The 40,984-nt window shown below is 65.0% G+C and carries 38 protein-coding genes; 25 read left to right on the top strand and 13 right to left on the bottom strand.

Annotated elements, in window-relative coordinates:
• Positions 1-79: 79 nt before the first annotated feature.
• Positions 80-361: a helix-turn-helix domain-containing protein gene (locus MB818_RS22100; RefSeq protein WP_238906201.1), complete on the bottom strand. Its 282-nt coding sequence runs from the start codon at positions 359-361 to the stop codon at positions 80-82.
• A gap of 41 nt (positions 362-402) precedes the next feature.
• On the bottom strand, positions 403-828 hold the full coding sequence (locus tag MB818_RS20145; protein ID WP_238906202.1) for a hypothetical protein: 426 nt from the start codon (positions 826-828) through the stop codon (positions 403-405).
• A 189-nt stretch (positions 829-1,017) separates the two neighbouring features.
• On the opposite strand from MB818_RS20145, the gene MB818_RS20150 reads away from it, so the two are divergent.
• Genes MB818_RS20150 through MB818_RS20170 form a run of 5 tightly spaced genes read left to right on the top strand, consistent with a single transcriptional unit; the run spans position 1,018 to position 6,583 of the window.
• Positions 1,018-2,091 (top strand): ABC transporter ATP-binding protein, encoded by a 1,074-nt coding sequence (locus tag MB818_RS20150; protein WP_439653304.1) that lies wholly within the window; start codon positions 1,018-1,020, stop codon positions 2,089-2,091.
• Positions 2,092-2,094: 3 nt separating this feature from the next.
• The gene (locus MB818_RS20155; RefSeq protein ID WP_234163940.1) at positions 2,095-3,006 is read left to right on the top strand and encodes an ABC transporter permease; all 912 of its coding nucleotides are present in this window, start codon (positions 2,095-2,097) and stop codon (positions 3,004-3,006) included.
• Positions 2,999-3,802 (top strand): ABC transporter permease, encoded by an 804-nt coding sequence (locus MB818_RS20160; protein WP_234145473.1) that lies wholly within the window; start codon positions 2,999-3,001, stop codon positions 3,800-3,802. The genes MB818_RS20155 and MB818_RS20160 overlap by 8 nt, the downstream gene beginning before the upstream one ends.
• Positions 3,803-3,823: 21 nt before the next feature.
• Positions 3,824-4,843, top strand: coding sequence for an ABC transporter substrate-binding protein (locus MB818_RS20165; protein WP_234140802.1), 1,020 nt, complete (start codon positions 3,824-3,826; stop codon positions 4,841-4,843).
• A 57-nt stretch (positions 4,844-4,900) separates the two neighbouring features.
• Positions 4,901-6,583 (top strand): amidohydrolase, encoded by a 1,683-nt coding sequence (locus MB818_RS20170; protein ID WP_238906203.1) that lies wholly within the window; start codon positions 4,901-4,903, stop codon positions 6,581-6,583.
• On the opposite strand, the gene MB818_RS20175 is transcribed toward MB818_RS20170, so the two are convergent.
• On the bottom strand, positions 6,546-7,472 hold the full coding sequence (locus tag MB818_RS20175) for a LysR substrate-binding domain-containing protein (protein WP_234166751.1): 927 nt from the start codon (positions 7,470-7,472) through the stop codon (positions 6,546-6,548). The genes MB818_RS20170 and MB818_RS20175 overlap by 38 nt on opposite strands.
• A gap of 114 nt (positions 7,473-7,586) precedes the next feature.
• Between MB818_RS20175 and MB818_RS20180 the strand changes: the two genes are divergently transcribed.
• The 6 genes from MB818_RS20180 to MB818_RS20205 are packed head-to-tail and all read left to right on the top strand — an operon-like array spanning position 7,587 to position 14,111.
• Positions 7,587-8,639, top strand: a complete 1,053-nt coding sequence (locus tag MB818_RS20180; RefSeq protein ID WP_238906205.1) for an Ldh family oxidoreductase — start codon at positions 7,587-7,589, stop codon at positions 8,637-8,639.
• The gene (locus MB818_RS20185) at positions 8,636-10,144 is read left to right on the top strand and encodes a trimethylamine methyltransferase family protein (protein ID WP_238906207.1); all 1,509 of its coding nucleotides are present in this window, start codon (positions 8,636-8,638) and stop codon (positions 10,142-10,144) included. Before MB818_RS20180 ends, MB818_RS20185 begins: the two co-directional genes overlap by 4 nt.
• Positions 10,141-11,076, top strand: coding sequence for a ketopantoate reductase family protein (locus tag MB818_RS20190; RefSeq protein ID WP_234163953.1), 936 nt, complete (start codon positions 10,141-10,143; stop codon positions 11,074-11,076). Before MB818_RS20185 ends, MB818_RS20190 begins: the two co-directional genes overlap by 4 nt.
• Positions 11,073-11,918 carry a fumarylacetoacetate hydrolase family protein gene (locus MB818_RS20195; RefSeq protein ID WP_234163956.1) on the top strand — a complete coding sequence of 282 codons (846 nt, stop codon included), beginning with the start codon at positions 11,073-11,075 and terminating at the stop codon, positions 11,916-11,918. Before MB818_RS20190 ends, MB818_RS20195 begins: the two co-directional genes overlap by 4 nt.
• The gene (locus tag MB818_RS20200) at positions 11,915-13,252 is read left to right on the top strand and encodes an MmgE/PrpD family protein (protein WP_238906209.1); all 1,338 of its coding nucleotides are present in this window, start codon (positions 11,915-11,917) and stop codon (positions 13,250-13,252) included. Before MB818_RS20195 ends, MB818_RS20200 begins: the two co-directional genes overlap by 4 nt.
• A gap of 25 nt (positions 13,253-13,277) precedes the next feature.
• Positions 13,278-14,111 carry an HTD2 family dehydratase gene (locus MB818_RS20205; RefSeq protein ID WP_238906211.1) on the top strand — a complete coding sequence of 278 codons (834 nt, stop codon included), beginning with the start codon at positions 13,278-13,280 and terminating at the stop codon, positions 14,109-14,111.
• Positions 14,112-14,162: 51 nt separating this feature from the next.
• On the opposite strand, the gene MB818_RS20210 is transcribed toward MB818_RS20205, so the two are convergent.
• The 5 genes from MB818_RS20210 to MB818_RS20230 all read right to left on the bottom strand — a co-directional run bounded on the left by MB818_RS20210 (position 14,163) and on the right by MB818_RS20230 (position 21,029).
• Positions 14,163-15,335, bottom strand: a complete 1,173-nt coding sequence (locus MB818_RS20210; protein ID WP_238906213.1) for an adenylate/guanylate cyclase domain-containing protein — start codon at positions 15,333-15,335, stop codon at positions 14,163-14,165.
• Positions 15,336-15,397: 62 nt separating this feature from the next.
• The gene (locus MB818_RS20215; RefSeq protein ID WP_238906215.1) at positions 15,398-16,681 is read right to left on the bottom strand and encodes an aspartate aminotransferase family protein; all 1,284 of its coding nucleotides are present in this window, start codon (positions 16,679-16,681) and stop codon (positions 15,398-15,400) included.
• Positions 16,678-17,283 (bottom strand): dimethylsulfonioproprionate lyase DddQ, encoded by a 606-nt coding sequence (dddQ, locus tag MB818_RS20220; RefSeq protein ID WP_234183804.1) that lies wholly within the window; start codon positions 17,281-17,283, stop codon positions 16,678-16,680. Before dddQ ends, MB818_RS20215 begins: the two co-directional genes overlap by 4 nt.
• 4 nt (positions 17,284-17,287) lie before the next feature.
• A complete protein-coding gene (locus tag MB818_RS20225; RefSeq protein WP_238906217.1) occupies positions 17,288-18,394 on the bottom strand; it encodes a mandelate racemase/muconate lactonizing enzyme family protein in 1,107 nt (368 codons plus the stop codon).
• Between the two features lie 178 nt (positions 18,395-18,572).
• The gene (locus MB818_RS20230; protein ID WP_238906220.1) at positions 18,573-21,029 is read right to left on the bottom strand and encodes an FAD-dependent oxidoreductase; all 2,457 of its coding nucleotides are present in this window, start codon (positions 21,027-21,029) and stop codon (positions 18,573-18,575) included.
• Between the two features lie 69 nt (positions 21,030-21,098).
• On the opposite strand from MB818_RS20230, the gene MB818_RS20235 reads away from it, so the two are divergent.
• The 7 genes from MB818_RS20235 to MB818_RS20265 all read left to right on the top strand — a co-directional run bounded on the left by MB818_RS20235 (position 21,099) and on the right by MB818_RS20265 (position 28,704).
• Positions 21,099-21,986, top strand: coding sequence for a MurR/RpiR family transcriptional regulator (locus MB818_RS20235; protein ID WP_238906222.1), 888 nt, complete (start codon positions 21,099-21,101; stop codon positions 21,984-21,986).
• On the top strand, positions 21,983-23,083 hold the full coding sequence (locus tag MB818_RS20240) for an aromatic ring-hydroxylating oxygenase subunit alpha (protein ID WP_238906224.1): 1,101 nt from the start codon (positions 21,983-21,985) through the stop codon (positions 23,081-23,083). The genes MB818_RS20235 and MB818_RS20240 overlap by 4 nt, the downstream gene beginning before the upstream one ends.
• A 64-nt stretch (positions 23,084-23,147) precedes the next feature.
• Positions 23,148-23,531 carry a carboxymuconolactone decarboxylase family protein gene (locus tag MB818_RS20245; protein WP_234140822.1) on the top strand — a complete coding sequence of 128 codons (384 nt, stop codon included), beginning with the start codon at positions 23,148-23,150 and terminating at the stop codon, positions 23,529-23,531.
• A 120-nt stretch (positions 23,532-23,651) separates the two neighbouring features.
• A complete protein-coding gene (locus tag MB818_RS20250) occupies positions 23,652-24,902 on the top strand; it encodes a sarcosine oxidase subunit beta family protein (protein WP_234140823.1) in 1,251 nt (416 codons plus the stop codon).
• 13 nt (positions 24,903-24,915) lie between these two features.
• Positions 24,916-25,203 (top strand): sarcosine oxidase subunit delta, encoded by a 288-nt coding sequence (locus MB818_RS20255; RefSeq protein ID WP_238906226.1) that lies wholly within the window; start codon positions 24,916-24,918, stop codon positions 25,201-25,203.
• Positions 25,200-28,151, top strand: a complete 2,952-nt coding sequence (locus tag MB818_RS20260) for a sarcosine oxidase subunit alpha family protein (RefSeq protein WP_238906228.1) — start codon at positions 25,200-25,202, stop codon at positions 28,149-28,151. Before MB818_RS20255 ends, MB818_RS20260 begins: the two co-directional genes overlap by 4 nt.
• On the top strand, positions 28,144-28,704 hold the full coding sequence (locus MB818_RS20265; RefSeq protein WP_238906231.1) for a sarcosine oxidase subunit gamma: 561 nt from the start codon (positions 28,144-28,146) through the stop codon (positions 28,702-28,704). Before MB818_RS20260 ends, MB818_RS20265 begins: the two co-directional genes overlap by 8 nt.
• Here the strand turns inward: MB818_RS20265 and MB818_RS20270 are convergent, their stop codons facing one another.
• Entirely contained in the window at positions 28,705-29,694 is a 990-nt protein-coding gene (locus tag MB818_RS20270; RefSeq protein ID WP_234140829.1) for a GlxA family transcriptional regulator, read from the bottom strand.
• Positions 29,695-29,855: 161 nt separating this feature from the next.
• Between MB818_RS20270 and MB818_RS20275 the strand changes: the two genes are divergently transcribed.
• Positions 29,856-30,485, top strand: a complete 630-nt coding sequence (locus tag MB818_RS20275) for a helix-turn-helix domain-containing protein (protein ID WP_193385774.1) — start codon at positions 29,856-29,858, stop codon at positions 30,483-30,485.
• A 48-nt stretch (positions 30,486-30,533) separates the two neighbouring features.
• Here the strand turns inward: MB818_RS20275 and dmmC are convergent, their stop codons facing one another.
• From dmmC to MB818_RS20295, 4 genes are read right to left on the bottom strand one after another with little or no spacing between them, the layout of a single operon-like run.
• Positions 30,534-31,601 (bottom strand): dimethylamine monooxygenase subunit DmmC, encoded by a 1,068-nt coding sequence (gene dmmC / locus MB818_RS20280; RefSeq protein ID WP_234163978.1) that lies wholly within the window; start codon positions 31,599-31,601, stop codon positions 30,534-30,536.
• A gap of 11 nt (positions 31,602-31,612) precedes the next feature.
• The gene (locus MB818_RS20285; protein WP_234140831.1) at positions 31,613-32,599 is read right to left on the bottom strand and encodes a PDR/VanB family oxidoreductase; all 987 of its coding nucleotides are present in this window, start codon (positions 32,597-32,599) and stop codon (positions 31,613-31,615) included.
• A complete protein-coding gene (gene dmmA, locus MB818_RS20290) occupies positions 32,596-33,237 on the bottom strand; it encodes a dimethylamine monooxygenase subunit DmmA (RefSeq protein WP_234140832.1) in 642 nt (213 codons plus the stop codon). The genes MB818_RS20285 and dmmA overlap by 4 nt, the downstream gene beginning before the upstream one ends.
• Before the next feature lie 44 nt (positions 33,238-33,281).
• Positions 33,282-34,427: an aminomethyl transferase family protein gene (locus tag MB818_RS20295; RefSeq protein ID WP_234166770.1), complete on the bottom strand. Its 1,146-nt coding sequence runs from the start codon at positions 34,425-34,427 to the stop codon at positions 33,282-33,284.
• Between the two features lie 244 nt (positions 34,428-34,671).
• On the opposite strand from MB818_RS20295, the gene MB818_RS20300 reads away from it, so the two are divergent.
• The 6 genes from MB818_RS20300 (at position 34,672) to glnT (ending at position 40,791) form a co-directional block, all read left to right on the top strand.
• Positions 34,672-36,045, top strand: coding sequence for an ammonium transporter (locus tag MB818_RS20300; protein WP_238906232.1), 1,374 nt, complete (start codon positions 34,672-34,674; stop codon positions 36,043-36,045).
• Positions 36,046-36,057: 12 nt separating this feature from the next.
• The gene (locus MB818_RS20305; protein WP_234140838.1) at positions 36,058-36,276 is read left to right on the top strand and encodes a hypothetical protein; all 219 of its coding nucleotides are present in this window, start codon (positions 36,058-36,060) and stop codon (positions 36,274-36,276) included.
• Between the two features lie 146 nt (positions 36,277-36,422).
• A complete protein-coding gene (locus tag MB818_RS20310; protein WP_238906233.1) occupies positions 36,423-37,352 on the top strand; it encodes a class II glutamine amidotransferase in 930 nt (309 codons plus the stop codon).
• Positions 37,352-38,029: a GXGXG domain-containing protein gene (locus MB818_RS20315; protein WP_234183818.1), complete on the top strand. Its 678-nt coding sequence runs from the start codon at positions 37,352-37,354 to the stop codon at positions 38,027-38,029. Before MB818_RS20310 ends, MB818_RS20315 begins: the two co-directional genes overlap by 1 nt.
• A 7-nt stretch (positions 38,030-38,036) precedes the next feature.
• On the top strand, positions 38,037-39,389 hold the full coding sequence (locus MB818_RS20320) for an FMN-binding glutamate synthase family protein (RefSeq protein ID WP_234140843.1): 1,353 nt from the start codon (positions 38,037-38,039) through the stop codon (positions 39,387-39,389).
• Positions 39,390-39,462: 73 nt separating this feature from the next.
• Positions 39,463-40,791: a type III glutamate--ammonia ligase gene (gene glnT / locus MB818_RS20325; protein ID WP_234144967.1), complete on the top strand. Its 1,329-nt coding sequence runs from the start codon at positions 39,463-39,465 to the stop codon at positions 40,789-40,791.
• The last annotated feature ends 193 nt before the right edge of the window (positions 40,792-40,984 follow it).

Below are 40,984 nucleotides of genomic sequence, written 5' to 3' on the forward strand. Positions count from 1 at the left end.
CTGATGCACGCGGGCGAAAGCATCCGCTCGGTCGTGGTATTCTGAAACCAACCCGGCGCCCGGAAACGGGCGCCGGGGATCACAAAAGATGCTTGAGCAACCCGAACAGGTCACGCTGCGATGAGATTGCCAGCTTGCGATACAGGTTGCGGCGATGCACCTTGCAGGTCTCGCGCGAATTGTTCAGCATCAGCGCAGCAGAGCCATTGGAATGCCCTTGCAAAACCAAAGCCGCGATTTGCGCCTCTCTGCGGGTTAGTTGGGCTGCAAGCGTCTCGGCCGCATAGACCCGGATCAGATCGGCCAGCGAAGGTGCATTGACGGGTGGAACCAGGGTAACCGTGGGGCTGATCGCTGCCACATGTTGGGCCAACAGTTCCAGTAGAACCGGCGCATGATGCTTTAGGCACTGGATTTCGCGACGCCGATACGGCCCGCTCCGCTCGAACCGGCTGACGGACAGATGCGCCCGCGCGCCTGATGGCAGGGGCGCCAGCAAGCCAACCTCGTCGCAAAGGCCAGTCTTTCGGTAGTACTCCAGATAGTATTCGCTGGAAAAGAAGCGGTCCGGTGCAATCTCTGGCAGCCGATAGAGGCACCCCCAGGTGGCAGGTCCAGAAACTGATAGAACGGATCAAAAGGAAATGTATTGCTCAGGTACTCCGTCAAAGCCGCGCTGGGCAAACGCTTGGAAACGAACCAGGCATCCAGCATCACAGGCGCCTTGCCCGGGTCGAAGCGGATCATGATGAAAGTCGCAAACGATATCCGCGCGCGCAACAATCGCCGAAAGGCGGGAAAAAAGCCGGGCGTACCGACACCACTCATTGCGCTGCGCAATCTATGGATGTCTCTATCTGACAGACCGATCAAATAAATTACACACGCAGTGACTGATCTTTCGCAGAAAACTAACCCAAGAGGGGTATATCCCCCGGCCGCCAATGGCGCAATCATCAATTGAGCGCAGCAAGAAAACACGACGCGAACCGCGCTGACGATTGGCGGGAGCCGTAATTGACCAATGCGATCAGCGCACGGGCCTTGCGCAAGGTGTATCCGGGCAATCCGCCGGTCGAGGCCCTGGGCGGTGTCGAGATCGACATAGCCGACAACGAGTTTTTCACGCTGCTTGGCCCGTCGGGCTGCGGCAAGACGACGATCCTGCGGCTGATCGCGGGGTTCGAGCATCCGACATCGGGCACGCTTGAGATGTTCGGGCAGAGCCTGCTGGACCTGCCGCCCTACAAGCGCCAGATCAACACCGTGTTCCAGAGCTATGCGCTGTTTCCGCACATGACGGTGGCCGAGAATATCGGTTTCGGGTTGGAGATGCTGGGCAGGCCCAAGGCCGAGATCAGCCAGACCGTGGGCGAGATGATGGAACTGGTGCAGATGTCGCATCTCGCCGACCGGCAAACCGGCCAGATCTCGGGCGGTCAACAACAGCGAGTGGCGCTGGCCCGGGCGCTGGCGCCCAAGCCCCGCGTGCTGCTTCTGGACGAGCCGCTGAGCGCGCTGGATTTCAAGCTGCGCAAGAACATGCAGCTTGAACTCAAGCGCCTTCAGACCGAGACCGGCATCACCTTCATCTTTGTCACCCATGACCAGGAAGAGGCGCTGACCATGTCGGACCGGATCGCGGTGATGTCCGATGGCGCCATCCGCCAGATCGGTTCCCCGCGCGAGATCTACGACCATCCCGCCGACCGGTTTGTCGCCGATTTCATCGGTGATACCAATTTCCTGTCAGCCGATGTGGTCGAGAACAGGGACGGTGCGGCAACGCTGAGACTGGGCTCGGGGCGCACCATTGCCGCCCGTGCCGCCCAAGGGGTCAACGGCCGTGTCACCATCGCGGTGCGCCCCGAACATGCCCGGCTCGGCACACCCGCCGAGGGGCTGCTTGCCGGGGTGCTGAGCGATGCGGTCTATTTCGGCACCGACACCCATTTTCACGTGACCCTCGAAGACGGGACAACCTTTGTGCTGCGCCAGCAGAACAGCCCCGACAGCACGGCGGGATATTCCACCGGCGATCCGGTGGGGGTGTGCTTTCCCGCCGAGGTTGCCCAGGTGCTGAGGGACTGAGCGATGGCGGAGATACCGGATATCACGGCACACCGCGCGGCCCGAAACCGCTGGCTGTTGTTGATGCCGGCGCTGGTCATCCTGCTTCTGGCCGCCAGCGGCCCCTTGCTGATCACGCTGGTCTACTCGTTTCTCAGCCCGGGGGACTATGGCGGCGTCGAATGGCAGCTCTCGTTCGATGCCTGGTTCAACGTCTTCATGCAGCGCGACATTTTCGATGACACGCTGGGATGGTCGGACGCGCATCTGAGCATCTTCTGGCGGTCGGTGAAACTGTCGGCGCTGACCACGCTGGCCTGTCTCGCCTTCGGCTTTCCCACCGCCTATTTCATTGCCACGCGCCCGAAAAAGCAGCGTGACCTGTGGATGCTGCTGATCATCATCCCGTTCTGGACCAACCTGCTGATCCGCACCTTTGCCATCCTCGAGCTGATCCGCAACGAAGGCACCGTGAACACCGTTCTGATCGCGCTGGGCATCATCGACGCGCCGATCCAGATGCTGTTCACCGAATTCTCGATCCTGCTTGGCATGGTCTATGTCTATCTGCCGCTGATGGTCCTGCCCATCTATGCCTCGATGGAACGGTTCGATTTCCGGCTGGTCGAGGCGGGCTATGACCTCTATGCGACCCGGCTCCAGGTGCTGCGCCGGGTGATCCTGCCGCTGGTCAAGCCGGGGGTGATTGCGGGGTCGATCCTTGTTTTCGTACCCTCGCTGGGCGCCTATGTGACGCCGCGCGTGATGGGCGGCGGCAACCAGTTGATGATCGGCAACCTGATCGAGCTGCAATTTGGGCAGGGCCGCAACTGGCCGCTGGGCGCGGCGCTGTCGATCACGCTGCTGGCGATCGTGATGGTGGCGCTGCTGGCCTATGTGCGCGCCGCCGGCAATGACGAGGCCCACCATGGCTGAGCGCGTCTTTGACATCCGCAAGCAGACCGGCTTCACCACCATCGCCTTTGCCTGTTTCGCGATGCTCTACATGCCGATCATCCTGTTGGTGGTCTATTCCTTCAACGCCGGCACCTCGATCGCCATCTGGGAAGGATTCTCATGGCGCTGGTACGCCTCGGCCTGGGAGAACGAGCAGGTACAGGAGGCGACGCTGCGCTCGCTGGTCGTCGCGCTCTGGGCCTCGGGCATTTCGACCACGGTTGCGGTGCTGGCCGCGCTGGCCACCACCCGCACGCGGCGGTTCCGGGGGCAGACGGCGGTGTTTGCCCTGATCAACCAGCCGCTGATGGTGCCCGAGATCGTGACCGCCGTGGCGCTGTTGATCTTTTTCGCGATGATCAAGGTCGCCACCGGCTATACCGGGCTGGCCTATCTGATCCTCGCGCATTCGGCCTTTTGCATCCCCTTTGCCTATCTGCCGATCCGGGCGCGGCTTCAGGGCATGGATCTGAGCCTGGAACAGGCCGCCGCCGATCTCTATGCGACCCCGTTCCAGGTGTTCCGCCGGGTGACCCTGCCGCAGCTGTGGCCGGGTATCCTGGCGGGCGCGATGCTGGCCTTTGTCATCTCGCTGGATGACGTGGTGATCACCGAATTCGTGAAATCCGCCGGTCAGGACACGCTGCCCACCTATATGCTGGGTCAGCTGCGCCGCGTGGTGACGCCCGAGATCAATGCGATTTCCACCGCCCTTCTGGGCATCTCGATCACCATGGTGATCGCTTACACGCTGCTGAGCAAATTCAGAAAGTAAAACACCAAAGGGAGAGTACTGATGAAAAAGGCACTGACGGCACTGACCCTCGTTCTGGCCGGCCCCGCGCTGGCGGAGGGCGAGTTGAACATCTTCAACTGGGGCAACTACACCTCGCCCGAAATGATCGAGAAATTCGAGGCCGAGACCGGCATCAAGGTCACGATCACCGACTACGACAGCAACGACACCGCGCTGGCCAAGATCAAGGCCGGCGGGCACGGGTTCGACATCGTGGTGCCCTCGGGCACCTATATCCCGATCTTCGTGGGCGAGGGGCTGCTGATGGAAAGCAAGCCCAACCAGATGGAGAATTTCAAGCATATGGACCCGCAATGGGTCGATGTGGAATTCGATCCGGGCCGCAACTATACGGTTCCGTGGCAATGGGGCACGGTTGGCATTACCGTCAACACCTCGGTCTATGGTGGCGACATCAACACCGCCGCGCTGATCTTTGATCCGCCCGAAGAGCTGAAGGGCAAGATCAACGTGGTGCCCGAGATGAACGACGTCATGGGCCTGGCCATTCGCTATGCGGGCGGCGAGCAGTGCACCGCCGACAAGGAAATCCTGAAAAAGGCGCGCGACATCCTGCAGGCGGCCAAGCCGCACTGGCTGTCGATGGATTACGGCAATATCGAGAAATACGCCAAGGGCGACCTGGCCGCTGGCGTGAACTGGAACGGCGCCTCGTTCCGGGCCCGCAACCAGAACCCCGATATCGCCTTTGGCTATCCGCAAGAGGGTTTCCCGGTCTGGATGGACAATGCCGCGATCCTGAGCGATGCCAAGAACGTGGAAGAGGCCAAGATCTTCCTCAACTTCATCATGGATCCGGAAAACGCCGCCATGCTGTCGGCCTTTGCCCGCTATGCCAACGGCATCAAGGGGTCCGAGGCCTATATGCCCGAGGACATGAAAACGGCCCCCGAAGTGGTCGTGCCCGACGCGCTGAAAGGTGCGGCCTTCGTGTCCAAGACCTGCCCGCCCGAGGCGACCAAGCTCTATACGGCGATCTGGACCGAGCTTCAGAAATAACCAACCTGCGGCCCCGTCCCCGGACGGGGCCGCTCTTTCTTTGACCGGAGCCCGCCCATGCCCGCCGACATCATCATTCACAACGGCTCGCTGATCACCTTTGACGAGGCCCAGCCGCAAGCACAGGCTCTGGCGATCCAGGGTGGCGTGATCGCCGCCGTCGGCAGCGATGCCGAGATCCTTGCGCTGGCCGGACCCGAGACCCGGCTGATCGACGCGCGGGGCGGTACCGTGCTGCCCGGCTTTATCGACAGCCACGTGCATCTCTTTGGCGGCTCGGTCGAGCTGGATTGTCTCAGCCTTTACGGGGTCAGGGGGCTGGACGCGATGCGCGCGGCCATTCAGCCCTATGCACAGGCCAATCCCGATGACGCACTCGTCTTTTGCGTGATGGCCGATTACGGCATCCTCGGCACCGGCCACACCCTGACACGCCATGATCTGGACAGTATTCTGGCCGATCGCCCGCTGGCCATGTTCGCCCCCGATCACCACACCGTCTGGGCCAATACCGCCGCGCTCGAGGCGACCGGCCTGCTCCAGGGTGGCGAGGTCGACGCGGGCTCGCTCATCGTGATGGGTGAGGACGGTCTGGCCAATGGAGAACTGCTGGAACCCGGTGCCTATGGCCCGATCCTGGGCCTGACCCGCCATGGCGGGCGCGAGATGCTGGGCCTGACCACCGGCAAGGACCCCGAGCCGCCCGCCACCCCCGAACAGCGCGCCCGCGACAAGGACGTGATCGCCCGCGGCCTGGCCCATTGCGCCGCGCAGGGCATCACCGGGCTGCACCTGATGGACGGCAACCGCTATCAGCTCGAACTGCTGACCGAGCTCGAGGCCGAGGGGCGGTTGCTTTGCCGCTGCGAGGTGCCGTTCCACATGAAAGGCACCGACCCGCTGGAGCGGATGACGACCGAGGCGCCCGCCATGCGCGCCGCCTATCGCGGCGACAAGGTGCGCTGCAACCACCTGAAAATGTTTATCGACGGCGTCGTCGAAAGCGGCACCGCGCTGATGCTGCGGCCCTATCCGGGCGAGCTGGGCGCCAATGGCAATACGGGCGACGAGGTGTTTACCCAGGAGCATTTCACCGCCTGCTGTGTCGAGGCCGACCGGCTGGGCTTTCAGATCGCGGTGCATGCCATCGGCGATGCCGGGGTACGGCGCACGATTGATGCGCTCGAAGCGGCCCGGCGTGCCAATGGCAGGCGCGACAGCCGCCACCGGATCGAACATATCGAGGTGATCCATCCCGACGACATCCCCCGGCTGGCGGAACTGGATATCGTCGCCTCGCTGCAACCGGGCCACGCGCCGCGCGGCCATATCTTCCCGCCCGGCGCGGTGGGGCAATACCTGCATCCCGACCAGATCGCGGGGGCCTATGCCTGGCAGACCATTCGCGAGACGGGAGCACGGGTGGTGTTCTCGACCGACTGGCCGGTGATCCCGGTCGATGTGATGCCCAGCATCCGTGCCGCCATCGCCCCGCTCGACCTCGGCCCGGACTGGCCGGACCAGAGCCAGTCGCTGATGGATACGCTGGCCAGCTATACCCGCGACAATGCCTGGGTCGAGTTCAACGAGGACAGCAAGGGCAGGCTGCAAGCGGGCATGGTGGCCGATATCGCGGTGCTCAGCCACGACCTGACCGCGCTGGCCCCCGACGAGATCACCCAGGCCGCCGCGATGGTGACGATCATGGATGGTGCGGTGACCTATCAGCGTCCAGGCTAGGCACCCGGTCCGCCTCGCACAGCCAGATCATGAAGGTTTCGGCGCCCGGTTTGCCGACCCCGCGCGGAGTGATGTTGCAGTAATAGCCGCGCGTGGTGCAGCATTCGTGAGAACAGGCCAGTACCAGCGCCCCGCTTTCCAGCTGGTCATCCATGAAAGGCCGCCAGCTAAGCCCGATCCCCATGCCGTTCTGCAGCGCCCGGTTATGCACCATGAAGCTGTGAAACCGGTCGTGCCGAGGCGGGCTGGGCGGGGTCACGCCGCTGCCCTCGAAAAACCGTTTCCAATCGTCGAAATGAGACTCCGCGCTCAGATGTAAGAGCCGCTCTGCCGCCAGCTCGTCCCGGCTGAGCGGACCGCGCCCGCCAAGCACGGCGGGCGTACAAACCGCCACCAGCCGCTCCGGGATCACCCGTCGCGACACCATACCTTCCAGCCCCGCCGTGCCAAAGGTCACCAGCAGGTCGCAGGTTGCGGGGTCGTAATCGGGGTTCTGGTCGCGGGTCACGATCTGGAGCGCGATATCGGGGTGCCGCGACTGGAACGCGCCCGTCCGGGGCAGCAGGTAATAGCTGGTAAAGCCCATCGCCGCATTGACCACCAGCGCCGCCTGCCCCGACCGGTCGCGCAGTTCGGCCAACCCCTGATGCAGCGCCTCGAACCCCGCCGCCACTGCGCGGGCCAGCTGTGCGCCCTCGTCTGTCAGGGTCAGGCGCGGCTTGGTCCGCAGGAACAAGATCACGCCCAGATCGGCCTCAAGCTGTGCCACCTGCCGGCCCACCGCCGGACCCAGCACGTTGAGTTCGCGCGCGGCACGGGTAAAGCTCAGATGCCGCGCCGCCGCGTCAAAGGCCTGTATCTGGTGCAGGGGCAAGCTGGGTCGCGCCATCATCGTTCATCTAAGGAAACATCAACTTTCCCCTTTAGCCTATGTTTTCGCAGATTACATCCCGTTATCCTTCACCCAAGGACGGATGGTCCACGTCGGGCGAGGACACAGAGAATGCAAGACCCGAACAGCAAGCTGACCCTTGCCAGCGGCAGAACCCGCCTGCCCGCGACAGAGGTGCAATCCCTGCTCGAGGCGATTTTCCAGGCCCTGGGGTTCGACCCAGACATCGCCGGTGAAGTGGCCGCGCATCTGGTCGATGCCAGCCTGTCGGGGGTCGAGAGCCACGGGGTGATGCGGGTGCTGGAATATGCCGCCCAGGTCGAAAGCGGCTATCTGACGCCCTCGGGCCGCCCACGGGTGGTGCGCGACGACGCAGGCGGCCCGACTCGGGTCGAGGCGGGGGGCGGCATCGGTATCCCAGCCCTGCGGCTGGCCTATGATACCTGCTGTGACGAGGCGCGCGCGCGGGGTCTGTCGGCGCTGTCGATCCGTCACGTGGGCCATACCGGGCGGCACGGTGCCTTTGCCGAAGCGGCGGCCGAGGCCGGGTGCCTGACCATTTGCCTGGGCGGCGGCAATCGCCAGACCTGGCGGCAGGTGGCGCCCCATGGCGGCGCCCGCGCCATGCTGCCCACCAACCCCTGGTGCATCGGCATTCCCGGTGGCGACCGGGGGCCGGTGGTGCTGGATTTCGCAACCTCCAAGATCGCGGGCGGCTGGATCTATGCGGCGCGCTCGGCCGGGGCGCTGCTGCCCGAGGACTGCGTGATCGACGCCCAGGGCCACCCCACTCGCAACCCCGAGGATTATTTTGCCGGCGGCGCCATCCTGCCGGCGGGCGGGCACAAGGGTTTTGGCCTTGCCCTGCTGGGCGAGCTGGTGGGCGAGGCGCTGCTGGGACCCTCGACCACCGAATGCAACTGGCTGCTGATCGCGCTGTCGGCAGAGAGGTTCCGCGATGCCCGCACCATGGCCGCCGCCGCCGAAGAGGTGCTGGACGAGCTGCGCCGCTGCCCGCCCGCGCCGGGCAGTTCCGGGGTCGAGATCCCGGGCGAGCGCGAACGCGCCCACCGCGCGGCCTCGGGCGGGGTCGTGTCGGTCCCGCGCGACACCTGGAGACAGATCGAGACATTGGCCGACCGGCTGGGAGTATCCGCGACATGAGCAGACGCAAGCGCAAGACCACCCCCGAGGCCAATTCCGGTGAAAGACCCGAGACCGCCGCCCATGGTGGCAGTTGGCACCCGGTCCCGGCCGAGGCGGTCACGCAGCTTGCCGAGGCGGCGATCACCATCCTCACCATGATCGGCATGGCCGAGGCGCCACCGGTTGTCTGTGATGCCATCCTTGCGGCGGGGGGCAGGCTCGACCGGGGGCGTCTCCTCTATCCGCGCGCCCTGATCGAGGCAACGCTGGCCGAAATGCCGCGCCGGGTGCTGCTGGCCGGTCAGGATCCGGCCCATGACCTGAGCGTCGGTGGCACCCGCGCCTATGCCGGCACCGGCGGCGCCGCGCCCAATGTGATGGACGCAGAGAGCGGCGACTACCGTCCCTCCAGACTTGCCGATCTCTATGATGCCGCCCGGCTGGCCGATGCGCTGGAGCATGTGCATTTCTTCGCCCGCTCGCTGGTGGCAGGGGACGTGGCCGATCCGCTGAGCTTTGACCTGGCCACCGCCGCCGCCGCGCTGGCGGGTACTGCCAAACACGTGATGGTGCAGGCAACCGAGCCGGGCCATGTGGCGCCGCTTGCCGCGCTCTGCTACCGGATCGCGGGGGGCGAGGCCGCGTTCCGCGCTCGGCCCTTCCTGTCGCTCAACATCAACCACGCGGTGCCCCCGCTCAGGTTTCACGCCGAAAGCGCCGAAGTGATGGCCGAGGCGGTGCGCTCAGGCATCCCGGTGCATTGCAACGTGTTCGGCCAGTTGGGGGCATCGAGCCCGGTAACGCTGGCGGGATCGGTGGCCCAGACCCTGGCCGAGACGCTGGCGGGGCTGGCCTTTGTCCATGCGCTCGACCCGAACGCGCCGCGCATCGCGGGCCCGCGCCCGATGATCACCGACCTGCGCAGCGGCGGGCTGGCGGGCGGTGCGGGCGAACAGGCGATGGCCACCGGGCTGGCGGTGCAGGTGCTGCGGTTCTGGGACCTGCCCTGTTCGGTAATCGCGGGCGCCACCGACAGCAAGCTGCCCGATTTCCAGTCCGGTTACGAAAAGGCGCTGACCATCAACACCGCGCTTCAGGCCGGGGCCAACCTGATCACCCAGGCGGCGGGCAGCCAGGCCGGGCTGATGGCGGTGCATTTCGGCGCCATGGTGGCCGACAATGACATGATGGGCGCGATCCTGCGCGCCAATATCCCGCCTGAAATCACGTCCCGGACGCTGGCGTTGGAGGCGATTGCCGAGGTGGTGCGCGGCGAGGGTCATTTCCTGGGCCGGCCCGAGACCTATGCCCGGATGCGCAGCGACTTCCTCTACCCCGAGATCGCAGACCGCGCGCAACTTGGCGACTGGGCCTTGGGCACGCGCGCCGATATGGGCGCGCGTGCCTCGGCCCGGGCCATCACTCTGCTGGGTCGCCATTGGCCCAAGCACCTGTCTCCCGACCTGCGCGCCGATCTGGTCCATCAGTTCGGACTACCCGTTGAAAAGGAGCCTTCCTCATGAAAATCGCAATCGTCGGCTGCGGCGCCATGGGGTCGATCTATGCCGCCCGCCTGGCCGAGGCCGGACATCAGGTGCGGGCCGTGGACATGTGGACCGAGCACGTGGCGGCGATCAATGCCGGGGGCCTGCGCGTGGACGGGCCATCCGGAACGCTCCTGTCCCGTCAAGTCGAGGCGATGGAGGACCTGTCCCGGGCCGGTCCCTGCGACCTCTATATCCTGGCGACCAAGGCGGCGGGCGTCGAACCGGCGGCGCGGGCCATTGCCGCGACCATGCCGGAACATGCCTTGGTACTGACAATCCAGAACGGGCTGGGCGCGGGCGAACGTATCGCCCGCCACCTGCCCGCCGACCGGGTGCTGCTGGGCGTGGCCGAGGGGTTCGGCGCCGCCATGGTCGGGCCGGGACACGCGCGCCACACCGCGATGAAGCTGATCCGGCTGGGCGCGATGACCGGCGGCGACGATCCGCGCCTGGAACAAGTGGCCGGGATCTGGCGCTCGGGCGGGTTCGAAGTCGAGACCTTTGCCGATATCGACCGGCTGATCTGGGAAAAGCTGTTGTGCAACGTCACCCTGTCGGCGCCCTGCACCGCCTTTGGCTGTAACGTTGCCGATCTGCGCGCTGATCCCGAACGCTGGGCGGTGGCACTGGGGTGCATGGCCGAGGCCTATGCGATCGGCCGCGCGCGCGGGGTGGCGTTCTCCTTTGACGACCCGGTTGCCTATGTCACCGCCTTTGCCGAGAGGGTGGGCACGGCCAAACCCTCGATGTTGCAGGATCACGAGGCGGGGCGGCGCTCCGAGCTTGAAGCGATCAATGGCGCCATCCCGCCGCTGGGCGCGGCGCTGGGTATTCCAACCCCCTATAACGATACACTCTGCGCGGTGATCCGCGCACGCGAGGCGGCATTTGAGGGAGAGCGGACATGAGACTTGCCTCGTTCCTTGTTGACGGCGCGCCCGGCTATGGGGTGATCACCGATGCGGGCGCACATCCCGCCCTGCCCGCGCTGCGCGCCGCCTGCCCCACCCTGCGCGACTATCTGCGCACCCGCCCGGTGGCCGATCTGCCGGGCCAATGCGGCGCGGCGCTGCCGCTGAACGGTCTGGTCTGGCTGCCGCCGATCCCTGAACCCGGCAAGATCCTCTGCGCCGGCATGAACTATCGCAAACCCTATCCGGTCGATGGGGTGCCGCCACCAGATCCGGGCCATGTGGTGCTGTTCTCGCGCCATCCGCAAACGCTGGTGGGCCATGGCGCCCCGCTGGAAATGCCGCAAGGTTCCGCCGCCGAAAGCTTTGATTTCGAAGGCGAAATCGTTGCGGTGATCGGTCGGCCCGGCCGCCATATCGCGCCAGAGGCCGCTCTGGGCCATGTGCTGGGGTATTCGGCGATGAACGAAGGCTCGGTCCGGGGCTGGATGAAACATTCGGTCCATGCAGGCAAGAATTTCCACGCTTCGGGCAGCTGGGGGCCGTGGATCACCACCGCCGACGAGGCGGGAGATATCGCCGGGATGTCATTGCAAACGCGGGTGAACGGAACCCTGATGCAGTCCGATAGCGGTGCCGGTATGATCTTTGGTCTGGCCGAGCTGATCGCCTATATCTCGCATATCCAGCCGCTGGAGGCAGGCGACATCATCGCCACCGGCTCGCCAGACGGCACCGGCGGCAGCCGCACACCCCCCGCTTTCCTGCGCCCGGGCGACCGGGTGGCGGTCACGGTCGGCGGTGTCGGTACGCTGGAAAACAGCGTGGGCGCGTCGTGAACACCGCGCGTCATCTGGCCCGCTTTGCGATCACCTCCCGCCCCGACCCGGCGGTCGAGGCGGTCGCGGCCCCGGCCATTCTCGATTGCATCGCCTGTATCCTGGCCGGGGTCGACAGCCCGGCGGCAAGCCGCAGTCGCGCGGCGCTGGCATCGCTGGGCAGCGGGCCGGTGCCGGTTCTGGGCACCGCGCTGACCCTGCCCGCCCCGACGGCGGCACTGGTCAATGCCGTGGCGGGCCATGCCTGGGACATGGACGATTGGGAGGAGCCCGGCAACACCCATCCCACCGTTGTCCTGTTCCCCGCGCTGCTGGCGGCGGCACATCTGCGACCTGTCACGGGCGCCGAGTTGCTGGCGGCCTATGCGGTCGGGATCGAGGTGATCATGCGGCTGGGTCAGGCGCTGACACTCGACCATTACAAACGCGGTTTTCACGCCACCGCCACGCTGGGCGCCATCGGCGCGGCGGCGGCAGTGGCGCGGCTGCTGGGGCTGAGCGAGGATCAGGCGGAACATGCGCTGGCCCTCTCTGTCTCGCAGGCGATGGGCTATACCGCGCAATTCGGCAGCACCGCCAAGCCGCTTCAGGCCGGGTTCGCCGCGCGCACCGGGGTCGAGGCGGCGCTGCTGGCCCGGGCGGGCGCCACCGCGCAACCGCATGTACTGGATGACAAGCGCGGCTTTGCCGGGGTGTTGGCGCCGCATGATGCGGCGCGGCTGGCCGCGATCCCCGACCGGCTGGGCGCACCCTGGGGATTGTTGCAATACGGGCTGGCCTTCAAACCCTGGCCGTCCTGCGGCTATACCCACCGGCTGATGACAGCGGCGGCCGAGATCCGCGACCGCCTGAACGGCGAGACCGCCGGTATCGTCGCGATCCGGGCCAGCCTGCCCGATTTCCACCATGCGATCCTGCCCTTTCACCAACCCCGCAACCAGGCCGAAGCACTGTTTTCCGCCCCCGCCTCGATCGCGCGGATGCTGGTTTCGGGCGGGTTGACGCTGGCCGATGGCGCGGCGGGTTTCTGGACCGAGCCCGAGATCCGCCGCCTGATCGCGCTGACCGTGCTGGTGCCCGAACCGGCGCGCGACCCGTCGCTGAACTTTGATCCCGAGCAGCCCGACCGCCTGCAGGTCACACTTTCCGACGGCCTTGAACTGAGCGCCAGTTGCGCCTATCCGCTGGGCGCACCGCAGAACCCGATGCCGCCCGACCGGCTTGCGGCGAAATGGCACGAGATCACCGGGCGCCCTGTGTCGCAGTATCGGGCCATGCTGCGCTGGCCGCAGGCCGCCGATATCGCCACCTTTCTGCGGCAGGAGGCGGATTGAGACGTTGACGGAAAGGACCCCGGCGATGACCGAAAGCAATCTGCAAGACTGGCTGGGCCGGCAGGAGAGCACCGAGGACACGCTGCGCGCCCAACCCGCGCGCTTTCTTCAGGCCACGCTCGACCGCGAGCCGGACCTGACCGAAGGCGACGCGCTGCCGCCGCTCTGGCATTGGCTCTATTTCCTCGAGGCGCGTCGCGCCAGCGAACTGGGCCGTGACGCGCATCCGAAAAAGGGCGGCTTCCTGCCGCCCGTTTCGCTGCCGCGCCGGATGTGGGCGGGCGGCCGGTTCCACTTTGACCGCCCGCTTATCCTGGGGCGGGCCGCCAACAAACGCTCGACCATCGCCTCGATCACCGAGAAGGAGGGGCGGAGCGGCAAGCTCTGCTTTGTCACCGTCCGGCACGCGCTGTTCCAGGATGGCGCGCCCGCCCTGACCGAAGAACATGACATCGTCTATCGCGAGGATCCGGCGCCGGATGCTCCGGCGCCCGCACCCGCCCCCGCGCCCGATGGTGCCGAGTTCTCGCGCCGGATCGCGCCGACCGAGGTGATGCTGTTCCGCTATTCGGCGCTCACCTTCAACGGCCACCGGATCCATTACGACGTCGATTACGCCCGCACCGTCGAAGGCTATGACGGGCTGGTGTTTCACGGCCCACTGACCGCCACCCTATTGGCCGATCTGGCCTGCGCACAGGCGGGCCGGCCCCTGCGCGCGTTTTCGTTCCGGGGGCTTGCCCCGATCGCAGGCCCGGCGCCGTTTGATATCGAGGGCCGGGCCGAGGGCGACGCCCTGACGCTCTGGGCCCGGCGCGCGGACGGCGCGCTGGCCATGCGCGCCACTGCCGAGTTCTGAGGGTTGGGTCGATCCCGAACCGGGGTCGGACCAGACGCGCCTTTTGGTGTTTCAGCCGGTCGGTTCGATCATGCCAAAGACCTCGATTTCCTGGCTGAGACCGCGGATCCGGTGACTGCCGCGCGGCGTGAACATCCCGGGTGACGAATGCGCCACCGCAGCCGTGGCCAGCACCCGATTGCCGAGTGTCTTGGTCAACCCCTCGATCCGGCTTGCCGCATTCACCGCCGGTCCCAGAACGGTAAAGTCGAGCCTGCCGGGGCTGCCGATATTGCCATAGCTGACCCGGCCCACATTGATCCCGATGCCGATGTCCAGCGGTGACCGGTTGGCTTCCCTGCGCGTATCGTTCAGGGCCAACAGCCCTTCAAGGATCGCGCGCGCCGCGCTGGCGGCTTGCCGGCACTTTCCGTTCCGCTCTTGCGGCGTGGAAATCACGAAGACCGACAAGATACCGTCCCCCATGAACTTGAGCACATCGCCGCCCATGGTTTCCACCGACTGGACCACAAGTTCGAAATACCCGTCCAGCGCGTCAAAGACCGCGTCCTCGCCCGCGGTTTCGGAAAAGGCGGTAAAGCCGCGCAGATCGGTGAACATGACCACCGCGTCGAGCGTCTTGCGCGCGCCGCGCCTGACGGTCCCGTTCCAGACCTCCCGCGAGGGTCCGTCGCCAAGATAGGTGCGCAGCAGGCTTTGGGTGGACTTGCGCATCGTCATCGGCTCCAGCGCCGAGGACAGGCCCGGTTTCGACGCCTCGATCATTGCCAGGTGTTCCGGGCTGAACCCGCCGCTGTCGCGGGTGGCAAAGGTGCAGCCGTGCAGCGATCCGTCCCCATATTCAAGCAGCGTCGCGTAATAATCGGTGCCTCCCGCCTCGGCGAATTCGAGATAGGAAACATGGTCCTTGTCGCGATCAAGACCGCGAAGGCTTTTGTGCAGCGGTTTCTGATGGGTCAGGATGTATTCAAAGGAACTGCCGATATAGTCGTCGGTCAGCATGCGCGCATGGGTGACATCATAGGTTTCGCTGCCATCGGGCGTCCAGACGATGCCCCATGCGATCAGCAGGGGGTTGGCAAACCGCTGGCCGATATTGACCCGCCAGAGCGGCACGCCGGCATCCACAAGTGTCGCGCAATACCGCGACACCACCTCGACAGGATCGTCAGAACAGCGACCCCGGGTCATCATCCAGTGATTGAGGTCCGCAACAGGATCCATTGCTCCAGCTTAGGTCTTTGCGCCCGTGGCACAAGTCCCCATGGCCGGGCGCTACCTGTTGCCTATCCCTTGACCGCCGCGACCGCCACCGCCGCACGGTGCAGCGCTGCTTCGGTCCGCTCCAGCTCCTCCTCGCCCAGCGCCAGCGAGGGATAGAGCTTGCCCGGAGACTTGAACACGCCCTCGGCCCGCAGCACCGCGTTCCAGACCTGCGCCCGCTCGGGTTCGGCATGGCGGGCCGTGCGGTAATCGGTGCAGGCGGCCTCGGTGAAATAGACGTCGAACAGGGTGGCGTCGCCCGACAACCGGTGCGCGATGCCCTGTGCGCCGAGCGCCCGCTCGTGCATCGCCATCAACCGTTCACCCAGATCGCGCAGGCGCGCGTACTGGTCCGGACGGCGCAGGATCTCGAGCGTCTTGAGCCCCGCCGCCGCCGCCACCGGATTGCCTGACAGGGTGCCCAGCTGCATCAGCCAGCGTTCGGCCCCCACCGCCCCCTTGTCGAAATACGCCATGATCCGGGCCGAGGCACCCAGCGCCGCAAGCGGGAAGCCGCCACCGATCACCTTGCCCAGGGTGACGATATCGGGAGTCACGCCATACTGTTCCTGCGCTCCGCCATAGGCGAGGCGAAAGCCGGTGACGATCTCGTCAAAGATCAGCAGCACCCCATGACGGTCGCAAAGCGCGCGCAGGCCCTGAAGGAAACCGGGCGCGGGCGCGATGATCCGTTGCAGCGGCTCGGCGATGATCGCGGCGATGTCGTCATGCTCGGCCAGTAGCGAGGCCACCGCCTCGAGATCGTTGAACGGGGCCACTAGCACCTGATCGGCCACCCCCTGCGGGATACCGGCGCTGTCGGGCACCGGGGTCGGGAAATTGACCGCGCGGGCGGGGGCAAGGCTCATCTGTGCCTCGGCCGACATGCCGTGATAGCCGCCCTCGAATTTCACGATCCGGGACTTGCCGGTATAGGCGCGCGCCAGCCGGATCGCGTACATGTCCGCCTCGCCCCCCGAGGTGACAAAGCGCACCTGCTCGCAACAGGGTACCGCCTGAACGATCGCCTCGGCCAGCTCTATCCCCTTGGTGTTGTTGGCGAAAAAGGTCATGCCCAGCGGCAGTTGCTCCAGCACCGCCTCCATCACCTCGGGATCGCCATGGCCCAGCAGCATCGGTCCCGATCCGATCAGATAGTCCACGTATTCGCGCCCGTCCTGATCCCAGACCCGCGCGCCCTGCCCGCGCGCGATGATGGCAGCGGGGTCGAAATTGCCGAACCCCGCGGCGGGCAGCACCGCGCGGGCGCGCTCGATCCAATCGGCCTGGCTGTTCAGTCGGATCATATCTCTCCCTCCGGATAGGTCAGCACCGGCGCGGTTTCCAGATCGCCGCGCCACAGAACCAGCGCCATGAAGGGGCGATCATGGGTGCGCGTGGCATGAGCGCGCCCCGAGGGGTGGAACACATGATCGCCCGGCCCCAGACGGCGGGGCGGATGCCCCTCCATCAGGAACTCGGCCTCACCTGCCAGGATGAAATAGATCTCTTCGGCCGGGTGCTGGTGGAACGGATAGTAAAGCCCCGCCGGCATGTAGACCACATAGGCCGCGAGACTGTCACTGGCAAAGGGTCCACCCTCGCCGATCAGGCAGTAGCAGCCGAACCGGTCCATGAAATCGGCCCCCAGCCGCGAGCCCTGATAGGTCAGTCGCCACTGGGCCACCGCGCCTGCGGCGATGAAGGCATCGCGGATCGCCGCATAGGCGGTGGTCGTCAGGTCCGGATCGCTCTCCATCAGCGCGGCGGGCGGAATGCGGACAGGCGTGATCGGCTGCGGCATCAGCGCCGCAGGCAAGGCCGCAAATGCGGCCAGCGCGGGTTCGTGCGCGTAGAGCCGGTAGAGTTCGGCCAGAAGATGCTCAAAGGCGGGATCGGTCTGGGTCATGTGGTCAGTCCAGTATGAGATCGGGCGCACCCAGAGCATCACTGTCGACAGTGATGCCAAGGCCGGGACCGGGGGGGGGAGCAATGCGACCCTGAACGCGGGCCGGGGCAGCGGGGGCGAGGCGCGGGGCGACATAGCCCGACAGATCACAGACATTCAGCACCCGCCCCGGTTCGGTCGCCGCCCCCAGGTGGAGCAGCGCGGCAGTAGTTATGTCACTGCCCCAGGTGTCCTCGATGCACATTCTCGCCCCAAGGTGCAGGCACAGATCCCGCGCCCGGCGGGTCGCCGAAAGCCCGCCGAATTTCGACAGTTTCAGCGCCACCGCATCCATGATTCCCAGCCTGTGCGCCGCCAGCAGCGAGGCCGTGTCATGGGCCAGTTCGTCCATCTTCATCGGCAGGCCGGTGGCGCGCTGGACACGCGTGCAATCCTCCAGCGTCGCACAGGGCTGTTCCAGCATGATGTCGAGATGCGAGACCGCCCGGCCCACCCGGATCGCCTCCAGCGAGGTCGCGCCGCAATTCCAGTCGCCATAGACCAGCGGCCCCGGCCCGACCACCTCCCGCACCCTGGCCAAACGCTCGACATCGGTCTGCCAGTCGCCCGAGGCGCCCAGCTTGACCTGGAACTGGGTGATCCCCTGCGCCTGCGCCTCGCCCGCGATACGGGCCATCTCGTCGGGTGCGATACAGGTGATCGAATGATAAAGCGGCATGTCCGCCGCGCGCTGCCCGCCCAGCAACGCATGCAGCGGCAGGCCCGCCACCTGCCCGGTGATGTCCCACAGCGCGATATCGAGCGCCGACTTGGCATAGGGGTGGCCGGGTAAGTGCCGGTCGGCTCGCGCCATCAGCGCCTCGGGGCCGACGGGATTGGCGCCCAGGATCACCGGGACCAGCTCTTGCAAGGCCGGGGCGACGCCGCGCGCATAAGCAGGCAGGTCATGCGGGATCGGACAGACCTCGCCCCAGCCGGTTATCCCGGTATCGGTCTGAACCGCGATCACCACGGTCTCGACCGTGTCGCAGGTCTTGCCATCGGCCATGTAATAGGCGGTGTGGCTGGTCAGCGGCACATGCCAGAGCGATATGCGGGTGATGCGTGTCATGCGTTTACCGCCACAGGTTTGCCCAGCGCTGCCCTCTGCTGGAGAAGAGGCTTGCCGGGATCGGCGCCCATTGGCAGTGCGTGGGGGTGATCCGTCTTGTGCTCAGGCGTGGTGCCGGGGGGTGGGGTCGGATGCCTCCGGCGGGAGTATTTGCAGCGGAATGAAGGACCGGACCGGATCATTGCACTGGCTCCGCCTGAAGATCGGCACGGGGGCGCGCATTGTCCGGGTCATAGGCGGGCGCGCCAAGGATGCGGCCCTTGCGTGGCTGTCCGGCGATGATCACCTCGACCTCGGTTCCGGGCAGGTTCACCTGCGGTTTGACATAGGCAAAGGCGAGGATCTTGCCGACCGTATGGCCATAGGCCACCGAAGCGGTGGAGCCTATCACCTTGCCGTGGAGCCGCACCGCCTCGCCGCCATTGCCGTCGAAGCGGCCGTCGGGTTCGATTTCGAGATAGGCGCAGACCCAGGGCAGGTTGCCGGTGTTCAGCGTCTTGTCCCGACCCAGATACTCCTTGTCGGTGCGGGCAAAGCGCAGCACGTCGGCCTCGGCCAATGTTACCTCGTTGGTCAGCTCGCTCGCGCCCTTGAACGCCTTTTCCATCCGCAGCGCGTTCATCGAGAAGCTGCCATAGTCGGTCAGGCCATGGCCCTCGCCCGCCGCCCAGAGCGCGTCATAAACCGCAAGCGCATGGTCGCGGGGGATGTGCAACTCCCACCCGAGTTCACCGGCATAGGACATGCGCATGGCCCAAAGGCTGTGGCCCGCGACAGTGATCTGCTGCGCCGTGAGCCATTTGAAGCGCGCGTTCGACAGGTCTGCATCGGTGCAAGCGGCAAGGATATCGCGCGCGCGGGGGCCGTTCAGGGCAAGCGCGGCCCAGTCGGTAGAGAGGGTGCGGATCGTGATCTCCGCCGTGCCGCGATGCGCGGCCAGGTGATCCAGCAGGCGCTGTTCGAAGAAGGCGGCGCAGACGAGGTAGTAACGGTCCTGCTCGAGCTTGACCACGGTGGTTTCCAGCTCGATCCGGCCGCGCCGGTTCAGCATATGGGTAAGCGCGATCCCCCCCACCTTTTGCGGCAGGCGGTTGGCGGTGAGACGATCGAGCAGCGCGCTCGCGTCCGGGCCCGAGACTTCGACCTTGGTAAAGGCCGAGATATCCATGATCCCGGCGGCGGTACGCACGGCGGCGCATTCGGTCGCGACCATGTCATGCACCGGGGTGCGTCCAAAGCCGTAGTAATCGCGCTGCTCGATACCGCGCGCGAACCAGCGTGGGCGTTCGTGGCCATAGACTTCCTCAAATACCGCGCCCTTTTCCTTCAGCCGGTCATAAAGCGGCGAAGGTTTCACCGGGCGCCCGGCAAGGCGGTTGAAATGGGGAAACGGGATCTCGTGGCGCAGGCAGTAGTCTTCCTTGGCCTTCACGACCTGCCAGTCCTTGGTGGCATAGGCCCCGAACCGGCGCGGGTCGAACTCGCGCATCGAGATATCGGCGGCGCCATGCACGATCCAGCGTGCCAGTTCACGGGCCAGGCCCGGCCCCCAGCCGATCCCGATCTGGGTGCCGCAGCAGCACCAGTAGTTGCGCACCCCCGGCGCCGGGCCGATCAAAGGGTTGCCGTCGGGCGGGTGGGAAATGGCGCCATGCACCTCGCGCTGGATACCGAGATTGGCAAAGATCGGCATGCGGTTCAGGCTTTCCTCGAGCCAGGGCATGACCCGGTCGTAATCGGCATCGAACAGCCAGTTTTCATAGTCCCACGGGCATTCGTCGATCCAGACGGCATTGGGATTGGCCTTTTCATAGATGCCGATGAGGCCGCGTTTCTGCTCCATCCGGATATAGCCCGAAACCTTGCGGTCATCGCGGATGACCGGCAATTCACGGTCGAGCGACTGGAACTCGGGCACCGGTTCGGTCACGAAATAGTGGTGCGTCATCGAGGTCATCGGCAGTTGCAGCCCCGACCATTCGCCCATCTGCCGGGCATAGGTGCCGCCCGCGTTGACCACATGTTCGCAGGTGATCGTGCCCTTTTCGGTCTCGACCACCCATTCGCCGTTCGGCGCTTGCGTGATGTTGGTGGCGCGGGTGTGACGGAAGATGCGCACGCCCTTTTGTCGCGCGCCTGCCGCCATCGCCATGGTCACATTGGTCGGGTCCACATGCCCATCGTCAGGGGTGTGCAGCGCGCCCAGCACGCCCTCGAGATTGTAGAACGGGTGCAGTTCTGCGATCTGCTCCGGCCCGACAAGCTCGATGTTGAAGCCCAGCGCGGTGCCCACCGACAGCGTGTGGCGCAGCCAGTCCATCTCATCCTCGGTATAGGCCAGCCGGAACGAGCCGCAGCCATGCCAGGTGACCGCCTGCTCGGTCTCGGCCTCGAGCTTTCCGGAATAGAGGCCGATGTTGTAATCGACGCATTTGCCCAGGCCAAAGGAACTGGTCGAATGGGTGATCTGCCCCGCCGCGTGCCAGGTGCTGCCGCTGGTCAGTTCGGCCTTTTCCAGCAGGACGGTATCGCCGCCCCACCCTTCATGCGCCAGGTGATAGGCCAGGCCCACCCCCATGACGCCGCCGCCGACGATGACCACACGCGCATGGGTGGGCAGGCTCTGCTGGGGCATGAAATTTTCCACTTCACGAGTCGCGATTTCTCTCGACAGGCTAATGCCACATTTGTACCATCGTCAATCATGAATGAAACAAATGTATCATCTTCAGTTTTGAACCGCCTCACTGCGGAGTGGGACGCCCTGACGCCAGAGGCACAGAAGGCCGCGCGCTATGTGCTGGAAAATCCCGCCGACGTGGGGGTCTCGACCGTGCGCGAGATTGCCGAGGCCGCCAATGTAAAGCCCAACACCTTTGTCCGCATGGCGCGCCAGGTGGGCTTTGACGGCTACGAGGATTTCCGCGCCCCTTTCCGCGACGCGATCCGGCGCGGCACGGCCAGCTTTCCCGACCGGGCGCGCTGGTTGCAGGATATCGGCCGCTCGGGCGAATTGGGCGGGCTATACGCCGACATGGTCGGCGCCGCGATCCGCAATATCGAGGAGACCTTTGCCGGCATCGACGCCGAGCGGTTGAAGACAGCGGCCGAGGCGATCTGGGCCAGCCGGCAGGTGTTCACTCTGGGCGTCGGCGTGAACAACGCCAATGCCCGCGCCTTCACCTATCTCGCCTCGACCGGCATGACCGATTTCCACGCGATCCCGCGCCCCGGTTCGACAGCGGTGGACGATCTGGCCTGGGCCGATCAGCGCGACGTGCTGATCGCGATGACCAGCCGCCCCTACCGCTCCGAGGTGGTCGAGGCGGTGCGCATCGCCCGCGACCAGGGGCTGACCATCATCGCGCTGTCCGACAGCCCGGCCAGCCCGATCATCCGCGCCGCCCAACATGGCTTTGTCGTGGCGGTCGACACACCACAGTTCTTTCCGTCCTCGGCCTCGACCATCGCGCTTCTGGAAACGTTGCTGAGTTTTGTCATCGCGGTGGCCGATGACGAGATCGTGACGCGGGTCGAGAGCTTTCACCGCCGCCGCCACCAGTTGGGCCTCTATCTGCAGGAGCCGGAATGACAATCAACGCCACCCCGGTGCGCTCGCTTGAGGCGCGCTATTACACCGATCCGGCGATCTATGCCGCCGAGCAGGCCGGGCTGTTCGCGCGGACATGGCAGTTTGCCTGCCATGCCAGCCAGCTGGAACAGCCTGGCGACTACCTCGCCTTTGAGCTTGGCACTGAAAGCCTGTTCTGCATCAGGGGCCGCGACGGGGTGATCCGCACCTTTTACAACGTCTGCCAGCACCGGGCGCATCAGCTGGTCAGTGGCACCGGCTCGACCCGTGTCGTGGTCTGCCCCTACCACGCCTGGACCTATGAGCTGACCGGTCGCCTGCGCGCCGCGCCCAACGCGAAATCGGTCCCCGGTTTCGACGCTGCGCAAATCTGCCTGACCGAGGTCCGGACCGAGGTCTTTCTCGGCTTCGTCTTTGTCAACCTCGACCCCGAAGCGCAGCCGATGGACGACTGGTTCCCGAACGTGCGGGCCGAGCTTGAGGCCTTTGTCCCCAACTGGTCCGATCTGAAACCGCTGGAATGGGTCGAGATCCCCGAAGACTGCAACTGGAAGGTCTCGGTCGAGAACTATTCCGAATGCTACCATTGCAGCCTGAACCACCCGACCTTTTCCACCGGGGTGATCCGGCCCGAGACCTATGACATCCAGCCGCAGGGCTATTGCCTGCGCCACACGACCGAATGCAACGATCTGAGCCAGATGACTTACGACATCGACAGCGGTTTTCCCAACAACGACCGCTATTCGAGCTGGTTTCTCTGGCCGATGTTCTCGTTCCAGGTCTATCCGGGCAACCTGTTGAACACCTATCACTGGCGCGCGGTGGATGCGGGCCGGGTGGTGGTCTGGCGCGGCTGGTACTCGGTCGGCGGCGCCGAGAACGAGACCGTGCGCCGCATGGCGAAACAGGACCGCGCCACCACGGTCGAGGAGGATATCCGGCTGGTGGAATCGGTCCAGCGCGGTTTGCGTTCGCGCGGCTATGTGCCGGGGCCGCTGGTGGTCGATCCCGCTTGCGGCGTAAACTCGGAACATTCCATCCTGCACCTGCAGACCTGGATGCGCGAGGCGGTTGCGGCCGAGCCGATGTCTTGAAAAGACATCGGCCCGAAATCCGCACCGGATTTCGGCCAGCGCAACACAGAAACGGAGCGACAAGATGAGCACATTCGACGAAGACCTGTTCCTCAAGGGGCTGGAACAGCGCAAGGCCACGCTGGGCGCCGATTACGTGGAAAGGAACCTCGCCGCCGCCGACGACTTCACCCGCCCCTTTCAGGAGGCGATGACCGCCTGGTGCTGGGGCTTTGGCTGGGGGGACGACGTGATCGAGCCCAAGACCCGCTCGATGATGAACCTCGCCATGATCGGCGCGCTGGGCAAGATGCATGAATGGGAAATCCATTGCCGTGGCGCGCGCACCAACGGGGTCAGCCGCGACGAGATCCGCGCCATCATCCACGTGATCGGCATCTATTGCGGCGTGCCGCAGGCGCTGGAGTGTTTCCGCGTCGCTCGACGGGTGCTCGACAGCGAGGACTGACCTCGCCACAGGCCCGCGCCTTTTGATGGGCATGTCCGATTTGAACCCCAAGTGGTCCGAAGATGTCCGCGACTCGGGGCCGGTTTCCAGCCAGCATGGGGGCAAAGGGAGTCGGATTCGATGGGCTATTCAGGACTACGAGTCATCAAAGAGGCGCTGACCGGTCACCGCGGCTGGGGACCGGCCTGGCGCGATGCCGCGCCCAAGGCGCAGTATGACTATGTCATCATCGGCGGCGGCGGCCATGGGCTGGCCACGGCCTATTACCTCGCCAAGGAGTTCCGTCAGGCGCGGATCGCGGTCCTGGAAAAGGGCTGGATCGGTGGCGGCAATGTGGGCCGCAACACCACCATCATCCGCTCGAACTATCTGCTGGACGGCAACGAGCCGTTCTACGAGTTCTCGCTGAAACTGTGGGAGGGGCTGGAGCAGGAGCTGAACTATAACGCGATGGTCAGCCAGCGCGGCATCCTCAACCTGATCCATTCCGACGCCCAGCGCGACGCTTTCATCCGCAGGGGCAATGCGATGATGCTGAACGGTGCCGATGCCGACCTGCTCAGCACCGAACAGATCAAGGCACGCTATCCGTTCCTGAATGTCGACAATGCCCGGTTCCCGATCAAGGGCGGGCTGGCGCAGCACCGGGGCGGCACCGTGCGCCACGACGCGGTGGCCTGGGGCTATGCCCGCGCCGCCGACCGGCACGGCGTCGACATCATCCAGAATTGCGAGGTCACCGGCTTCCGCATCGAGAACGGCACCTGCACCGGGGTCGAAACCTCGCGCGGGGTGATCGGCGCGGGCAAGGTGGCGGCCTGTGTCGCCGGGTCCTCCTCGCGGCTGATGGAAAAGGCGGGCATGCGCCTGCCGATCGAAAGCCACGTGTTGCAGGCCTTTGTCTCCGAGGGTCTGAAACCGCTGTTGCCCGGTGTGATCACCTTTGGCGCGGGGCATTTCTATTGCAGCCAGTCCGACAAGGGCGGGCTGGTATTCGGCGGCGATATCGACGGCTATAACTCCTATGCCCAGCGCGGCAACCTGCCGGTGATCGAGGATGTCTGCGAGGGCGGCATGGCGATCTTTCCGATGCTGGGCCGCGCCCGTCTGCTGCGCAGCTGGGGCGGCATCATGGACATGTCGATGGACGGCTCGCCGATCATCGACCGCACCCATATCGGCGGGCTCTATTTCAACGGCGGCTGGTGTTACGGCGGGTTCAAGGCGACGCCCGCCTCGGGCTTTGCCTATGCGCATCTTCTGGCCACCGACAGCCCGCACAAGACCGCCACCGCCTATCGCTTCGACCGGTTCGCGCGCGGGCGGATGATCGACGAAAAGGGCATGGGCAACCAGCCCAACCTGCATTGAGAGGGCACCGGACATGTTGATCGACCATCCCATCCTGGGCCCGCGCGACAGCAGCGAATTCGTCTACAAGGGCGACGCCGCCCTGATCCGCCGCCCCGACTGGCAGGCCTCCGACGCGCTGGAGCAGTTCATCGACTATGGCTATCTGCGCGACAACCCGGCGGGCCTGCACCGCGAGCTGTGGTTTCACGAACAGGGCGACCGTTCGTGGCTGGTGGTGACCCGCGACACCACCACGCATGAGATCACTTCCGTCGAACTGGCCCGCGACGTGGCCCGCAAGGAGGGACGCTCCAGATGACCGGTCCCAATCGTCTGAACGGCGGTCTGATCGACCGCAGCAAGCCGCTGAATTTTACCTTCGACGGGCGCCGGTATCAGGGCTTTGCCGGGGATACGCTGGCCTCGGCGCTGTTGGCCAACGATGTCCGGCTGATGGGGCGCTCGTTCAAGTATCACCGCCCACGCGGTCCGATGAGCGCGGGCTCCGAAGAGCCCAATGCCATTGTCGAGCTGCGCGAGGGCGCCCGCAAGGAACCCAATACCCGCGCCACCACCGCCGAGCTGTTCGACGGGCTGAGCGCCAATTCGCAGAACCGCTGGCCCTCGCTGAAATGGGACGTGATGGCGGTCAACGATCGGCTGTCCAATTTCTTTGCCGCCGGGTTCTATTACAAGACCTTCATGTGGCCCGCCGCCTTCTGGGAGAAGGTGTACGAGCCGATCATCCGCAAGGCGGCGGGGCTGGGCACGCTCAGCCATGCGCCCGACCCCGACAGCTATGACAAGGGGTTTCTGCATTGCGACCTTCTGGTGATCGGCGCTGGCCCGGCCGGGCTGGCGGCGGCACTGACAGCCGCGCAATCGGGGGCGCAGGTCATCGTCGCGGACGAGGATTTCCTGCCCGGCGGGCGGCTCAATGCCGAGACCTTTGCGCTGGGTGACCAATCCGGCAGAAACTGGGCCGCCGAGACCGCCGCCGCGCTGCAAGCCATGCCCAATGTGCGGCTGATGACGCGCAGCACCGTGATCGGCGCCTTTGACCATGGTATCTATGGCGTGGTCGAGCGGGTCAGCGACCACCTGCCCCAGCCGCTGCCGGGCAAACCGCGTCAGATCCTGTGGCGGGTCTATTCGCGCCGCGCCATTCTGGCCGCCGGGGCAACCGAACGCCCGATCGTTTTCGAGAACAACGACCGCCCCGGCATCATGCTGGCCTCGGCACTGCGCAGCTATGCCAACCGCTGGGCGGCAACACCCGCACGCGCGGTGGCGGTGTTCACCAACAATGACGACGGCCATCGCACCGCGCGGGATCTGAGCGCGCAGGGGGTCAGCGCCGTGGTGATCGACACCCGAACGGACGCGCCCGAAACCACCGATTACGAGACCATCCCCGGCGCCACCGTCACCAATACCCAGGGCCGTCTGGGCCTGACCACGGTCGAGGTGACGCTGGCCACCGGTACCACCCGCACGCTCAGCGTCGGCGGGCTGGGGGTCTCGGGCGGCTGGAACCCGAACGTGCACCTGACCTGCCACCAGCGCGGGCGCCCGGTCTGGGACCAGGCGATCGCGGCCTTTGTGCCCGGCGGCACCCTGCCGGTGGGCCTGATCCCGGCGGGCGCGGCGCAGGGCGTGTTCAGCACCCATGGCGCGCTGGCCTCGGGGCAAGCGGCGGCCGAACAGGCGCTGTCCGATCTGGGCATCGCGGCGAAACCCGCCGCCCTGCCCCAGGCCGAGGACGCGCCGGTCAACGTCACCCCCTTCTGGCACGTCAGGGGCGCCAAGCGCGCCTGGGTCGATCAGCAGAACGACGTCACCGCCAAGGATGTGAAACTGGCCCATCAGGAGAACTTCGTCTCGGTCGAGCACCTGAAACGCTATACCACGCTGGGCATGGCGACCGATCAGGGCAAGACCTCGAACATGGCCGGTCTGGCGATCATGGCCGAGGTGGCGGGCAAGTCGATCCCAGAGGTCGGCACCACCATGTTCCGCCCACCCTATACGCCCACGGCGATGGGCGCCTTTGCGGGCCGCTCGCGCGACATGGATTTCCGACCCACCCGCAAGACGCCCAGCCATGTCTGGGCCGAGGAACAGGGCGCGGTCTTTGTCGAGGTCGGCATGTGGCTGCGCGCGCAATGGTTCCCCCGCCCGGGCGAAACCCATTGGCGCCAGAGCGTCGACCGCGAGGTCACCCAGACCCGCAAGTCGGTCGGCATCTGCGATGTGACCACGCTGGGCAAGATCGACGTGCAGGGCGCCGATGCGGCCGAGTTCCTCAACAAGGTCTATTGCAACGGCTTTGCCAAGCTGGCGGTGGGGCGCACCCGCTATGGGCTGATGCTGCGCGAGGATGGCATCGCGATGGATGACGGCACCGCCGCGCGCCTGGCCGAGGATCATTTCGTGGTGACCACCACCACCGCCAATGCGGTGGCGGTCTATCGCCACATGGAATTCGTGCGCCAATGCCTGTTCCCGGACATGGATGTGCAGCTGATCTCGACCACCGAGGCCTGGGCGCAATTTGCCGTGGCCGGACCCAATGCGCGTAAGCTGCTGCAAAAGATCGTCGATCCGGCGCATGACATCTCGAACGAAGGTTTTCCCTTCATGGCCTGTGCCGAGATCACCGTTTGCGGCGGGCTGCGGGCGCGGCTGTTCCGCATCTCGTTCTCGGGCGAGCTGGCCTATGAGATCGCGGTTCCCACCCGCTATGGCGACGCGCTGATCCGGCGGATGATGCAGGCGGGCGCGGAATTCGACGTGGTCGCCTATGGCACCGAGGCGCTGGGGGTGATGCGGATCGAGAAAGGCCATGCCGCCGGCAACGAACTGAACGGCACCACCACCGCGCTCAACCTCGGGATGGGGCGGATGGTGTCCAAGAAGAAGGACTCGATCGGCTCGACCCTGTCCGAACGCGAGGGGCTGAACGAAGCGGATGCGCTGAAACTGGTCGGGTTCCGCCCGGTGAACCCGCAGGACAAGGTGCCCGCCGGATCGCATCTGATGACCCGGGGCGACCCGGTCGATGCCGCCCATGACCAGGGCTATGTCACCTCGGCCTGCTACTCGCCCAGCCTGGGCTGTCATATCGGCATCGGCTTTCTGAAATCCGGCGACAGCCGCAAGGGCGAGATCGTTCGCCTTGTCAGCCCGCTGACCGGGCTCGACCACGAGGTCGAGGTGGTAAGCGCCCATTTCGTCGATCCAGAAGGAGAGCGTCTGCGTGCATGATCTGAACCCGATAACGCCGCTGGGCGCTGCCGCTCCGGTGGTCGCGCATCACGGGCCGGTGACCCTGACCGAAGTGACCGAAACGGCGCTGGCCTCGGTCGCGGCGCGGCTTGGCCGCGAGGCCGAGACGACAACCCTGTTGACCGAGGTGCTGGGCGCCGCGCCCCCGGCCCCGGCCCGGCTGAGCCCCGGCACGCCCGGCGCCTTCTGGATGGGGCCCGATCAATGGATGGTCGAGGCGCCGCTGGGCACACACGAGGATCTGGCCGCGCAGCTGGCCGCCCGCGCCAATGGCGCGGCCAGCGTCACCGAACAGACCGATGCCTGGTGCCGGTTCGACCTGACCGGCGAGCGGCTGGCGGATGTGTTCGAACGGCTCTGCCCCGCCAATACCCGCGCCTTTGCCGGGGGCGAGGCGGTGCGCAGCGCGATCGACCATCTGGGCTGTTTCCTGCTGTGCCGGGCACCCGATCATATCACGGTGCTGGGGCCACGCTCGGCGGCGGGCTCGCTGCATCACGCGCTGGTGGTGGCGATGCGCGCGGCGTTCTGATCAGACCGAGGGCACCGGCAGGTTGCCCTCGACCCGGTAGAGGTTGATCCGCTTGCGGTCCTGCTGCGGGGTCAGACCAAAGGCCTCGCGGTAATGCCGCACCAGCGGCTTGGCGTTGGCATAGCCCACCGCCGCTGCAACATCCGAGATACTGTCATTGGTATACATGACGATCTGACGCGCCGCCTGCATCCGCAGGTGGCGGAAATAGCCGGTCGGGTTCTGTCCGGTGGCCTGTTTGAAACAACGCTCCAGATGCCGGGGGGTGATGTTCAGCCGCTCGGCAATCATCGCGATACTGGCGGGCGCGGCCAGGTTCTCGGCAAAGATTTCAACGGCGCGTGCCACCAGCGGCGACATTTCGCCCTCGGCATCGGCGGCCTGATGGATCGGCAGCGCCTGTTTCACTCCCGCCTTGCGCATGATCGGGTGCTGGAACCAGCAGGCGACCTCGTTGGCCACGTTGGCGCCCAGCGCTGCCTCGATCATGCTCAGCGCCAGGTCGAAGGCCGCCGCCGCCCCCGAGGCGGTCAGCAGACGCGGCGAGATCTCGATCACCTCGTTGCTGCGGCGGATCTCGGGGAATTCGGCGGCAAACGCCGCCTCGTAACACCAATGCACCGACAGGCGCTCGTCGCGCACCACGCCGCTGCGCACCAGCGGAAAGACGCCGCCGCTGATCGCGCCCAACACGGTGCCGTGCCGTTCGATCCGGCGCAGCAGCGAGGCGGTGCGCGGGTTCTCGAACCGGGCCACCGGCGCCGACAGCAGCACCAGATAGTCAAGCGCCGCCACGGTCTCCAGACTGGCGTCCGGATCAAAGGTGATGCCCGCGCTCGACACCACTTTGTGGGGCAGTTCCGACACCAGCCGCCAGGCGAAACTGTCCGACATCGAGATCTCGTTGGCCGCGCGCAGCGGCTCGATGATCGAGGTCAGGCAGGCCATGGGAAAGCCCGGAAACAGCAGAAACCCGATACGTGTGGTCATTCCGGGCGATCCTTTGGCTTGTCATTCCACGGTGGGAATTTTATTAGAGAGAAAAAATTATGCAATGTGGTGAAAAACGGCTAGAGTTGAAGCAGAACTGACCGCAGGGCAATACAGGAAGAGCTTGAGGAACCCCCATGAATGCTGCAAAGGATCTCCGCATGACACAGCTTTTGCAAGATCCCCATAGCGTTCGCGAGGAACGCGAGAAGGTTCTCGAGGTCGCCATCGGCCGCGAGGTTCGCGCCTTTCGCAAGCAGCAGGGCATTACCGTGGCCGAGTTGTCGAAACTGACCGACCTGTCGATCGGGATGCTGTCCAAGATCGAAAACGGCAACACCTCGCCCTCGCTCACCACGTTGCAAACCCTGGCCAATGCGCTGTCGGTGCCGCTGACCGCGTTCTTCAAGGGCTACGAGGAAAAGCGCGAGGCGATCCATACCAAGGCGGGACAGGGGTTGGAGATCGAGCGCGCCGGTACCCGCGCCGGGCATCAATACAGCCTGCTTGGCCATATCGGGTCAAATTCCAGCGGTGTCATCGTCGAACCCTATCTGATCACGCTCAGCACGGAGTCGGACACGTTCAAGACCTTTCAGCATGACGGGATCGAGATGATCTACATGCTCGAAGGCAAGGTCGACTACCTGCATGGCAGCGAGATCTATCCGCTGGAGCCGGGCGACACGCTGTTCTTTGACGCCGACGCGCCGCACGGGCCAGAGCGTCTGGTGGAATTGCCGACGCGCTATCTGTCGGTGATCTGCTATCCGCAGCAGAAAAAGGGCTGAGCCGCCCGGACCGGGACGCGCTTGCGCATCCCGGCCTTGTCTTGCGCGTTACGTCTGCAACGGCGGCTCCGTTTCCAGATCGGGCCAGATCCCCGGCGAAGTCGGCAGCCCGTCGTCATACCGGCTGAGATACTCCAGCATCAAAGGACGGTTGGCGATGAACCCCTTGTAGGTGGCCAGCTCCTCGGGCAGGTCGCGCACCACACGGTGCAGGCGGCGGCCCCATTTCGGCACCGTCACCAGATCCTGAAACGCGATCAGATAACAGCGGATCGGGAACAACAGCGCGTTCGAGCGCGGCAGCCGGTAAAAGGTCTGCAACTCGACCCTGAGATGCTGTTTGGCGCCGATATTCTCGGGCGTCAGCGTGGTCTTCTGCACCCCCCATTTGTGATAGTTCTCGGGGCTGGTATCGAGCAGCGGATTGACCGTCATGGTCCAGTTCAGCCGCCGCGCAGGCGCCCCCTGCTGGATGTTGAGCAGGAATTTCAGCGCCCGCTTGAAGATGCCCATCTCATGGGCCAGCGGCACCGGCGCGTGCCATTCGAAGAAATCCATGCCGATGTCGAAATCCAGGCTCCAGTCCGCCTGTGTCGTCACCATGCCCGCATCCATGTAGAGCATGTCGCCGCGCTGATCGAGCACCGCGTAATCGCCCTGCGCCTGCCGGGTGATGTATTCCAGCGGCCCGCAGGGCAGCGTGGTTTCATCAAGGAAGGTAAAGGTGTGGTCGATCCCCATCGGCTTGTTGATCCAGCGCCAGCGGTCGCCGTCGCGGTGCAGTTCGAACAGGTCGGGGTAATCCTCGGACTTGCTGACCATGATCAGTTCCAGCGTGTCCCAGCCCGCCAGCGTCATATGCGGCAGCGACTGGCAGCGCAGCGGATCCTCGGCCAGCACGATGGCGCGGTCGGCCATTTCCGAGACGTAGTGCTCGTCCACGTCGAACCGCTTTTCATAGACCGAGCCCGCCGGGCCGCCCCGGTGCTGCTCCATGTTCACCGAATACATGTAGCTGTCTTCGTGGAACGGGAAGGGAAAGCGCTTGATCGCCCAGTCCGAATTGCGGAACGAGTAATCGTCGCGAAAGGTTTCGGTGTTGAATTGGATCGTCATCGCGGTCTCCTCTACCGGTCCAGCACGAGGCTTTTGCCCACGAACCGGCTGACGCAGGGCATGATCTTTTTCCCGCTGGCGTGTTCGTCATCGTCCAGCCAGTGGTCGCGATGCACGAAGTCGCCATCGGATGAGACCACATCGGTTTCGCACTGGCCACAGGCGCCGCCCCGGCACAGAAAGGGCGCGTCGACGCCGCAGCGTTCCATCGCCTCAAGCAGGCTTTCATGTTCGCCCACCTGAATGGTGATGTCGGACTTGCACAGGCGCACCTCAAAGGGTTTGCCGGGCTGCGGGGCCAGGAATTCCTCGGAATGCACGTTCTCGTCGGGCCAGCCATGCGCCGCGGCGGTGGCGTGGACCCAGTCGATCATGCCCTTGGGACCGCAGACATAGACATGGGTGCCCAGCGGCTGACCATCCAGCAGATCCTCAAGCCCGATGGCCTGATCCTGATCGTCGAAATAGACATGCACCTTGTTGGGATGCTTGTAGGTCAGTTCGTCCACATAGGTGCCCAGCTCCTTGGAGCGGCACGAGTAATGCAGCTCCCAGGCGCCGCCCATCCGTTCCAGATGCGCGATCATCGCAAGGAACGGCGTGATGCCGATGCCACCGGCCAGGAACACATGCTTGCGCCCGCGCAGATCCAGCGGGAACAGGTTCACCGGATAGGTGATGGTCATCGGGTCGCCGACCTTGACCTGATTATGCAGGAAGAGCGAACCGCCCCTGCCCTGATCGTCGCGGCGCACCGAGATCGCATAGATGCTGCTATCGCCCGGATCGGACATCAGCGAATAGGGATTGAGCCGGGTCCGCGCGCCATCGCGCATCTCGACCACGGTATGGGCACCGGCGGAAAAGGGCGGAAACGGCTGGCCGTCGCGGCGGGTGAATTCGAACCGGGTGACCAGCGGGTTGAGCGGCACGACCGCGCTGACGGTGACCTCGATCTTTTCGGCGCCTGCCTTGGCTTTCTGGGGGGCTGCACTCATTTGTAAAGCTCCACGGGTTCGGGGACATTGCCGGGGTCCTCGGCGTCGATGCACACCCCCTGAAAGGCGGCCAGACGGCGCGAATAGTGATCGCGCACGAACAGGTTCAGCCCGCAATGGGAACAGACGAAGGGGTCGGTGGTCACATCCTCGGTGATGCCCTTGCAATGCACGCATTGCATCCGCCGCGCGACCGAGCCGCGATGCTCGGTCTGGATCGCACCATGGGGAATGCCCGCCTGCATCGCCTCGTTCTGGGCCTGTCCCATCAGCCCCTCGGTTCCGGCCAGATAGACCTGAAGCCCCATATGGGCATCCGACAGCACCCGGCGGATCCGCTGGACCGAGGCGGCATAGCTGGGCCCCACATAGAATTGCGCCGGACCCAGGGCGCGCAGGCGCTCCACATAGGTCTCGCCGGTGTCCTTGGGGATATAGATGATATGCGCATTGGCAAACAGCGCGGCATCGCTTGCCGCCAGATCCAGCAGCGCCTCTGCGCCCTCGGCATCGGCGATCATCAGATGCGCCTTGCCGGGCCGCGGCTCCAGCGTGCCATAGACCGGGCGGCTGGCGATACTTGGTGGAAACTGAAATTTGGACATCCCGTCGCTGACTCCTTCTTGGTCCGATCGCAAGAAGAACAGGCGCCCCGCCTCCGGGGGCGCCTGCCCGGTGATCCTCAGCCCTTGGCGGCGCGGATGGACTTGTCCTTGTCGTAGAAGGGCATCTCTTCGGCGACGCAGGCGATTTCGGTGCCATCCTCGTTGCGCACCGTCATCTTGGTCCCCGGCACCGCACAGTCAACCGGCATCCGGGCGATGCCCACGTTATGGCCGTTCAGGTCCGAATTCATGCCAAAGGTGACGACGCCCACGACCTCGCCATCCTTGAGCAGCGGTGCCCCCATGTCGGCGGGCGTGGTGCCCTCGAGCTTGACGCCATAGATCTTGAACCGCTCCTTGCCCTTGCGGGCATAGTGGTTCTCGGCGCCCCGGAACCCGATCTTGCCGGGCGAGACGGTGAATTCCAGCCCCAGTTCCCACAGCGAGTCGCCGCAATTCTCGTCGGCAAAGGGATAGGTCTCGGAATTGTCGCCGGGATAGAACAGAAGATAGCTTTCGGTGCGCAGCAGATCGAGGGTCGAGAACTGCACCGGGCGGATGCCCATGTCCTTGCCGTCCTCGAGGATCGCATCCCAGAGTTCAATGGCGTGCCGGCCTTCGCAAAAAATCTCGTACCCCCGCTCACCGGTATAGCCGGTGCGCGAGATCATCACCGGTTTGCCAAAGAGCTTGGTCTGGATGATGCCGAAATAGGCCAGATCGCGGATGCCGGGCACGTGTTTGGCCAGGAAATCCACCGCGACCGGACCCTGGAGCGACATGTCGTGCAGGTCGTCGTCGAAGATCATCGAGACATTCTTGCCATAGGCGGCCATCGCCAGGCTTTCATGGCCGGTGCCGGTGCCATGCACCAGCATCCAGTTGTTCACCGACAGCCGGTAGATCACGCAATCGTCGATGAACAGGCCGCGATCGTCCAGCATGCAGGCATAGACCGCCCGGCCCGGCATCAGCTTGTCCACGTTGCGGGTGGTGGCGCGGTCGATCACGGCGGCAGCATGCGGGCCGCTCAGGTGGATCTTTTTCAGGCCCGACACGTCCATCAGACCGGCCTTGGTGCGGACCGCCTCGTAATCAGCCTTGGCCCGTTCGTCGGTATGGTCATAGAACCATGCGGTTCCCATACCGTTCCAATCCTCCAACTCGCCGCCGATTTCGGCATGCCGCTGCGCAAGCGCAGAGGTTCTGTAGATGATCGCCATCCCTGTGACTCCCTGATCTGTTCGGTTTGCATCATTCAGACCCATGTCCGGACAAAAATCAACACAAACGTAAAAAAAATTTCCTACCGGGAATATTCGCCCGGACTTTAGGCAGAGGCCATGTTCTGCACCTGCACAATGTTGCATGCCAGTAAAATTTATTGACAGGCAGCATAATCAAGAGCTTCCCTTTTAGGAAAAAAACTTTCGCAGCAGTCAGAGTTATCCAACCGGGGAGACAGAAATGGATGGAAATCTTAACGCACTGACGACGGTATTTACCGAGTTCTACTACTGGGTGACGGTCGTGTTCATGTTCCTGATTCACGTCGGGTTCTGCATGTACGAGGTCGGCGCCAGCCGCCGACGCAACCATATGCACACGTTAATGAAAAACGTGATGGTGATCCCGCTGGTCACCGTCACCTTCTTCTTCTTCGGATGGTGGATCTATTGGGCCTTCCCGATGTTCCCCTTCTTCGGCGGGCTGGACACCGAGGCGGGCGCCGCCAACCTGCCCTGGGCCGAGACCATGGGGCCGAACGCAGCGGACCGAATCACCGGCGTGTTCTGGGCGGCCTTCCTGCTGTTCTCGTGGACGGCGGCCTCGATCGTCTCGGGCGCGGTGATCGAGCGCATCCGGTCCTCGGCACTTTGGGTGCATGCGGTGCTGATCGGTTCGGTCTGGTGGATCATCGACGCGGCCTGGGGCTGGCACTATGGCGGCTGGATGGTCCAGTATCTGGGCTATCATGACGCCTATGCCTCGGGCGTGATTCACGCCATTGCCGGTGGCTATGCGCTGGGGGTGATCATGGTCCTGGGGCCGCGGATCGGCAAATTCGCCCCAGATGGCACGCCGCGGGACATCCCGCCGCATAACCCCTGGATGCTGACCATCGGGATCTTCCTGATCTATACCGGCTTCTGGGGCTTCTATGCCGCGTGCAACGTGCCCGCGATCTCGCCCGAGGCGATCGGCGGCCAGATCACCGGCACCACCTGGACGGCAACCAACATCTATCTGGCACCGACCTCGCTGTCGGGCATCACCTTCAACTTCCTGATGTCGCTCTCGGGCGGTCTGATGGCGGCCTATGTGGTGTCCAAGGGCGATGCATTCTGGACCTTCTCGGGCGGTCTGGCCGGGGTGATCACCGCCTCTGCCGGCAATGACCTCTACCACCCGATCCAGGCCATGATCATCGCCGCCATCGGCGTGGTGATCGTCTATCGCCTGCATTACTGGGTCGAGCGCCGGTTCAAGCTGGACGACGCAGTGGGCGCGGTGGCCGTACACGGCTATGCAGGGTTCATCGGCCTTGTCATCGCGGGCTTTGTCCTGTGGGGGGCGCCGTCCTCGCCCTATGAGGGCTATGCCACCATCAACCCGGTCGGCCAGTTCATCGGCGCACTGATCATGTTCTTTGGCCTCGGTTTCCTGCCCGCCTTTGTGGTGGCCAAGATGCAGGCCGCCGCCGGCGTGCTGCGCATCCCCGAGGAAGTGGAACTGGAGGGCCTCGATTACGCCGAACACCACGCCTACGAGGACGCCAAGGAAGCCATCATCGAAGCCGACAAGGCCTATCTGGCCTCCAAAGTGTCGCCTGCGGAATAAGGAGAACAGGATATGTCGACAATCGGATATGAAAGCTGGGCCGTCGATCTGGCCAATGTGGGCGCCATCTATCCCTTTCAGGGCTGGGAAGTCGCGATGACCGTGATCGGGGTGCTGTTCTGGATCGGCTGGCACCGCATCCAGTTCGTGCGCGAGAACGCGCATCTGGAAAACGCCAAGAAACGGGCGCTGGACCATGAGCGCATCCAGAAAAGCGTCGAACGCTACTAGAGCGATCCCGGCAAGGCGTGCTCACGCGCGCCTTGCCTATCAGTGAAATTTGTTTCACAGCAGTTGCAGCTTCGAAGTTCCGGTGCTAGCCTGCTGAAAGAGCCTGGGAAAGACAGGCAGAATCACAATCGTGGAGCGTCGCCGAAATGTGCGGAATTGTTGGACTGTTCCTGAAGGACAAATCGCTAGAACCTCAGCTGGGCGCCCTGCTCACTGACATGTTGATCACCATGACCGACCGGGGCCCTGACAGCGCCGGAATCGCGATTTACGGCGATCCCTCGCCCACCACCTCGAAGGTGACGGTGCAATCGGAAAACCCCGACCGGGACTTTGCCGATCTGGCCGAGAAGGTGCAGCCGCTGGTCGGTGGCCCGGTCTCGCTCAGCCGCCGCGACACGCACGCGGTGCTGCATGTGCCCCATGGCACCGCCGAGGCGCTGCGCCGCCAGCTCAAGGATGTGGCACCCGACGTGCGTGTCATGTCCTTTGGCGACTCGCTGGAGATTTACAAAGAGGTCGGCCTGCCCCGCGATGTGGCCGCACGATTCGACATCGCCTCGATGACCGGAACCCATGGCATCGGCCATACCCGCATGGCCACGGAATCGGCGGTCACCACGCTGGGCGCGCACCCGTTCAACACCGGCTCGGATCAGTGCCTGGTACATAACGGCTCGCTCTCCAACCACAATTCGCTGCGCCGCAAGCTGTGCCGCGAGGGTATCCATATCGAGACCCTGAACGACACCGAAGTCGCCGCCGCCTATCTGACCTGGAAGATGCAGACCGGCGCCACCCTGGGCGAGGCGCTGGAAAAGTCACTGGAGGATCTGGACGGCTTCTTCAACTTCGTCGTGGGCACCCGCGACGGGTTCGGCGTGGTCCGCGACCCGATCGCCTGCAAACCGGCGGTGATGGCCGAGACCGATCAATATGTGGCCTTCGGCTCGGAGTACCGCGCGCTGGTCAACCTGCCCGGCATCGAACAGGCCCGCGTGTGGGAACCCGAACCCGCCACCGTCTATTTCTGGACCCATGGCGACACCGCAACCCCAACCGGAAAGGCCGCGTAATGCAGACTTACGACCTGGCAGCCGACGGCCTGCGCGGCCTGAACGCAACGCTGCAAGCCCAGTCGGACGAGACCAACCAGACCGACTGGACCATCGTGAACCCGCGCGGCAGCCATGCCATTGCCGTGGGGCTGGACGCGCCCATCGAGGTCAAGGTGATGGGCTCGACCGGATATTACTGCGCGGGCATGAACAAACAGGCCACCGTGCATGTGCATGGCTCGGCCGGGCCCGGCGTGGCCGAGAACATGATGTCGGGCACCGTGGTGATCGACGGCGATGCCAGCCAGTATGCCGGGGCCACCGGTCATGGCGGCACGCTGGTGATCAAGGGCAATGCCAGTTCGCGCTGCGGCATCTCGATGAAGGGCATCGACATCGTGGTGCATGGCAATGTCGGCCACATGTCCGCCTTCATGGCGCAGTCGGGCAACCTGGTCGTCTGCGGCGATGCGGGCGACGCGCTGGGCGACTCGATCTACGAGGCACGTCTGTTCGTGCGCGGCTCGGTCAAGTCGCTGGGCGCCGACTGTATCGAAAAAGAGATGCGCCCCGAACATATCGAGCTGCTGCGCGACCTGCTGGCGCGCGGCGGCTGCGATGCCAAACCCGAAGAGTTCAAGCGCTACGGCTCTGCGCGCCAGCTCTATAATTTCAAAGTCGACAACGCGTATTGAGGGAGTCATGACCGTGAAAGACAACAAGGAAAACGCTCCCCCGCGGACAGTGCCGATCCAGTCGGCAACCTTTTCCAACCCGATCAACGCCGAGATCCGCCGCGCCGCGGCCACCGGCATCTATGATATCCGCGGTGGCGGGGCGAAACGCCGGGTGCCGCATTTCGACGATCTGCTGTTCCTGGGCGCCTCGATCAGCCGCTACCCGCTCGAAGGCTATCGCGAGCGCTGCGACACCAAGGTGACGCTGGGCACGCGCTTTGCCAAGAAACCGATCGAGCTGGATATCCCGATCACCATCGCGGGCATGTCCTTTGGCGCACTGTCCGGCCCCGCCAAGGAGGCGCTGGGGCGTGGCGCGTCCGAGGCCGGGACCTCGACCACCACCGGTGACGGCGGCATGACCCCCGAGGAACGCGGCCATTCCACCAAGCTGGTCTATCAGTACCTGCCCTCGCGCTATGGCATGAACCCCGACGACCTGCGCAAGGCCGACGCCATCGAGGTCGTGGTCGGCCAGGGCGCCAAGCCCGGCGGCGGCGGCATGCTGCTGGGTCAGAAAATCAGTGACCGCGTCGCCGAGATGCGCAACCTGCCCAAGGGGATCGACCAGCGCTCGGCCTGCCGCCACCCCGACTGGACCGGCCCCGACGATCTGGAGATCAAGATCCTCGAACTGCGCGAAATCACTGCCTGGGAAAAGCCGATCTATGTCAAGGTCGGCGGCACCCGCCCCTATTACGACACCGCGCTGGCGGTCAAGGCGGGGGCCGATGTGGTGGTACTGGACGGCATGCAGGGCGGCACCGCCGCCACCCAGGACGTGTTCATCGAGCATGTGGGCCTGCCGACGCTGGCCTGTATCCGCCCCGCCGTGCAGGCGCTTCAGGATCTGGGCGTGCATCGCGAGGTGCAGCTGATCGTCTCGGGCGGCATCCGCACCGGCGCCGATGTGGCCAAGGCGATGGCGCTGGGGGCCGACGCGGTCGCCATCGGCACCGCCGCGCTGATCGCGCTGGGCGACAACGACCCGAAATGGGAGGCCGAGTATCAAAAGCTGGGCACCACCACCGGTGCCTATGACGACTGGCACGAGGGGCTCGACCCCGCCGGGATCACCACCCAGGATCCGGTGCTTCAGGCCCGGCTCGACCCGGTGGATGCCGGGCGGCGCCTGCGCAACTATCTCAACGTCATGACGCTCGAGGCGCAGACCATCGCGCGGGCCTGTGGCCATAACAACCTGCACAATCTCGAACCCGAGGATCTGTGCGCGCTGACCATGGAGGCGGCCGCCATGGCCCGTGTCCCCCTCGCCGGCACCGAATGGTGGCCCGGCAAGACCGGCGCAGGGTTCTGAGTGTGAAACCGGGGCGCGGGACCATCCCGCGCCTTTTCCAATTCAAAAACAGACGACAACAGGGACGACAAGAATGACCATTGATCTGGCCAAATTCGCCAAGGACAAAGGCGTCAAGTATTTCATGATCTCCTTCACCGACCTGTTCGGCGGTCAGCGGGCCAAGCTGGTACCCGCCCAGGCCATCGCCGACATGCAAGAGGACGGCGCGGGATTTGCGGGCTTTGCCACCTGGCTCGACATGACGCCGGCGCATCCCGACATGCTGGCGGTGCCCGATCCGTCCTCGGTGATCCAACTGCCCTGGAAACCCGAGGTCGCATGGGTCGCCAGCAATTGCGTGATGGAGGGTGCAGATGTCGCCCAGGCCCCGCGCAACGTGCTGCGCCGCCTGATTGCCGAAGCCGCGGACGAGGGCATGCATGTCAAGACCGGCATCGAGGCCGAGTTCTTTCTGCTGACCCCCGAGGGCGACCAGATCAGCGACCCGTTCGATACCGCCGCCAAACCCTGTTACGACCAGCAGGCGGTGATGCGCCGCTATGACGTGGTGCGCGAGATCTGCGACTATATGCTGGAACTGGGCTGGGGTCCCTATCAGAACGACCACGAGGACGCCAACGGCCAGTTCGAGATGAACTGGGAATTCGACGACGCCCTGACGACGGCGGACAAGCACAGTTTCTTCAAGTTCATGACCAAGTCGGTGGCCGAGAAACACGGGTTCCGCGCCACCTTCATGCCCAAGCCCATCGAGGGGCTGACCGGCAATGGCTGCCACGCGCATATCTCGGTCTGGGATGCGCCGGGGGCGGCGTCAAAGGTCAATGTCTTTGCCGGTGACGGTGACGGCCCGACCGGCGAAGTGGGCCTGTCCGAGCGCGGCAAGCATTTCCTGGGCGGCATCATGAAACATGCCAGCGCATTGGCGGCGATCACCAACCCGACGGTGAACAGCTACAAGCGGATCAACGCGCCGCGCACCATGTCTGGCGCGACCTGGGCGCCCAACACGGTCACATGGACCGGCAACAACCGCACCCATATGGTGCGCGTCCCCGGCCCCGGCCGGTTCGAACTGCGCCTGCCCGACGGAGCGGTGAACCCCTATCTGTTGCAGGCGGTGATCATCGCCGCCGGCCTCAGCGGCATCCGGTCAAAGGCCGATCCGGGCAAGCGCTGGGACATCGACATGTATGCCGAGGGCCACAAGGTGCGCGGCGCGCCGAAACTGCCGCTCAACATGCTGGACGCGATCCGCGAATTTGACCGCGACAAGGAGTTGAAGCAGAGCATGGGAGATGAGTTCTCGTCCTCTTACATCAAGATGAAGATGCAGGAATGGAATTCCTTCGTGACCCATTTCAGCCGCTGGGAAAAGGAAAACACCCTCGATATCTGAGCGATATCAAGGGTGCCTTGGGTGGGGCCGCTGCGCTTTCGCAGCGGCCCTTTTCTGTTTGGGGTCAAAGGTTTGGATAGATCGGGAATCTGGCGCAGAGGGCTGCGACCTGGGCCTTGACCTTGTCCTCGACGGCGCCGTTGGCGTCTTCGCCATTGGCGGCCAGGCCATCGACCACCTCGATGATCCAGTC

Source organism: Ruegeria alba (assembly GCF_022321465.1).
GTDB classification, from domain to species: Bacteria; Pseudomonadota; Alphaproteobacteria; order Rhodobacterales; family Rhodobacteraceae; genus Ruegeria_B; species Ruegeria_B alba.

Bases quoted from the DNA above. Each gene is read 5' to 3' on its own strand.
- MB818_RS20145 (WP_238906202.1), bottom strand. From the start codon at position 828: ATGAGTGGTGTCGGTACGCCCGGCTTTTTTCCCGCCTTTCGGCGATTG.
- MB818_RS20155 (WP_234163940.1), top strand. From the start codon at position 2,095: ATGGCGGAGATACCGGATATCACGGCACACCGCGCGGCCCGAAACCGC.
- MB818_RS20160 (WP_234145473.1), top strand. From the start codon at position 2,999: ATGGCTGAGCGCGTCTTTGACATCCGCAAGCAGACCGGCTTCACCACC.
- MB818_RS20165 (WP_234140802.1), top strand. From the start codon at position 3,824: ATGAAAAAGGCACTGACGGCACTGACCCTCGTTCTGGCCGGCCCCGCG.
- MB818_RS20170 (WP_238906203.1), top strand. From the start codon at position 4,901: ATGCCCGCCGACATCATCATTCACAACGGCTCGCTGATCACCTTTGAC.
- MB818_RS20175 (WP_234166751.1), bottom strand. From the start codon at position 7,472: ATGGCGCGACCCAGCTTGCCCCTGCACCAGATACAGGCCTTTGACGCG.
- MB818_RS20180 (WP_238906205.1), top strand. From the start codon at position 7,587: ATGCAAGACCCGAACAGCAAGCTGACCCTTGCCAGCGGCAGAACCCGC.
- MB818_RS20185 (WP_238906207.1), top strand. From the start codon at position 8,636: ATGAGCAGACGCAAGCGCAAGACCACCCCCGAGGCCAATTCCGGTGAA.
- MB818_RS20190 (WP_234163953.1), top strand. From the start codon at position 10,141: ATGAAAATCGCAATCGTCGGCTGCGGCGCCATGGGGTCGATCTATGCC.
- MB818_RS20195 (WP_234163956.1), top strand. From the start codon at position 11,073: ATGAGACTTGCCTCGTTCCTTGTTGACGGCGCGCCCGGCTATGGGGTG.
- MB818_RS20205 (WP_238906211.1), top strand. From the start codon at position 13,278: ATGACCGAAAGCAATCTGCAAGACTGGCTGGGCCGGCAGGAGAGCACC.
- MB818_RS20210 (WP_238906213.1), bottom strand. From the start codon at position 15,335: ATGGATCCTGTTGCGGACCTCAATCACTGGATGATGACCCGGGGTCGC.
- MB818_RS20215 (WP_238906215.1), bottom strand. From the start codon at position 16,681: ATGATCCGACTGAACAGCCAGGCCGATTGGATCGAGCGCGCCCGCGCG.
- dddQ (WP_234183804.1), bottom strand. From the start codon at position 17,283: ATGACCCAGACCGATCCCGCCTTTGAGCATCTTCTGGCCGAACTCTAC.
- MB818_RS20225 (WP_238906217.1), bottom strand. From the start codon at position 18,394: ATGACACGCATCACCCGCATATCGCTCTGGCATGTGCCGCTGACCAGC.
- MB818_RS20230 (WP_238906220.1), bottom strand. From the start codon at position 21,029: ATGCCCCAGCAGAGCCTGCCCACCCATGCGCGTGTGGTCATCGTCGGC.
- MB818_RS20235 (WP_238906222.1), top strand. From the start codon at position 21,099: ATGAATGAAACAAATGTATCATCTTCAGTTTTGAACCGCCTCACTGCG.
- MB818_RS20240 (WP_238906224.1), top strand. From the start codon at position 21,983: ATGACAATCAACGCCACCCCGGTGCGCTCGCTTGAGGCGCGCTATTAC.
- MB818_RS20245 (WP_234140822.1), top strand. From the start codon at position 23,148: ATGAGCACATTCGACGAAGACCTGTTCCTCAAGGGGCTGGAACAGCGC.
- MB818_RS20250 (WP_234140823.1), top strand. From the start codon at position 23,652: ATGGGCTATTCAGGACTACGAGTCATCAAAGAGGCGCTGACCGGTCAC.
- MB818_RS20255 (WP_238906226.1), top strand. From the start codon at position 24,916: ATGTTGATCGACCATCCCATCCTGGGCCCGCGCGACAGCAGCGAATTC.
- MB818_RS20260 (WP_238906228.1), top strand. From the start codon at position 25,200: ATGACCGGTCCCAATCGTCTGAACGGCGGTCTGATCGACCGCAGCAAG.
- MB818_RS20270 (WP_234140829.1), bottom strand. From the start codon at position 29,694: ATGACCACACGTATCGGGTTTCTGCTGTTTCCGGGCTTTCCCATGGCC.
- MB818_RS20275 (WP_193385774.1), top strand. From the start codon at position 29,856: ATGACACAGCTTTTGCAAGATCCCCATAGCGTTCGCGAGGAACGCGAG.
- dmmC (WP_234163978.1), bottom strand. From the start codon at position 31,601: ATGACGATCCAATTCAACACCGAAACCTTTCGCGACGATTACTCGTTC.
- MB818_RS20285 (WP_234140831.1), bottom strand. From the start codon at position 32,599: ATGAGTGCAGCCCCCCAGAAAGCCAAGGCAGGCGCCGAAAAGATCGAG.
- MB818_RS20295 (WP_234166770.1), bottom strand. From the start codon at position 34,427: ATGGCGATCATCTACAGAACCTCTGCGCTTGCGCAGCGGCATGCCGAA.
- MB818_RS20300 (WP_238906232.1), top strand. From the start codon at position 34,672: ATGGATGGAAATCTTAACGCACTGACGACGGTATTTACCGAGTTCTAC.
- MB818_RS20305 (WP_234140838.1), top strand. From the start codon at position 36,058: ATGTCGACAATCGGATATGAAAGCTGGGCCGTCGATCTGGCCAATGTG.
- MB818_RS20310 (WP_238906233.1), top strand. From the start codon at position 36,423: ATGTGCGGAATTGTTGGACTGTTCCTGAAGGACAAATCGCTAGAACCT.
- MB818_RS20315 (WP_234183818.1), top strand. From the start codon at position 37,352: ATGCAGACTTACGACCTGGCAGCCGACGGCCTGCGCGGCCTGAACGCA.
- MB818_RS20320 (WP_234140843.1), top strand. From the start codon at position 38,037: ATGACCGTGAAAGACAACAAGGAAAACGCTCCCCCGCGGACAGTGCCG.
- glnT (WP_234144967.1), top strand. From the start codon at position 39,463: ATGACCATTGATCTGGCCAAATTCGCCAAGGACAAAGGCGTCAAGTAT.